The following is a 57671-nucleotide window of genomic DNA, read 5'->3' as shown; positions in this document are numbered from 1 at the left end:
TCCGCATTGATGCCTTCGATGAGCACCTTTTCCGGACGGAAGGAGAGGCTGGTGCGGCTGCCGACGCCCTTGATGTTAATGGCGCGGGCCGTCACTTCAGTGCCGCCGTTCAGGCGGACCTTGCAGAACGCGCCGTCAACGGCGGTGACTTCGCCATTGAGGATGTTGTTCTCGCCGATGAAATGGGCGACGAAGCTGTTCTGCGGGGTTTCGTACAGGCCGGTCGGGCTGTCCAGCTGCTGGATGATGCCGTCGTTGAACACCGCAATGCGGTCAGACATCGTCAGCGCTTCGGACTGATCGTGGGTCACGTAGACAATGGTGACACCAAGACGTTCGTGGATATGCTTGATTTCGATCTGCATATGCTCGCGCAGCTGTTTGTCCAGCGCGCCGAGCGGTTCGTCCATCAGCACCAGCTTCGGCTGGAACACCAGAGCACGGGCAAGGGCCACGCGCTGCTGCTGACCGCCGGAGAGCTGACCGGGATGCCGGTTTTCCTTGCCTTCCAGCTTGACCATCGCCAGCGCCTTGCGGGCAAGGTCTTTCTGTTCGTGCTTCGGTACCCGGCGGACGGACAGCGGGAAGGCGACGTTCTCTTCCACGGTCATGTGCGGGAACAGGGCGTAGTTCTGGAACACCATGCCGATATTGCGCTTATGCGGCGGGGTGTTGCGCAGGGACTGACCGTCGAACATGATTTCGCCGTGGGTCGGCACCTCGAACCCGGCGAGCATCATCAGCGATGTGGTCTTGCCGGATCCCGACGGCCCGAGCATCGTCAGGAATTCGCCGCGACGGATATCAAGATTAAGGTTTTTCACCACCAGCGATTCGCCGTCGTAGGTCTTCTGGACCCCGCGGAACGAAACAATCGTATCCGAAGCCGCGGACGCGGTCGGTTGCTGGGCTCCAGAGGTGGCAATTGCGGACATCCGGTCGGCCTTTCCCATCGAAATAAGCTATCCCTGTTGACACAGCTTTATCGGGGGCGCCCAAGGCGGCGGGGTATTGGGGCGTCTGAGCCTTTTTTGTCCCATCCGGACCGTATGGTCCTGCCTTCCCGTGTGTGTCACTGTTCTTGCACACAGAATGGCACGTTTAAAAAAATAGACAATCTTTTTTTGGGGCGTTTGAAAAATCACGATGGCGTGGAAACCGAAGCTCTATGCGGTTTTCTGCGGGAAACCACCCTATCGGGTGGCCGGGGGGAACGCAAGGGTGCCCCGGGGGGAGGAGTTTAATATTTCCTGTCACCATTTGGTGGAAGAGGGGGCATGGTCCGCCCCTGAAAAGAAGGCGCCGGTCCGTGCGGACCGACGCCCTGAGTGTGACTTGGGAACAAACGGGCAGAGGTCTGCCCGGCATCGCCGGCGGATGCGGCGGAGGTCCGGCCCGGAGAGGAAATTCCGGCCCGGGAACCGTCAGGCTGCCAGAATGGCGGCCGGAGCGGTGTAGGGGCCGCCGAGGGCATCGGCAACAGCGGCGTAGGTGATTTTTCCGGCGTGGATGTTCAGGCCGTTCAGCAGGTGCCGGTCATCGGCAAGGGCCTGCCGCCATCCTTTGTCGGCCAGCGCCAGCGTGAAGGGCAGGGTGGCATTGCCGAGGGCCAGCGTGGAGGTGCGGGACACCGCGCCCGGCATGTTGGCGACACAGTAATGCACCACATCATCGACGATGTAGGTCGGGTCGGCATGGGTGGTGGCATGCGACGTTTCGAAGCACCCGCCCTGATCAATGGCGACGTCGACGATGACGGAGCCCGGCTTCATCTGCTTCAGCTGGTCTTTCCGGATCAGCTTGGGGGCGGCGGCCCCGGGGATCAGAACCGCTCCGATCACCAGATCCGCTCCGAACACCAGATCTTCCGTGGCATCGAGGGTGGCGTAGCGGGTTTTCAGGGCCGGGCCGAAGGCATCGTCCAGAAAACGGAGGCGGTCGAGAGAGCGGTCGAGGACAGTGACGTCGGCACCAAGTCCGATGGCCATACGGGCGGCATGGGTGCCGACCACGCCGCCGCCGATGACGGTGACACGGGCAGGTGCAACCCCGGGAACGCCGCCGAGCAGCATGCCCAGCCCGCCGTTGGCTTTCTGGAGGGAGACAGCACCGACCTGAATGGCCATCCGCCCGGCAACCTCGGACATCGGGGCCAGCAGTGGCAGGCCGCCCCGGGCATCGGTGACGGTTTCATAGGCGATGGCGGTACAGCCGCTGTCCTGCAAGAGCCGGGCCTGATCCGGATCCGGGGCCAGATGCAGATAGGTGAACAGCACCTGACCTTCCCGCAACATCTTGCATTCAACCGGCTGCGGTTCCTTCACCTTCACGATCATGTCGGCGGTGGCGAAGATCTCGGCGGCGGTGTCTGCGACTGCGGCTCCGGCAGCGGTATAGGCCCCGTCTGAAAATCCGGCCCCGGCTCCGGCCCCTTTCTGGACCGTCACCCGGTGCCCGTGGGCAACCGCCTCGCGGACGGCGGCGGGGGTCATTCCGACCCTGTACTCATGGTTTTTGATTTCTTTGGGAACACCAATCAGCATGGAAACCTCCCTTTGAAATTATGGGGTGCGGGTCGGCCCGGCCTGTTTTCCGGTCTGAGCGGTCTGCGGGCTTTATGCCCGGTCAGGCAGGGTCTGCGCCCCTTTTATCAATGTTAAGGATACAACGGCATTTCCCGGCCTGTCCTTGCGAAGACTTGTGTGCAGACGCGTAAATATGGAATTATCTGCGCACTGGGAGACAAAACATCGGAGAAATCTCCATGAACCTTGATGCCATGGACCGCCGCATTCTGGCGGTCCTCCAGACGGACGGCCGCATCACCAATCAGGAACTGTCGGAGCGGGTCGGGCTGTCGCCGTCAGCCTGTCTGCGGCGGGTGCAGATTCTGGAGCGGGAAGGGGTGATTGTCGGCTATGCCGCCCGCGTCAGCTCCGTCGCGCTGGGGTACGGCACCACCGTGGTGGTCCAGATCACGCTGGAGCGGCAGACGGAAGACTATCTGGAGCAGTTTGAGGCGGCGATCCGCGAAAATCCGCAGGTGATGGAAGCCTATCTGATGTCCGGATCGGCGGATTATCTGCTGCGTCTGCTGGTGAAGGACGCGGCGGATTATGAGCGTATGCACAAGGAAGTGCTGTCCAAGCTGCCCGGTGTGTCGCGAATCCAGTCCAATTTCGCCTTGCGGACCATCGTTCGCAGGCCATCGATGCCGGTGGCCACGGCGACCGGGGGCTGAGGTGGTCCGGGAAGGCAGGGAAATGCGCCTGAAAGGATAGGCGGTCCCTGCCTTTTCTAATCTTTCGGTCAGTGTTCCTTATACGGATGAAATGCCACCGGGCAGATTTGATGCGGTATCATCGAGGCTGAGGATGGATGGGAACGTCCATAGCATTTAGCAATCACGATGTGCGTCAAACCTATGGGCTATGAATAAAAACAATGAGATAGCCTGAATTGCCGGTTGTTCCGGCGGGCGTGCGCGTGTAGAGGTCAAAAGGTATCCAAAAACGGATACGGGTAACTTTACAGGCGATCTAACAGGGAGCGCATGATGCGTAAGGTACTTCTTTCTGTTACCTCCGTGCTGGCAATGGCGATTGCCGGTGCCGGTGTTGCCAACGCCAAGACCATTGTTTACTGCTCGGAAGGCAGCCCGGAAGGGTTCAACCCGCAGCACTACACCGCTGGCACCACCTTCGACGCGACCTCGCGCGCGGTGTTTGACCGCCTTGCCATGTTCAAGATCGGGACCACTCAGGTGGAGCCGGGTCTGGCCGAGAAGTGGGAGATTTCGGCTGACGGCAAGACCTATACCTTCCATCTGCGGAAGGGCGTGAAGTGGCACACCACCAAGACCTTCAAGCCGACCCGCGACTTCAATGCCGACGACGTGCTGTTCACCTTCAACCGTCAGTGGAAGAAGGATCATCCGTACCACGGCATCGGCGGGTCCTACGAATACTTCGAGTCCATGTCCTTCCCGGACCTGCTGGAAGCGATCGAAAAGGTTGACGACTACACCGTGGTCTTCAAGCTGAAGCGTCCGGAAGCCCCGATGATCGCCAACCTGGCGATGGACTTTGCCTCCATCCTGTCGGCGGAATACGCTGACCAGATGTCGAAGGCCGGGACCCCGGAAAAGGTCGATCAGGAGCCGGTCGGCACCGGTCCGTGGCAGTTCGTGGGCTACCAGAAGGACGCCCAGATCCGCTACGAAAAGAACAAGGCCTACTGGAAGGCCGGTCTGCCGAAGGAAGACAAGCTGGTCTTCCAGATCACCCCGGATGCCAGCGTCCGTTATGCCAAGCTGAAGGCCGGTGAGTGCCATGTGATGGCCTTCCCGAACCCGGCCGATCTGGCGGCGATGAAGACCGACGCCAACATCACCCTGATGAACCAGCCGGGCCTGAACATCGGCTACCTCGGTTTCAACACCGAAAAGAAGCCGTTTGACGACAAGAAGGTCCGTCAGGCCCTGAACATGGCGACCAACAAGGACGCCATCATCGAGGCGGTCTATCAGGGTGCCGGTGTGAAGGCGAAGAACCCGATTCCGCCGACCATCTGGTCTTACAACAACGACACCAAGGATTATCCGTACGATCCGGAAGCGGCGAAGAAGCTGCTGGCGGAAGCCGGTGTCACCAACCTGAAGACCGACATCTGGGCGATGCCGGTGCAGCGCCCGTACAACCCGAATGCCCGCCGTATGGCGGAAATGATTCAGGCGGACTGGAAGAAGGTTGGTGTTGAAGCGGAAATCGTCTCCTTCGAGTGGGGCGAATACCTGAAGCGCACCAAGGCCGGCGAACAGTCCACCTTCATGCTGGGCTGGACCGGTGACAATGGCGATCCGGATAACTTCCTGGCCGTGCTGCTGGGCTGCGATGCCGTCGGCTCCGCCAACCGGTCCCGTTGGTGCAACAAGGACTTCGAAGCTCTGATCCAGCAGGCGAAGGTCGAATCTGACGTTGCCAAGCGTACTGCCCTGTACGAACAGGCCCAGAAGATCTTCAAGGAAGAAGCGCCGTGGATCACCGTTGCGCATTCCGTCGTGTACCAGCCGGTGCGCAAGGAAGTGCAGGACTGGAAGATTGACCCGCTGGGCGGCCAGTACTTCCAGGAAATGAGCCTCTCCAAGTAAGTTTGTGACCCGACACCCCCGCAGCCTTGCTGCGCTGCGGGGGTGTTTTTTATTTCCGGCCGGACAGTTCAAAAGATTGCGCCTTTTGTGACGGACCGGGTCTTGTTTACATTGATTACCGACTTGGTTGCTGCAAACACTCCTGATCAGGAAGCGCGGGCGGCAAGGGTCGGTATTTGTCCAGGCGAAGACGATGATCGGTTTTATTCTTCGGAAGATCGGTTTGGTCATTCCGGCGTTCATCGGTGTCACCCTGCTGACGTTTGCCCTGATCCACATGATCCCCGGTGACCCGGTGGAGCTGCTGGCAGGGGAACGTGGCATTGACCCGACCCGGCATGCTGAACTCAAAGCCCTGCTCGGGCTCGACAAGCCCCTGTGGGAACAGTACGCCCTGTATCTCTATCATGCCATTCAGGGTGATCTCGGCCTGTCCATCGTGACGAAGAAGCCGGTGATTGAAGAGTTTCTCACCCTGTTCCCGGCGACGATCGAGCTGGCGCTGTGCGCCATGTCGTTCGCGGTGATCATCGGCCTTCCCGCCGGGATCTGGGCTGCGGTCAAGCGCGGCACCGCCGTTGACCATTCGGTGATGGCGGTCAGCCTGACCGGCTATTCCATGCCGATTTTCTGGTGGGGCCTGCTGCTGATCATTCTCTGCTCGGTGACGCTGGGCATCACACCGGTGTCCGGGCGTCTGTCAGCGGAATACTGGATCGAGCCGACCACCGGATTCATGCTGATTGATTCCCTGCTGAGCGATGAACAGGGCGCTTTTGCCGATGCGCTGCACCATCTGGTGCTGCCGTCCGTCGTGCTGGGCACCATTCCGCTGGCGGTGATCGCCCGCATGACCCGCTCCTCGATGCTGGAAGTCCTGCGCGAAGATTATGTCCGCACCGCCCGGGCCAAGGGCCTGTCGCCGCTGCGGGTGATCGGGGTTCATGCCCTGCGCAATGCGCTGATTCCGGTGATCACCGTGATCGGTCTCCAGCTGGGGACGATGCTGGCCGGGGCGATCCTGACCGAAACCATCTTTTCCTGGCCGGGAATTGGCCGCTGGCTGATCCAGAGCATCGGGCGCCGCGACTATCCGTCGGTGCAGGGCGGCATCCTGCTGGTGGCAACGGTGATCATCACCGTCAACCTGCTCGTCGATGTGCTGTACGGCATCATCAATCCGCGCATCCGGCATACCCGCTAAATCTGGCCAGAGGGTGAGAGAGAATCCTGATGACCAATAATAACGATAACTCCGTGTCGCCGCAGGCGGCTGCCGGTCCGGCCGCACAGGCCGCCGCCAGCCACGCTGCCGAGGTGGCCGAAGCGCGTAGACCTCTGGCGCGCCGCCGCATCCGCTGGTCGACTTCTGGCACTATTTCAGTGAAAACAAGGGCGCGGTGGCGGGCCTGCTTGCCATCATCGTCATCGTTCTGGCGGCGGTTCTGGCCGATGTTGTGGCCCCCTATGCCCCGGATGAGCAGATCCGGACCGCGCTGCTGGTGCCGCCGTTCTGGGCTGGCGGGACCGGCTCCTACATTTTCGGCACCGATGATATCGGCCGCGACATCTTTTCCCGTATTGTGCACGGGGCCCGGCTGTCGCTGTTCGTCGGCCTGCTGGTGGTGACCATTTCTCTGGCCGCCGGGATTTTTCTGGGCCTGCTGGCCGGGTTCTTCCGCGGTTGGGTCGATGTCGCGATCATGCGCGCCATGGATATCATGCTGGCAATTCCCAGCCTGCTGCTGGCGATTGCGATTGTGGCGATCCTCGGCCCCAGCCTGACCAACGCCATTCTGGCGATTGCCATCGTCATTCTGCCCCATTACGTCCGCCTGACCCGTGCGGCGGTGATCACCGAAGCCGGGAAGGATTATGTGATGGCCTCCCGCGTTGCCGGGGCCTCGAAGATGCGCCTGATGTTCGACACCATTCTGCCGAACTGCTGGGCACCGCTGATCGTGCAGGCAACGCTGGGCTTCTCGACCGCGATTCTCGACGCGGCGGCCCTCGGTTTTCTGGGTCTTGGTGCCCAGCCGCCGACCCCGGAATGGGGCTCGATGCTGGCGGATGCCCTGCAATTCGTGCAGCGCGCGTGGTGGGTGGTGACCTTCCCGGGTCTGGCCATTCTTGTCACCGTGCTGGCCTTCAACCTGATGGGCGACGGGCTACGTGATGCCCTTGACCCGAAGATGAAGCGATAAGCCCATGGCCTTGCTTGAAATGGAAAACCTGACCGTCGAGTTCGGGTCTGAAAAGAACCCGTTCCGTGCGGTTGATCAGGTGTCGCTGACTATCGACAAGGGTGAGGTGGTCGGCATCGTCGGGGAATCCGGCTCCGGGAAATCGGTGTCGTCTCTGGCGCTGATGGGGCTGGTGTCCTACCCCGGGCGGGTCAATGCCTCGCGCCTGAATTTTGACGGCAACGATCTGCTGGCGATGCCGCAGAGCCAGCGCCGGAAGATCACCGGCTCCGACATTGCCATGATCTTTCAGGAGCCGATGACCAGCCTGAACCCGTGCTTTACGGTGGGGTATCAGATTGCCGAGGCCCTGAAGGTCCATGTCGGCGGCAACCGGCAGGAACGGCGGGACCGGGCGGCGGATCTGCTCCAGCAGGTGGGCATCCCTGACCCGCTGAAGCGGTTGTCGGCCTTCCCGCACCAGCTGTCCGGCGGGATGAGCCAGCGCGTGATGATCGCGATGGCAATTGCCTGTAATCCCAAGCTGCTGATCGCCGACGAGCCGACCACGGCGTTGGACGTGACGATTCAGGCCCAGATTATGGATGTTCTGCTGCGTCTTCAGCAGGACCGTGGCATGGCCCTGATCCTGATCACCCATGATCTGGCGGTGGTGTCGGAAGCGGCACACCGGGTGCAGGTGATGTACGCCGGGCAGGTGGTGGAAACCGGAAAAGTTCCGGATATTTTCAACACACCGCGTCATCCCTATACGCAGGCCCTGCTGGAAGCCTTGCCGGAACGGTCCCGTGGCAAGCGCCGCCTGACCACCATCCCCGGCGTGGTGCCCGGTGTTTATGACCGCCCGAAGGGCTGTCTGCTGGCACCGCGCTGCCGCTACGCCGATGCCACCTGTCGGACCGTGCGTCCGCAGGTCACCGATGTGGCCGGGGCGAGGATCCGTTGCTTCCATCCGCTTGACGAGGCCGGGAGGCCGACGCCATGACCACCCAGATTTCGCAGGCATTAATGGAAGCCCGCAGCCTGACCAAGACATATGAGGTCAGCAAGGGACTGTTTCAGGGCAAGGGCTATGTGCAGGCCCTGCGTGATGTGTCGTTCTCGCTGTTTTCGGGTCAGACGCTGGCTGTGGTCGGGGAATCCGGCTGCGGCAAGTCAACGCTGGCCCGTCAGGTGACGATGATTGAAACCCCCTCCTCGGGCTCGCTGATCCTTGATGGCAAGGATGTGGCCGGGGCCGATGAGGAAACCCTGAAGATCGCCCGCCGCCGGGTGCAGATCGTGTTCCAGAACCCGTATGGGTCGCTGAATCCGCGCAAGCGGGTGCTGGATATTCTGGCCGAGCCGCTGGTGATCAACACTGACCTGTCTAAGACCGACCGCACCGATAAGGTGCGGGAGATGATGGCCAAGGTCGGCCTGCGTCCGGAATTCGCTGAACGTTACCCGCATATGTTCTCCGGCGGACAGCGGCAGCGGATTGCCATTGCCCGCGCCCTGATGCTGGAACCGACGGTGATTGTCGCCGACGAACCGGTGTCGGCGCTGGACGTGTCGGTTCAGGCGCAGGTGCTGAACCTGATGATGGACCTTCAGGAAGAGACCGGTGTCGCCTTCCTGTTTATTTCCCATGACCTGTCTGTGGTCGAGCACATCTCCAACGACGTGATGGTGATGTATCTGGGCCGGGTGGTGGAGCAGGGGCCGAAGGAAAAGATCTTCGCCGCCCCGCGTCATCCCTATACCCGTGCCCTGCTGTCGGCCACGCCCCGCCTGTCGGAAACCGAACGCAAGACCAAGGTTGTGTTGCAGGGTGAACTGCCCAGCCCGCTCAACCCGCCGTCGGGCTGTTCGTTCCACACCCGCTGTCCGTTTGCGACAGCGGCCTGTAAGTCGGAAGTTCCGTCCCTGCGTGACTTTGACGGCCGGAAGGTCGCCTGCGTCCGTCTGGAAGAAATCTCCGACTGATTGTTAAGCGTTTCGGCGCTCTGAGAAAACTTAAGCCCGGTGGACTTTCCACCGGGTTTTTTTTGATCTGGAGCCGTTGGGCCGCCGTAAACAGAAAATCCAACCGTGTGGAATGACCGATGAAGAAGTCCGATCTTCCGAGCAAACTCTGTCCGGTCTGCCAGCGTCCGTTTTCTTGGCGGAAAAAATGGGAAAAGGCCTGGGATGAGGTCCGCTATTGTTCAGAGCGGTGCCGTCGGAACAAGAAAGATCCCGTGGTGCGAAAGGCTGGATCATCCTGACCGGCTGTGGTTCCCTGTGATGGCCCCGGTGAGGGGCGATTCCGTCAGAAGGGCGAACCAGATCATGTCGGCTGCTTTGGTCATTATTGACGTTCAGAAGGCAATCCTTTCCGGAAAAGGCTCTGCGTCGCGTCAACGGACACTGGATGCCGCGTTGGATGCCGTGGTGGGGCGGTTGCAGAGTCTTCAGCGGCGGGCCCGGGCTGCCGGAGTGCCGGTGGTGCTGGTCCAGCATGATGGCGATCCGGGGCACAGGCTGGAAACCGGAACCTCAGGGTGGGAGATCCGGCCCGAGCTGGTGCCGCAGCCGGGCGAGGCTGTTGTCCATAAACGCGCGGCTGATTCGTTTTTTGAGACTGACCTGTCAGACGTGCTGGCCCGCAGCGGCGCAACCCATCTGATTATCGGCGGCTGTATGACCCAGTTCTGTGTCGATACCACTGTGCGGCGTGCCGTTTCCCTTGGGTATGACGTGACGCTGATCGCCGACGGGCATACCACCGCTGATTCCGGGGGGCTCCCGTTCAGTGACATCATCCCCCATCACAATGCGACCCTGAACGGCTTTAATGCCGGTCCGGCGGTGGTCACGGTGACAGAGGCGGAAAAGATCGTTTTCTGATCCCGGGTCTTGTGGATCCGGCCAAAAAAGAGGCCGGTCCATAAAGGACCGGCCCAGTAAGGTCGTACAGAACACATTGGGATCCGCGAATGTCAGGAAACCGGTCATCCCCTGGCCGCGCGGTCAGGGGGAACCGCTCTCGCAAAGTCGTGTGGCACAGGCCACAGTCCTTGAAATGGTATGGCAGAGGCCATACCGGTCAGCGTGATGACACTCAGATCACGCCGGCCTCGCGCAGGGCGTCCATCCGGCCTGTTTCCAGTCCGAGAAGGGTGCCCAGCACCTCGGTGGTATGCTGCCCGAGAGACGGCGGCGGGGTGGTGGCCCCGGCCGGAGTCCCGGAAAACTTGATCGGGCAGGCTACCAGATCGACCGACCCGGCTACCGGATGCGGCAGGGTCTGTTTCAGGCCGCGATGAATCACCTGCGGGTCGGCAAACACCTGATCAAGGGTGTTGATCGGGCCGCAGGGCACGGCTTCATTCTCAAGGGCGGCGATCCACTCCGCCGTGGTTTTCCGCGCCACCATGCCAGCCACTTCCGGCACCAGATCGGCGCGGTTCTGCACCCGGGCCCGGTTGGTACGGAAGCGGTCGTCTTCCGCCAGCTCCGGCCGCCCGGCGACGGCGCAGAACCGGGCGAACTGCCCATCATTGCCGACCGCCAGAATGATATGGCCATCCTGCGTGGCAAAAGCCTGATAGGGCACAATGTTGGGGTGGGCATTGCCAAGGCGGCCCGGGGCCTTGCCGGAGGCAAGATAGTTCATCGCCTGATTGGCGAGCACCGCCACCTGCACATCCAGCAGCGCCATGTCGATGTACTGGCCTTCGCCGGTGCGGTCACGGTGGGCGAGGGCAGCCAGAACGGCGACGGTGGAGTACATGCCGGTAAAGATATCGGCAAAGGCGACGCCGACCTTCATCGGCATGCCTTCAGGTTCACCGGTCAGGCTCATCAGCCCGCCCAGCCCCTGAATCATAAAATCGTATCCGGCGCGGTGGGCATAAGGCCCATCCTGCCCGAAGCCGGTGACCGAGCAGTAAATCAGGTTCGGCTTGATGGCTTTCAGGCTGTCATAGTCCAGCCCGTACTTCTTCAGTCCACCGACCTTGAAGTTCTCCAGCACCACATCGCAGCGGGCGGCAAGGTCACGGATCAGGGCTTGCCCGTCCGGGCTGCCCATATCAATGGTCACCGACTTCTTGCCACGGTTGGCCGACAGGTAATAGGCCGCCTCGCTGGTCGGATTGCCGGCTTCGTCCTTCAGGAACGGGGGGCCCCAGCCACGGGTATCGTCACCGGCACCCGGACGTTCGACCTTGATCACCTCGGCGCCGAGATCAGCAAGGAGCTGCCCCGCCCACGGACCCGCCAGCACACGCGACAGATCAAGCACGCGAAGATGGGACAGCGGACCGGATTTGGCTGCGCCGGACATGGGCACTTCCTTATGCAGGCGGGAAATTGGGGGATAGGGTCTCCCCCGCCGGTGGAGCAACACCACCGGCGGAAGAGGGGAACCGATCAGACGACCTTATTTGTCCGAGCGGATCAGGAGAAGGCCTGGATCCCGGTCTGGGCGCGGCCGAGGATCAGCGCGTGCACATCGTGGGTGCCTTCGTAGGTGTTCACGGTTTCGAGGTTGACCATGTGACGGATCACGTGGAACTCGTCGGAGATGCCGTTGCCGCCGTGCATGTCACGGGCCATCCGGGCGATATCCAGCGACTTGCCGACGTTGTTGCGCTTGATCATCGAAACCGCTTCGGGCGCCCAGGTGCCTTCGTCCATCATCCGGCCGACGCGGATGCAGGCCTGAAGGGCCAGGGTAATTTCAGTCTGCATGTCGGCCAGCTTCTTCTGGATCAGCTGGTTGGCAGCCAGCGGGCGCCCGAACTGCTTGCGGTCAAGGGTATACTGGCGGGCGGCGTGCCAGCAGTACTCGGCGGCGCCGAGGGCACCCCAGGCAATGCCGTAACGGGCCTTGTTCAGGCAGCCGAACGGACCGGACAGACCGGAGGCGTTGGGCATCAGGTTTTCGTCGGGCACAAAGGCGCCGTCGAGGACGATTTCACCGGTGATGGAAGCGCGCAGCGACAGCTTGCCTTCGATCTTCGGGGTGGTGAAGGCGCCCGGGGTTTCCTTGTCGGCGATCGCGCGGTCGACAATGAAGCCCTTGATCTTGTTGTCGTGGGCGTCAGACTTGGCCCAGACAATGGCGATGTCGGAGATCGGGCTGTTGGTGATCCACATCTTCTGGCCGGTCAGCAGGTAGCCGCCGTCGACCTTCTTGGCGCGGGTGATCATGCTGCCCGGATCGGAGCCGTGGTTCGGTTCGGTCAGGCCGAAGCAGCCGACCCACTCGCCGGAGGCCAGCTTCGGCAGATACTTCATCTTCTGCTCTTCCGAGCCGTAAGCGAAGATCGGGTGCATCACCAGCGAGGACTGCACCGACATGGCAGAGCGGTAGCCGGAGTCAACACGTTCCACTTCGCGGCCGATCAGGCCATAAGCGACATGGTTGACGCCCGGGCCGCCGTACTGTTCCGGCACGGTCGGGCCGAGCAGGCCAAGTTCGCCCATCTCGTTCATGATTTCACGGTCGAAACGCTCTTCGCGGAACGCCATCAGAACGCGGGTCTGCAGCTTTTCCTGACAGTAGGCGTGAGCCGCGTCACGGATCAGACGCTCTTCCTCGGTCAGCTGGTCTTCGATCAGAAACGGGTCTTCCCACTTGAAAGCCTGCACAGTGTCTCTCCCTGGCTTTGGACGCTGAGTTGGTATCTGCAATGACCATAGCCGGGACAGCGGCATAAGGGAAAAACAGTTTCGATCTCTACTGTATTATTTTTCGTTATATCAGTGGATCTGCCGCCTCTCAGGCATGGGCGGCGGTGGGCTCGCTGAAGACCGCCTTCAGGCTCTGTTCCAGCGGAAACTGGGTGCGGGCCGCCAGAAGGGCGCGGGCGACCACGCTGTTGCGGGCCTCGGCCGGGGCCGAGGGAGAGGTGGCGGCGACGGCCCACACCACATCATCATTAAAGCCCCAGGTGCCCAGCAGGTAGGCCCCGAGGTCACCATGGGTGACCTGCAACAGCCGCTGTTCGGTCTCGGCCACGGTCTGGCCGCTGGCCACCGCCTTGGACAGGGCGACGGTGTAGTGCTCGGGATCCCGGTCGAGCAGGATCAGCATGCCGATTTCCGACAGCATCCCGGCAATCCGGGCAAACTGGATGTCCCGCTGGGTCCCGCCGGTGACGCTGGCACGCTCGGCGGCGGCGGCGGCCAGCTGGAGGCCCCGGGCTTCGACCATGTTCATGACGCGGGTGGCCGCGCCGCCAGCCTTGAACATCGAGAAGATGCCGACATTCAGCACCAGCAGACGCAGGATTTCCACCCCCAGAATCCGCACCGCCTGATCGACGTTGGTGACTCTGGTGGCGAGGGAGAAGTACTGGCTGTTGGTCAGCTTCAGGATTTCCGCCACCATCGCCACGTCCCCGGCCATGGCATGGGCGATGTCGGTGGCGTTGGATACCGGAGAGTCGAGCAGGCCAAGCAGGGTGGCATACTGCCCGGATGGCGACGGCAGGGTATTGAGTGATCCGGCGATCCGCCGCAGGACCGGACTGTTGAAATATTCCCGCAGCATCAGGGAGCGGTGGATCACCTCGAACAGGGTGTCCGACGGGCAGGGTTTGGCCAGATACTGGTGCGCCGGCCCTGCCACCCGGGCGATGGTCTCGGTGCGCGAATAGCCCGACAGCACGATCCGGATCGAGTCCGGGCTGATGATGCGGACTTCTTTCAGCAGGGCGGCACCGTCCATGCCCGGCATCTGCATGTCACTGACCACCACATCAAAATGCTGGGTGGTGACCAGTGCCAGAGCTTCTTCCGGGGAGGAGGAGAACTGGCAGGTCCAGTCCATCGCCTTGGTCATCATCAGGCGCCGCAGAGCGGACAGCAGGCGGGTGTCGTCGTCGACGAACAGGATGGAATATTTGCTCATGATGACACCTGTACCACAGAGCCGATTCCTTTTTCGGCCACAGGGCCGGGGGCGGTGTCGTTCTGTGCCTGATACTGGGGCAGGGTGCTGCAGTCCAGCGGGATGGTGATGGTGAATGTGGTGCCTTCACCGGGGATGCTGTCGACGGCGATCCGTCCGCCATGCTTGCGGGTGACGATGTCGTGGGCGATGGCCAGCCCCTGACCGGATCCCCGGCCGACATCCTTGGTGGTGAAGAACGGCTCGAAGATCTTCGACAGGTTCTCTTCCGGGATCCCGCAGCCGGTGTCTGCAATCGATACTGTGACCAGATCATCGGTCCGGCGGGTGCGGATGCGGATGACGCCGATATCCGGCTTGTGGGCGTCCTCAATCGCATGGGCGGCATTGACCACCATGTTGAGGAACACCTGATTGAGGTCGCCGGGCAGCCCGGTCACCGGCGGCATTGCCGGGTCGAGGTCAAGGTCAACGGTAGCGACGATCTTCCATTCATTGCGGGAGATGGTGACGGTGTTCTCGATGTTCCGGTTCAGGTCGAACGGCACCGGGTCCTTCAGGGACGGGTGGGAGAATTCCTTCATCGCCAGAACGATCCGGCTGACGGAGGAAATGCCCTCCAGCGTCTGTTCCAGTGCCAGCGGGGCTTCCTCGCGGACAAAGTCCAGATCCATGCCGTTAACGATGCCGGAGATGGTACCCCAGGCGCTTTCCGGAGACGGACTGTCCTGCGCCGCCCGGATCTCCTCCGCCAGCCGGAGCAGATCCGGCAGCAGGGAAGCAACAAAGCGGACATTGTCGCCGATGTACTGGATCGGTGTATTGATTTCGTGGGCAATGCCACCGGCCAGAGTGCCGATGGCCTCCAGCTTCTGCGCCTGCCGCCGTTCTTCTTCCAGCCGTTTTTCCGCGTCCTGCGCCCGCCGCTGTTCGCTGACATCCCCAAGGGTCAGCAGGATGCTGTTGTCCGGGGAAATCTGGGTGCGGGCGACGTAAATCAGGCCGGTCCGGCAGCGGAACTCCATCGGCTTGGCAACACGGGTATACCAGGCATCCAGATAGTCATGGATCGCCTGCGGATCTTCGGCGCAGCTGGTCAGGATGCTGCGCAGGGTCGGTTCACTGTCGATATGCCCGCCCGCCCGCTCGACCATCTTGCCGAGACGGCGGTTGCGCATGGTGACAATCCCGGCGATGGAACACAGGGCAAAGCCTTCCGGGATACCTTCAATGGCGATCCGCAGGCGCACTTCCGCTGACTGGGCGGCCTCACGTTCATTCACCTGCTGGGTGACGTCGGATCCGATGCCGCGGTAGCCGATGAACTGGCCGTGCTGATAGATCGGTTTGCCGCTGATCCGCATATGGCGCAGGGTGCCGTCCGGTAGCAGGGCGGAATAGGTGATATCGGAGAACGCCGCCCGTGCTTTCATCGCCGCATCAACCTTTTCCACAGTGGCCATGCTCGACGGGGTTCCGGCGATTTCCCGCCGGGTCTTGCCAATCAGGCTGTTGGCAGGCAGCCCCATGATGGTTTCAATCTGCTGGGAGAAGTAGGTGAACCGCCCTTCGGTATCGCATTCCCACACCCAGTCGGTAGCCAGCGTCAGGCAGTCTTCCAGGCGGTCGATAAGCCGGTCCTGCTGCTGCTTCTGACGGGTGGCCCGCAGAGCGATCCGCCCCAGAACCGCTGCGACGGCACTGACACCCACGATGAAGATGAGGATGGCGGCTGCTTCCATAATGGGGCCTCCCGACAGCAGGATAAGGACCGCTTCAGCTGAACCGGCGGACCGGAACCCGGGTGATCAGGCGTCCGGCTTCTTCCAGACGCCGCAGGGCGTCAATGGTGGCGGCGTCGGCGATACTGCCGCGCCGGACCAGAACGTTGCCCTGGGTGCTGACCACATCGGCGGTGATCTCGTCACCCGGCATAAGGTCGCGGACGGAGCTGAGGATGATCCCCGGATTGATGCCGCCCAGTTCCTCGACCTTGGCGATGTGCCACTGGATGCCTTCCTGAATCGCCTCCCGCAGTTTCTCCGGAGAACTCGGCTTCAGCAGGTAGCGGTAGATCTCGTCATTGGCGAGCATCTCGGTGGCGGTGTCGATGCTGGGCTTGCCGGTCAGGATGATCCGGGCCGTCCACGGGGCAATCCGGCGGATCTGCTGCACCAGCTGGCGGCCGGTGACGCCGGGCATGTCCATGTCGGTGATGGTGACGGCGAAGACTTCCCCCGCCATGAATTTCTTCAGGGCTTCCGGGGCATTTCCGGCGGTTTCAACCAGAAAGTCGGAGTGGAATGTCCGGCGCAGGGCTGAGAGGACATTCTTTTCGTCATCGACGAACAGCACTCTGTGGGTCATGGCGTCTGCTCCCTCACACAACCCCGGGCGGGGGTGATGCTGCGGGCAGCTTTACTCCGTCCGGGTTTCAACGACAGGTTGGGTCAACCTGTTCTCCACCCTGTATTCAAGAGTACCCTGCGGGGGTGAAAAATCTATGGGCCGGAGAGACTATGCCGGGCCTTTCAAAAGGATATCCCCGCGCATGGCGGGGATATCCTTTGGTTGGTCTTATGATAAAGGGAGGGTGCTCACTTCTTCTGGATCGGCACCCATTCCGGCTCGGATTTGGCTTTGTTCAGCCGTTCTTTCTGCATCAGCACCAGTTCCAGTGACATTTCCTGCGGCTTGCGGGCCCGCTGGATTTTTTCCCACTCCGGCATATCCTCGGCCTTGCCGGTTGCGGGAGAGGATCCGTCGGCTTTGGTCTGTCCGGCCTTCATCCGTTCCCAGCGCAGACGCTCCCATTCCGGCATCTCTTCCGGCTTTCTGGCCGGGTCTGTGTTCTCCGGGGTGTCGTCGCCTCCGGCGGCCTGACGCTGTCGCTGGATTTTCTCCCACTCCGGCCCGGTCTCTTCCTGCCCGTGCAGGCGGACGGCATCAGTCAGGCCGGATCCGGCCGAGACGGTGCCGCCGGTTTCACCGGACTGCGGAATCGGATCTCCCACCGGGCGCGACAGGGCGGCGGCGGCTTCGACCAGATCAAAGTTCAGGCGGCCATCGGCCCCGGCCAGATCCCCGGCGCGGACGGAGGCCATGCAGATCGCCGGATCCGTGTCATCGGTGCCGGTGATCTTGAATTTGGCCCCGACCAGCTTCTGTCCGAGGGCGATGGCGGCAGCGGTGGCCCGGCGGCGGCCTTCAACCGGTTGCAGTTTGGGGAAGGACAGCAGGAAGTTCTCTTCCTGCGACTGCTTCATGATACAGCCGGATCCCGCCACCTGCCGCAAAGTGGCATCGGCCAGCAGAATGGCCTTGTTGGAGATGCGCGGCCACATGTCACCGACCGCGACACGGAATTGCCGCAGGGTGATCAGGTGGATTTCGGCATCGGGTTTCCGTTCCAGAACTTCGTCGAGGGACAGCGGGACCCAATGCTCTTCTTCACCGTCGGCCTTGTGGATGCGCACAACGGGTTTCGGGGGTTGCGGGGGCGGCGGGCTGTCCAGACCGAACATGCTCTTCAGAGAGGTGAAAAGCCCTTTTGGCTGACTGCCGGCCTTCTGCCGGGGAGGGGTTGCCATGGTTTCCGTAATGCTCCGGGTGGGGGGATGCCGGGACGATGGACAAACCGGAACGGACAGGCCTCAACCGTCAGTGGGGGCAGGGTGTGGGGTGCCGCGACGGAAAGGGCCGGTGTTCCGGGTTTACTCCAGCCGATTATGATAATTCATGCCCGCCGGAGCGCAAAGGGCTTTGCCAGCGCTTGCGCCGGGGTTTAGGGTGAAAGGATAACCGGCTTAAAATCCACGCCAAAAGAGAGGCCCGTCCGGTGGGAGGGGATCTATGGCGAAGGGGCGGCCAAGAATGCTCACGGGTGGACAATAAAATGGACTTGCGGCAGTTGCGGTACTTTGTCGGTATCGCGGACCATGGGTCGCTGACACGGGCCGCCGAGGCACTGCGGGTTGCTCAGCCCGCACTCAGCCAGCATCTGCGTAAACTGGAAGAAGAGCTGGGCAGCGAACTGGTGCTGCGCACGCCGCGCGGCGTTGTGCCGACCGAAACCGGGGAACGGCTGCTGGAGCGGGCACGCCTGCTGCTGCGTCAGGTCGATGCGCTGCGGGAAGAGATCCGGGGTGTGGAAACCATGCCGTCCGGCCCGGTGACCATCGGCATCCCGACCTCCCTTGGTCCGGTGCTGTCAGTGCCGCTGGCGCTGGCGGTGCGGCAGGAATATCCGGATATCCGCCTGCGGGTGATTGAAGGGCTGTCCGGCCATACGCTGGAATGGCTGCGGGCCGGGCAGGTGGATCTGGCGCTGGTGTTCGGGGCCGAGGATATTCCCGGCCTGACCGTGCAGGTGGTGGCGACGGAAGACCTGCATCTGGTCGCCCCGCAGTATGACCGTCAGCTGGCCCGCCTGCGGGAACAGACCGGCGGGGACCATGTGCGGTTTTCCGGATTGCAGGGTCTGCCGCTGATCCTGCCGGGCCGCCCGCATGGGGTGCGCGAGGAAGTTGAAGCGACAGCCCGCAGCATGGGGGTGCCGCTGGATGTGGTGATCGAGATGGATGCGCTGGATCACATCAAGGCGCTGGTCTCTGCCGGAGCCGGATACACCGTGCTGTCGGAACGCATTGCCCGCAGCGGCATGCACGGGGCCCGGCTGGAAACCGCGCCGATCCGCTATCCGTCGATCACCCGCACCATTCACCTTGCCCATTCGGCGGAACGGCCGCTGACGATTGCCGCCCGCACGGTGCGCGATATGACCTTGCGCAAGCTGGAAACGGTGACGGTCAATGGCCGCTGGCGGGATACGGCGCTGCCGAATTCGGTGTTGACGGAGTAAGGCCGCCGCCGTTGACCGGCCTGACCTGCCCATCGTGGATTTCCCACGCCGCATCGTTCAGGGGCAGAATGTCGGGGCGGTGGGTGATCAGCAGACAGGCGCAGCCGGACTGACGGATCATGGCCAGCAGGCCCGGCAGGCGGCCGGTTTCCAGCCCGCTGAGGGCCTCGTCGAGAATCAGCACCGCCGGACGGGTCAGCATCACCCGGGCCAGATGCAGCAGACGGACCTGTCCGGCGGGCAGGGTCTGGCTGCTGATGACCGCCTGCAATCCCATCGGCAGGGCCGCCACGGCCTCCGCCATGCCGACCGCCTCCAAAGCCTGCCAGCATTCCGCCTCTGTGGCGGCTCTGTTGCCGGAGACATGGGCGCGCACGGTGCCGACCGGCAGGCTGTCATCCTGTTCCAGCCAGCCGATCCGGGCCTGTAGGGCGGCCCGTGACGCTTCTGTCACCGGGATCCCGTTCAGGCGGATGGATCCCGACTCCGGGGTGAGAATTCCGGTCAGAAGCCGGGTCAGGGTGGTTTTTCCGCAACCGGAGGGACCGCACAGGGCTGTTACCGTGCCGGGGCGCAGAGTCAGCGTAAAGGCGGACGGCCCGATCAGGGGGGATGACGCGCCGGGCAGGGTATAGACCACACTGTCGGCGGTCAGGGTGACCGGGCTGTCGCTGAAAGGCGGCGGCGGCAGCGCCGTCGGAGGAGCCCCGTCTGTTCCCGGAAACAGGGGGGCCGGTCGGTGCAGGGCGGCCCCCAGTCCGCCCCCGTGAACGGACAGGGCAGACAGCAGTAGAAACACCGGCAGCAGGGCGGTTGCGGGCAGGTCCGGGGGAAGCCACAGGCCACAGGCCACAGCCAAACCGACCCCGACCGGACTTAGATCCATCAGGGACACCAGCAGGTCCGGCAGATGTCTGGCCCGGTCCAGCCGCTGTTGCTGCTGATGCCAGTGGTTCAGGGCCGCCCGGTCCACGCCCAGCAGGCGCAGGCCGGTCAGGGTCCGCACGGTGGCGGCCAGACTCCGCCGGATGCGGGTCCTTTGTTCAGACCGGATCAGAGTATGCCGCCATGCCCATAGCGCAGCCCCCAGCGTCAGGCCAGCCAAAGCGGCGAGACCCGGCGCAGCCGGAGTGCCATACACGCCAGTGAGTGCAAGCACCAGCAGCGGCGGAAGCGTCAGGATCGCCGGGACGCCGATGCGGGTATGGTCGTGGTAGTGCGGCAGGACTTCATCAAGGCGGTCGGCCTGCCCGCGTCGCAGGACGGTCAGGGGCAGAAACAGCAGCCAGCTCCACAGGGTGGCATGGGTGCGGATCTGGCTGCGGGCGGCCACACCGCGCAGCCAGACCGCCAGAGGAACCATCGCGGCGGCAGCGGCGGACAGCAGCAGAAGCGGCCCGGCTCCGGCGTCTGCTCCGGTCTGGATCAACAGGCCTGCCAGCAGGGCAGGCAGGCACAGCAGCAGCCCCCGCACCCCTGCCGACCGGAGCGGGGCGGTTGTTGACGGCGCTGTGTGATGCAGGCGGCAGACGCTCAGGGCTTCCGGGGCAGGCGGCGGGGAAACCCGTTCCGGGGCTGACAGAAAACGCCAGCGTCCCCCGCACTGAATCAGCAGGGGTTCTGCGGCATGGTCCAGACGGTCCTGCGGGCGCAGGCGGACCCGACGGGTAAGGACACTATTCTGGTGCAGGGTGGCCCGCAGCGGATCGCCGCTGACCGGCCCCGGATCCCCTTCCGGATCCCCCCCCGAATCACTGGCTGGGAGGGTGCCGCCAAGGGCCTGAACGGTCTGCCGGACCACCGTCAGGTCTTCTGCGGGCAGGGGGCGGTGTTCCGGTCGGGGGAAAACTGGGGGAGCATCCGGATCCGGGGGCGCTACAGTGGCCAGAGTGTCCTGCCCTGCTGTGTCAGACCATTCCGTAAGGCCGTCTGCGGTCAGAACCACAGCCCGGTCGCCCAACCGGAGGGAGGCGGGGCGCTGGGTCACGGTCAGCAGGGTGATGCCGTCCTGCCGTAAGGTGTGGCGGATCCGGGCTTCGAGATCCGGATCCAGACTGTCGAAGGCCTCATCAATCAGCAGCAGGGTGGGGGCGGTCAGCAGGGCGCGGGCCAGTGTCAGCCGCCGCCGCTGGCCACCGCTGAAGCAGGTGGCTCCGTCCGGGACCGGCATCGACAGGCCGCCACGCGGTAACACAAAATCCCACGCCTCCGCCCGGCGCAGCACCTGTCTCAGGGCTTCATCATCGCCGGGGATTGCACCGGACAGGGTCAGGCAGTCGCGCAGGGATCCGGCAGGAAAGGTTTCCTCCTCCGACAGCAGGGCCAGCCGGTCCGGTGCAATCCGGCTGCCGGACCATGGCTGGTCCAGACCGGCGATCAGGCGGAGCAGTGTGCTTTTTCCGGCACCGGAGGGGCCGGTCAGACTGACCTGTTCCCCGGCGGTCAGGGTCAGGGACAGACCGGCCAGAAGCGGCGGGTGCTGGGGGCGATAACCGAAGGACAGGTCATCGATGGCAAGGGGCGGGGCCTCTGTCCCCGGGACAGAGCGGAGCGGGCTGGAGAGGGCGGCTGGCGGCGGTCCGGTCAGCAGGTCGACCAGTGTCGAGGCGGTCCGCTGCAAGGCCACCAGATCGGGCAGGACCTCCGCCAGACGCCACAGAAGGGTCTGGGTCAGCAGGATCAGTCCGGTCTCGACGGGGGACAGCAGGCTGGAAACCCCAAGAACAGCGGTCAGCGCCATTGCCAGCAGGCACCCGGCGGTGATCCGGAGCAGAGACAGACCGGCCCGGTGGCTGTCGGTCAGGCTTTGGGCGGCAGATCCGGTCAGGGAGGCCCACAGAGCGGCTCTTTGCCCGGAAAAAGCCCAGCCGGTATCCCGGGTCAGGGCCAGACCGTCGAGCCCCGACAGGCGGGGCGGCTGGGGGTCGGTCTTCCGCCACCGGGCGGTGCGGTGCTGGCTGGCCACCACAACCGGGGCGGCAGCCAGCAGAATCAGGGCGGTGGCCAGACCGGCTGTGGTCAGGGAACCACCCCGGCAGACAGCGGACAGACAGGCGGGAATCAGGAGCAGGTCAAGCCCGCGCCCCCCGGTTCTCCCGCCCAGACACTCCGCTGGAAAGATCAGGGCATTCATCTGCGCGAACAGCCGGTCCGGCCCGCGCATGCTGAAATACCGGCCCGGCTGCCGACACAGCGTGGCGATGGCGGCGTCCCGCAGGGCGGCGGTGGTTGCCGGGGCGGCCCGGGCCAGCAGCAGGGTCCGGGCGCACAGGCAGACCAGACACAGGCCAAGGACCCAGAAAGTGGGGACGGCAGCGGTTCCGGCTGTCGCGATCAGCCCGGCCGGCAGCAGGGTCAGCAGAACCGCTGCGCCGATGGCAGCGGTCAGGCGATGCCGGACCGTCGGGGGCAGGGCCTGCCACAGCGGTCCCCAGTTCCGCCGGATCCGTTGCCCGGCCCGGCGGAGGATGCCGGAATGGGGGATGCTCCGGCGGCGCGGCGGGGCGGCCCCTGCCGCCGGGCGCAGGACGATAACAATGCCGGTGAAGCGCTCGGAGAACTCCGACAGGGGCAGCACCGCCGGTCCGCTGGCCGGATCGTTGACCCGGATCCCGGCCGGACTGACCGTCTCAACCACCACCATGTGGTTGAAGTCGGTCTGGACGATCAGGGGAAATCCCAGCGCCGCCAGTCCGTCAATATCCCGGCTGTAGGCCTTGGCCTCCAGCCCGTGCTGACGGGCCAGCCGCAGCAGGTCCACCGCCGTGGTGCCGTCCTGACACAGTCCGCTCTGGTGCCGCAGGGTTTCCAGCGGCACCGGGGTGCCGTAGTGGTCGAGCAGGATCGCCAGCGCCGTCAGGGCGCATTCGGTCAGTTCATTCTGGAGGTGGACCGGGGTACGGATCAGGAGCCGACCCCCAGCATTTTCAGCATCCGGTTGAAGCGGTCCCCGGCGAGGGAAACGGTATCGAGAACCGACTCATCCAGTTCATCGGCGGCAAGGCCCTGATCGGCATCATCATCCTGCGCCGTGCCGTAGCCAAGGCGGGTGACGGTGGCGCGCAGGCGGTCGGACAGAAAGCAGGCAATGGCGCGGTAGAAGCGCATGCCGAATCCCATATCCTCGGCAATCCGCCGTTCAATCGCCGCCTTGTCCAGTTCCAGCACCACGCAGTGTTCCAGCGACAGCACCGAGGCGGCAGGCGGGGCCTTGTCGACAAACGACATTTCACCGACGATTTCACCGCTGCCGAGACGGGCCACCCGGCCGATGCCGTTGACCTGCACCTCCATATGGCCGTCCAGCAGGATGAACATGGCCGAGACCGGCTGACCCTGCCGGATCAGGGTTTCCCCGGCCGGAACTTCCCGCCGCCGCCCGTTGCGGGCCAGCCATTCGGCGTCCTGATCGGTCAGCTGGCCGAGAATATAAAGAACCTTGCGCATGGGTGATCCTGTCGGCTGAGAGAGGCGTTACAGAAGCTGGCGGCGGGCCAGGGCGGCAAAAGCCCCGTCTTTGGCCATCAGGGTGTCATAGGGGCCGTCTTCCACCAGCCGTCCGCCGTCCAGCACCAGAATGCGGTCAGCGTGGCGGATCGTGCTGAGGCGGTGGGCCACCACAATCCGGGTGGCGGTCAGGCGGGACAGGGTCTCGGAGACGATTGCCTGTGTCAGGTTGTCCAGCGCGCTGGTGGCTTCGTCCAGCAGCAGCAGGGCCGGGCGCCGCACCAGCGCCCGGGCGATCAGCAGGCGCTGGCGCTGGCCGCCGGACAGGCTGGCCCCGCCATCGGGCAGAACGGTGTGCATCCCCATCGGCATGGCGGTGATGTCGGCATCCAGACCGGCCATCCGCGCGGCATCCCAGGCTTCATCCTGCCCGAGGCCGGAGGTGCCGACGATGTTGTCCATCACGCTGCCGCTCATCACCCGGCCATGTTGCAGCACCACGCCCATCTGGCGGCGCAGGATATCGACATCCAGCGTCTCCAGCGGCTGGCCGTCAAAGCGCAGGTCCCCTTCTGACGGTGTTTCAAAGCCGGTCAGCAGGCGCAGCAGGGTGGATTTTCCGCTGCCGGAGGTGCCGACAATCGCCACGAACTGCCCGGCCTCGATCCGGAAGGACAGGCGGTCCAGCACCAGCGGGTCTCCGGGGCCGTAGCGGAAGGACAGCCCGGAGGCCTCAATCGCACCCTTCAGCGTGCCGGGGTCGCGGCGCTGGCCGGTGGATTCCGGCACCGCGTCAATGATCGGCCGGGCGCGCTGAAGATAGGGGATCGCCCCCAAGGCTCCGGTGATCGCCAGCACCCCGGAGGTCATCGCCCCGATGAACTGCCCAAAGGCGGTGTTGAAGGCGATGAAATCGGCGGTGGTCATCACCGGGGCGGTCTTGGCTGGGTCGGTGGCGGCGGCCGTGGCCTGCGCCGTCAGGGCATCCTTCAGGAACCACGCGGCGCAGGCAAAGATCACCAGCGAACACAGCAGCGGGAAGGCCGACAGGAAGATCTCGGTGACATTGGCCCAGCGTTGCGAGGCCACCAGATGCTGCTGCTGGCGGGCGTAGGCGCTGGCCCATGCCCCCAGTCCCCGCCGTTCGGCGGCAGAAACCCGCAGCTTGGCGATTCCGTTGAGCAGCTGGAGCACCAGCCCCTGCACCCGCCCGGCCTGTGTCAGTTTCAACGCCTCATGCCGCACCTGCCGCGAGGAGGTGAAGGCCGTCAGCAGGGATCCGGTCAGCACCAGCGCCAGAGCCACCAAAGCCAGTTTGACGTTATAGAAAAACAGCAGCCCCAGACTGGGCAACGCCACCAGCATGCCGACCATGCCGCCGAGAACGGCGGAGGACAGCAGCGACCGGGCATGATGAACGCTGAGGGCGCGGTCAGTAAGGTCGCCGATGGTATAGGCCTTGAAAAAGCCCACCGGCAGGCGCAGCAGCCGGTCAAACAGCGCGGACTGGGTGCGCCAGTCGGCCCGGCCTTCCATCCGTACCAGCAGCAGGGCGCGGGCGGCCTCGAAGGCTCCGGCCCCCAGTGCCATCAGGATCAGGGCCAGCGCGATCTGCCACAGGTCATTCAGGGCGGCGGCGGGGATGATGTGTTCAAACAGCCAGCCGGAGGCCACCGGCACCGTTGACGACAGCAGGGCCCCGGCGGCGGCGATCAGGATCATGGTGCGGCGGTCGGGGCCGCCGTCGGCAAAGGCAAAGCGGACCACTTCCGCCCAGGAGGCCAGCCGCATCGGCAGGCGCGGATAGACCAGCGCCGCCTCCGCCGACAGGGTTTCCGCGATGTCGGCCGTCACCGGCTGCGGGGCCACAGCCGCCGGATCATGCAGCAGGTAGCGTCCGGCCCCGTCGGGGATCAGGGCAATGGTCCGGTCCTCGCAGCGGCCCAGCATCGGGCCATAGGCCGTCCGCCACCACTCCCCGCGCAGCTGTACCGGCCGCAGGCGCAGCCCGGCCTGTTTCAGGCGGTCGGGTGCGGGCAGGCCGCGCTGTCCCGGGCGGGGCGGCGGCACCGGAACCTGCAAGGCATGCAGGACAAGGGCATAGAGGGTGCCGTCGGGGTCGGCCCCGGCTTCGCTGAGGGATGGCGGCGGGGCCGGGCGGGCGGCGATGGCGGCGGCAATGGCCCGGAAGCCATCGGCCATTCCGCTGTCGGCGGCGCTGCGGCGGCCTTCTTCGCGTTCGGTGGCGCGGCTGTCGCGGCGGTCCAGCCGATCCTGAAGCGTTGCCGCCAGCACCGCGGGGAAGGCCGGATCCTGTGGTGCCGTGCCGGGCGTCAGGGCCGCCAGATGGTCCAGCCAGTCGTTCAGCGTGTCTGCCGGCGGGAGGGTGTCCAGCGGATGCAGCACGGTTTCAAGGGCCGGAACCGCGATCACCGCCGGACCGCTGTCGGGGAACGGCAGCAGGCAGTCTCCGGCCCCGACCGAAAACAGGTGCAGGCGCCGTCCGCTGGCGGAGACCGCGAACAGATCAACGCGTCCGTGCGCCACCTGCCAGCCGGATGCAGTGGCTCCGGTCAGGATAAAATCGCGGGGAAGGGACTCGGGTGTCATCACATTGTCCCCACCAGCCGGGCGTAATCACCGTTGCGGGCCATCAGCTCCTCGTGGCGGCCCCGCTCCATAATCTCTCCGTGTTGCAGCACAATGATCTCGTCGCAGTCGCGGATGGTGCTGAGGCGGTGGGCGACGATCAGGCAGGTGCAGCCCCGCCGCCGCAGATTATCATCGACCGCCTTCTCGGTGGCCGGATCAAGGGCGGAGGTCGCTTCGTCCAGCACCAGCAGGGCCGGGTCGGTGGACAGGGCGCGGGCCAGTTCAATCCGCTGCCGCTGCCCGCCGCTGAAGTTGCTGCCGCCTTCGCTGATCCGGCAGTCATCCAGTCCGCCCCGGTCCTGCACTTCGGTCAGGATTTCGGCATCGGCCAGCGCCTGCACCAGATCGGCATCATCAGCGTGGGGATTCCACAGGGTCAGGTTCTCCCGCACGCTGCCTTCAAACAGAAAGATATCCTGATCGACATAACCAAGGGTGGCGGCGGTGCGGTCCGGGGGCAGAGTGGTCAGGGGGTGCCCGTCCAGCAGGATTTCACCACTCCACGGCTGCAACAGGCCCCCGGCGAGGCGGCCAAGAGTGCTTTTGCCGCTGCCCGAGCCGCCGACCAGCGCCACCCGCTGACCGGGCCGCACGGTCAGGCTGATCCCCTCCAGCAACGGCGGATCGAGCGGGCTGTAACCGAAGGTGACAGAGCGGAATTCAAGGCTGCCCACCGGCGGCGGTGTCTGCGGATCCATGGCGGGAAGCGGCGGTGGCAGCGGATAGCGGAAGGCATCCTGAAGGCGGTTGAGGTCGGCCCGCGCCGCCTGAAGGTTGCCGCCAAGCTGCATCAGTTTCGCCACCGGGGCGGAAAAGCTCGACATCAGGGTCTGGAAGGCGACCAGTCCGCCGAGGGTCAGGTCGCCGGTCATCACCCGGTATCCGCCGATGCCAAGGATCAGCGCCGTGGTCAGGCCCGACAGCACCGACGGCAGAACCCCCAGCAGGGCCGAGGACAGGCCGAAGGTCTGGGCGGTGGTGAGGGCGTTGGCCTGATAGCCGGACCAGCGGGCGAAGGATTCCTGCTCCAGTCCGTTAACCTTGATCGTCTCGATGGCGCTGAGGGTGCCGACGGTGGCGGCGGCCAGCTTGCCCTGAGCCATCGCCATCGCCCCCGACTGTTCTTCCCGCTTGCGGTTGATCCGCCGCAGGGCCAGCACGTTGACGGAGGCCAGACCGATGCCGATCGCCGCCAGCAGCGGGTCATACAGTGCCATCACCACCGCAAAAAACAGCAGGGAGACGGCGTTGAAGGCATTGGTTGCCAGTTCCCCCGAGACCAGCCGGGCAATATGGTCCCCGGCGGCGACACGCCCGGCCAGATCCCCCGGCTGCCGTTGCAGGAAGAACGCCATCGGCAGGGCCAGCAGGCGGTGCAGGTAGTTGGTGGCAATGCCGGAGGCCAGCCGGGCTTCCAGCTTCAGCAGGGTGGTCTGCTGCACGGTGGTCAGCACCAGCCGCACCAGTGCGGTCAGGGCCATGCCCAGACACAGGGGCCGCAGCCAGTCTTCCATCTGGGCGACCAGCACGCTGTCGATGAAGACCTTGGAGAAGGTCGGCAGCAGGATGCCCGGCACCACCAGCAGCAGGCTGGCGACGACCGCCATCGCCATCGCCGAGCCGGAGCCACGCAGAGTCTGGATCAGCACCGGCAGCAGCGACGGGCGGCTGCCCTTACGGGAAAACTCATCGGTCGGGGAGAAGGTCAGGACCACGCCGGTGAAAGCTTCCTCCACCTCGGCGGTGCTGACGCGGGTCGGCCCCTTGGCCGGGTCATTCAGGTAATGGGTGTTGCCCTTCCGGCCTTCGTAGACCAGAAAGTGATTGAAGTTCCAGTGGATGATTGCCGGAAGCGGCAGCTCGTCAAGCTGGGGGACTTCCTTGCGGAACCCCTTGGCGGCCAGACCATGGCGGCGGGCGGCCTTGAGGACGTTGGACGCCTTGCTGCCATCGCGGGAGACGCCGCATTCCTCGCGCAGCTTTTCCAGCGGCACCCACGCCCCGTAATGGGCCAGCACCATCGCCAGCGAGGCGGCACCGCATTCCACCATCTCCATCTGGAGGATCGACGGAGTCCGGACCCGGCGCGGCCGCGCGGGCCACCGCAGGCGGTCTGTCAGGGCCTTGAGACGGGATGCCAGCCGGGACACCAGACCTGACCGGAAAAGCTGGGCGACGGGCATCACGGCATGGTACCGGTCAGTTTGCGCAGGGCAGGCAGCAGCAGATCAATCGGGCGGCGGCGTTCCACCGTCACATCGGCCTTCACCGTGGTGCCGGAGGTCAGCACCATGTCCGGCCCGCGCCCGGAGGTCCAGCGGTAACCGCTGGGGCTGGCGGTGTCGGCATTCAGATCGACCTCCACCGCGTAGGGAGCGCCTTTTTTCGCCAGCAGCTCCACCAGCCCCGGATTGGGCAGAATGGCGGCCATGCCGGTGGTGGTGACGGGGAATTCCGACACATCGCGCACGCTGGCGGTCAGGCTGCCCCATTCCTCTTTCTTCACGGTGTCAGGGGTAATCCGCACCATCATGCCGGGGTGGATCTTCTTGCCGTCCTCGGTGCCGACGAACACCACGGTTTTCAGGCGGGTGCTGCCGCTTTCGATGGTCAGCACCGGCTCCCCGACGCCGATGATCGTCCCGGTGGAGCGCTTGACCTCGATCACCCGTCCGGTGGCCGGGGCGGTGACGACCGACTGTTCGTCAAGGCGGGCGGTCAGTTCCCGCTTCTGGCGGGCGGCATCGTTGATGCGGGCGTCCAGCTCGGTCAGCTCGCTCTCCTGCCGCAGTTTGGTCTCAAGCGCCTCGGCATCCAGCCGCAGCAGGTCGGAGCGGGCGCTGGCGGCTTCCCGCTGGGCCTTGGACAGTTCTGTCCGGGTTTCCTGCACCCGCTGGCGGGTGGAAATCCCCTGTGCCGCCATCTGCTCCAGCTGGGTCAGCAGCGACTGAAGGTAGCTGGCGTGCTGGTTGGCGGCATCCAGTGTCTGGGTCAGGGCCTGACGGCGTTGGTCAAGGTTACGCTGCTTGATCGCCTGTTCGCGGGCGAAGCCATCCTTCTTGCGGGCCAGTTCGGCCTGACGTTCGGCGATCAGGTCATCCAGATTGCGGATCTGCTGCACAAGGTTGCCCTGACTGATCCGGGCGATCACCTGTCCTTCGGTCACGCTGTCGCCGACGCCGGGCAGGATGGCGGCCAGCGTGCCCCCGGCCGGGGCCATGGCATCACTCAGGCGGCCTTTTTCTGACAGCAGGATCCCCTGTCCCTTCACCGTGGTCGGCAGGGTACCGAGAAAGCCCCACAGGATGGTGGCCGCGGTCAGCACCCCGACCGTGCTCAGGGCAATCCAGCCGCGCGGGTCGGTCAGGGTCACCAGCTTGTCAAGCTGTTCGGGGGAGGCCAGCCGGTCCAGTGCGGCCTGCCGGAAAACCTGACGTGTCATTGTGGCCTCAGGGTAAAGATCAGGGATATCGGGTGGGCAGAAAGCAGGGCAGGAAACCAGAGCGGCAACGCTGCGGGCAAACCGGGGGCGGGTCAAACCGGCGCTGGGTTTTTTCAATCACGGTTGATTGCCCTGACCGGGGAGTCCCCCGCCGGGAGTGCCGGGCGGTGCGCCCGCCTTCCGGTCTGACGGAAAGAGCGTGGATTATCAAGTCTCAATCCTGACAACGCCAACGGCGAACTGGTTTTCAGGCCGGGCTTCTGGTAAGCAACCCTTTGGTGAGTCCGTTCTCCGGCCTGCTTTCCGGGCCGGTTTTCCTGCCCGCTGCCGGTTTTTCTCCGAATTGAAAGAGCGCCATGGCCACCCGTCTGCGTCTTTGCCGTCTGCCAGCCCACCAATATGCCGCCACCGATGCGGCGGGCCAGCCGCTGAGTCTTGGGTATCCGGCGGTGCGCTCCCTGCTGGGGCGGCTGCTGCCTGATGTCACCGTCGCCCTGTTCGCCGAGCCGGTGCCGACGGCAGACGGGCAGTCGGTTGACTGGTGTTCGTCGCTGCCGGGGCAGCCGGTGCTGCTGTCCTCCCTCAGTCCGGCGGAACAGGCCCCGGTGTTGATCCGCCTGCGGGAACGGCTGGAACAGGTGCAGCTGATCGCCACCCGTCTGGGTCAGAGCGGCGACACCGCCAATGCTGACCGGGTGACGCGGATGGCGGTCGAACCGGCGACGGAACAGATTTACGTGCAGAACGGCGAGCCGGTGATCGTCGGCTGGGGCTGTCATGGGGCCCTGCCTGCCGCTGCTGCCGTTCCTGCCGCTGCTGCCGTTCCTGCCGCTGCCCCGGTTGCTGCGGCTGCGGCTGCGGCTCCGGCTGCCGCAGCGGTGGCGGAGACGGCGGCCCGTCGCCCGTGGGGACGCTGGCTGCTGTGGTTGCTGCCATTGCTTCTTCTGCTGGCGGCTCTTCTTTATTTCCTGCGGTCCTGTCAGGAGCAGCCGCCGCTGCCGGAGCCGAAGAAAGACGATCCGCCGAAGCAGGAAGAGCCGAAAAAGCCGGAAGATCTGTCTGACCTGAAGGAAAAGATCCGGAAGGCGGAAGAGGACCTCCAGAAGCGGCTGGATGCCTGTCCGGCCCCCGAGGTGTTGCCGAAAGAGCTGCCGAAGGAACCCGATCCGTTTCCGCCGGTGAAGGAGGAACCGAAGAAACCGGAACCCCCGAAGCCGGAGCCCCCAAAACAGGACCCTCCGAAGCCGGAAAAGAAGCCGGTGCCAACCAAGCCGGAACCGCCGAAGCAGGAGGCTCCCAAGCCGGAACCGGCAAAACAGGATCCTCCGAAGCAGCAGGCGCAGGCCTGCCCGCCGAAGCCGAAGGCGTGGGAAAAGCCGGAAGTGGCGATCCTGCTGGATGCATCTGGCAGCATGGGGCTGCCCGCCACCCTGAGCAATGCCGATGCCCGGGCGCTGGCCAAGCGGGCGGCGATGGGGGATCCGACGGCCCGGGCCCGCCTGACCGGCGGTAAGGGCAGCCGTCTGGAGGTGGCCAAGGACTCGGTCGGGGATCTGACCCGGACCATTCCGCCGGAAGTGGATCTCGGCCTGCTGGTGTTTGGCCGCTGCGAAGGCACTGATAACTACAAGTTCTTCAGCAACGCCGAGCGTCCGCAGATGGTGGCGCAGGTGCAGAAGATCCAGACGCAGGAAGGCACCCCGCTGGCACGCGGTCTGGAACGCGCCGGAAACATGATCGATGGCGTGACGGTGCCGGGAACCATTGTGGTGGTCAGCGATGGCGAAGACAGCTGTGGCGGTGATCCCTGCGCGGTGGCACGGGCCCTGAAGCAGAAGAAGCCGAACCTGAAGATCAACGTGATCTCCGTTGATGGATCAGGGACCGGGAAGTGTATGGCTGAAATCAGCGGTGGACGTGTGCTGATGCCGCGTGAGGGTGAGAACTGGGACGATCTGATGCTGCGGGCCACCGATCAGGCTCCGCGTCCGCCGGGATGCCCGTAAGGCACCGGATGTCCCGGATAATCTGTAATACACTGTGGAAGCAGGGGAGTTGATGCGCATGTCGGGTCGTCCAACTGTTGCCGGACCGCTGCTGCGGACCGGAATGTTGCGGGATTTCAATGCGCTGGGCAGCGTTGGCAGCCCGGTCTTTGCCTCGGCGCCGCAGTTGCGGGCGACGATCCGCCGTCAGTTGGGCGAGGATGTCGCCGCGTTGATGGCGATCCCGCAGATCAATGAGCGCGGCGACACCATCGACTGGTACGCCGAGAAGGGCGCGATGGTGGTGCCATGGTCTTCGGCCTCGTTCGAGGAAAAGCAGGAGGCCCTGCCGCTGTTGCAGGCGGCGCGGGACAAATTGCAGGCACGGGCGGCGCAGCTGGCAGAAAATCTGTCGAAGGTGACGGCCCCGAGCAAGGATCAGGAAGTCTTCATCCGCCTGCTGCCGTTCGGGCTCCAGATTCCCGATGACAGCCATATCTATCTGGTCGATGGCGCGCCGGTGGTGACCTTCTGGGGCTTCACCCATATCAATGCCGCGTCGACGGCGGATACCATCCGGGATCTGGTGCTGACCCGTCCGGTGGCTCCGCCACCCCCGCCGCCGCCCGCTGCCGTGGTTCCGCCGCCGGTGGTGGAGGAACCGCGCCGCCCGTGGTGGCGCTGGCTGCTGTGGCTGCTGCCGCTTCTCCTGCTGTTGCTTCTGCTGCTGTTCCTGCTGCGCGGTTGTGCGACACCGGTGGTGCTGGATCTGCCGGGCATCGGTCCGGTGACCCTCGGGCCGGAGCCGGAGAAAAAGCCGGAGCTGCCGGTGGATCCGAAAAAGGTGGTGCCCGGTATGGTCCTGCCGGGGGCCGTTCCGGGGACCGTGATCCCCGGGGTGGGGGTTGTCGGCCCGGACGGGACGGTGCAGGCTGACCCGAAGGTGACGGCCCCGGAGCTGATGCCGGAGGCCAAAAAGCCGGATGCGGTGCTGCCGCCCGTGAAGCCGGAGCCGAAGCCCGAGGCCAAGCCTGACCCCAAGCCCGAGGTGAAACCGGAGCAGAAACCGGTGGAGCCGAAGAAACCCGAGGTGCCGCCGCAGGCGGAGCAGAAGCCGGTTGACCCCAAAAAACCGGGGCAGGAGCCGCTGAAGCCGCTGGTTTTGCCGCCGGATGCCGGGACCAATGGCAATATGGACTTCCTGAACGGCAAGTGGCGGTCGCGCACCGGGCTGGTCGACAGTGCCACCGGCCTGCCGGTGGAAATGGAATACACCTTTGAAAACGGCAAGGGTACGGCGGCAGTGACCCGCCATGACGGTACGGTCTGCAAGGCTCCGGCGCAGGCGTCGATGCAGGGCAAGCAGATGCAGATCGACCTTCAGGATGCGGTCTGTCCGGATGGCGGCGGCTTTGGCAAGGCCAAGGTCGACTGTGTGCCGGGGGCTGACGGGCGGGCGTCCTGCAAGGGCACCAATGCCGATGGCACCAAGTTTGATGTTGTGATTGGTCAGTGAGGAACCGGGGATGCTGGCAGAAGTAATCCGCTTCGAGGAAGACGCCACCCTGATCATGCGCACCGGGGTCCAGTTCATGGATTTTGGCCTGACGCTTGATCTGAAGAAGGAGGTGCCGGGCCAGTTCGCGCGGATCGAAGGCAGCCCGGCGCTGGTGCGGCTGGAGGATGATCCGGTGCGCGGCGGCACGGTCCATCCGGCGACCCGGGTGCTGACCACCCCGGTGGAAGCCCTGGAAACCGGGGTTGCCGATACCCTGAAGCTGTTGTCGGATGTGTGGCTGCCGGTGCCGTTCCTGCTGCGGCAGGGCGGCAGCTTCGTGCGGGGCCCGGCCAACTGGGCGCGGGCGCGGATTGTGGCCCTGCCGCCGGGCGAGGACCGTGATGGCTACACCCACCGCGTGGTGTTGGCCTTCGACACCACGGTCTATGATACCGAGGTGTCCGGTGCGGCCTATCTGACCCCCAGCCTGAAGGATGTCGAGTCCGGGGCCCGTTTTGAACTGGCGTGGCGGGGGCAGGATGCGGCGTGGTTCTGCGAACAGAAGTGGGTGACCGACTGGCTGCGCCAGCAGGTCAGCGAGGCCGAGACCCGGTCGCGGCTGGATGTGGATGACATTGCCGAGAATGCCCGCCAGCACCGGTATTTTGCCCACTACCTGAATATCCTGTGGCTGCTGGGCGAAAAGGCGGCCCCGCCGCGCATCCGCCTGCTGTCCAACCGCCCGGATGATATTCACCGGCCGATCCCGGTCGATATGGTGCTGGATGTCGGCAACTCGCGCACCTTTGGCATCCTGATCGAGGACCACCCGCAGCAGGGCGACGGCCTGAAAACCCGTTACGAGCTGGAACTGCGCGACCTGACCCGCCCGCACTGCGTGCATAAGGAACCGTTTGAGAGCCGTCTGGAATTCGCTGAGGCCACCTTCGGCAAGGTAGAACAGTCAGTCCAGTCCGGACGGGCCGATGCCTTTGTGTGGCCGACCATTGCCCGTGTCGGCCCGGAAGCGGCCCGGCTGGCAGCCCGCCGCCGGGGAACGGAAGGCTCCACCGGCCTGTCCAGCCCGAAGCGGTACCTGTGGGACGAGGCCCCCTATCAGCCGGGCTGGCGCTTCAACATCGCCTTCAACAAGGCGGAGAGTGAACCGCTGGCCACCGCCACCCCGTTCGGTGACCTGATCAATGATGAGGGCGTGGCCCTGCACACCCTGCCGCCGGAAGAGCAGTTGCAGGTGTTTGTGCCCCATTACAGCCGCAGCTCGCTGATGACCTTCATGCTGGCGGAAGTGTTGGTGCAGGCCCTGTGCCAGATCAACAGCCCCGGCCAGCGTATGAAGATGAGCCATGCCAACCTGCCGCGCCAGCTGCGGACGGTGATCCTGACCGTGCCGCCGTCGATGCCGACCACCGAACGGCAGATTTTCGAGGAACGGCTGCGGCAGGCGGTCGGGCTGGTGTGGAAGGCGCTGGGCTGGCACCCGGATGTCTGCCCGCTGGAAACGCAGGAAGACCGCGACAAGGCATGGCCGCGTCTGCCGGGGGTGCGCATCCAGTGGGATGAGGCGACCTGTGCGCAGGTGGTGTACCTGTATTCCGAATGCGCCAACAATTTCGGCGGCCGTCCGGAAGATTTCTTCAAGGTGCTGCGGCGTCCGCGCGGCGGGGCGACGGCGGATGACCGCCGGGTGCGGGTGGCGTCGATCGACATCGGCGGCGGCACCACCGATCTGGTGATCAACGACTACACGCTGGATAACGGCAGCGGCGGGAACGTCTACATTCTGCCGGAACAGGTGTTCCGCGACGGTTTCAAAGTGGCCGGGGACGATATCGTCCACGATACCATTCAGAAGCTGATCGTCCCGGCGCTGGAACAGGCGCTGACGGCCTTTGGGGTCGCCGATCCGGCGTCGCTGCTGTCGCGCCTGATCGGGGCGGAAGCGGGGATTGTGCAGGATATGGTGCTGCGCCAGCAGCTGGCGTTGCAGGTACTGTATCCCGCCGGTCTGGCCCTGCTGAAGGAATACGAACAGTTCCAGCCGCGTCAGGGGGCGGAGCCGCGCACCGAGACCCTGCGCAGCCTGCTGGCCGGGCGTGATCAGCCATCGCCGGAGGTGCTGGAGTACTTCGCCGCCGGGGTCCGGCGGGTGATCGGCCCGGGGCGGGAACCGTTTGACCTGCTGACCGTGCCGGTCAGTGTCGATATGAACCGCCTGCACCGGCTGTTCATCACCGACCAGATGGAGATCGTGAAGCCGATCAAGGCCCTGTGCGAAATCGCCTATCTGTATGACTGTGACGTGCTGCTGATTTCCGGCCGGCCGTCTCGGCTGCCGGGGGTGGAATCGCTGTTCCGGGGCCTGCTGGCCCTGCCGCCGGAGCGGGTGGTGCCGCTGCACAACTACCGCACCGGGGTGTGGTACCCGTTCCACCACAACGGCCACATCGCCGACCCCAAGACCACGGCGGCGGTCGGGGCGATGCTGTGTGTGCTGGGGCAGGGGCGGATTCCCAATTTCTTCTTCCGCGCCAATACCTTCAAACTCTATTCCACGGTCCGCTATATCGGGCTGATGGACCATGCCCAGACCATTAAGACCGAGGATGTCTATTACGCCGACCTCACTCTGGACAATCCGGACACCCCGTTCCCGGAAGAGACGGTGTTTGAGGTGCGCGGCCGGATGAATCTTGGCTTCCGGCAACTGTCGTCGCCGCGCTGGGGGGCCAGTCCGCTGTATCTGATCGAGTTCAACACCGGCAACCAGAAGGCCCGGGCCACCCTGTACGGCGATAAACCGGCGCAGGAGGAAGATGGCGACGGCCCGATGGTGCTGGAAGTATCCCTGCGGCGGGTGATCAAGAAGGGGATCGACCGCCTTGAAATCAAACAGATCAGCAGCCGGGGCGGGTCCACCATGGCCCGCGATACCCTGACCCTGCGCCTGTGCACGCTGCTGACCCGTGGGGTCGGTGAAACCAGCCACTGGCTGGACAGCGGCACCATTGTGCGTTGACGGGGGGAGGACGAGAGAATGACAGGATCAGTTTCTGCCGATGCGCTGGTGGGCCGCTGTGCCGCCATTGTCGATGGCACCGGGCAGGGTGTGGACTGGGTCAGTGCCACCAAGGCGGACAGCCCGCGTCTGGACCGCGATGCCGCCGGTCTGATTGAACGGCTGCGCCGGGGCAAGGTGCTGGCGCGGCGGTTGCAGGGGGCGGCGGCCCGGCCGATGGCGGTCGGGTTCTTCGGCCTGTCGCAGGCGGGGAAGTCCTACCTGATTTCGGTGCTGGCGCGCTCGGCCAACGGCGCGCTGGAAACGGTGATGGACGGTCACCGCCTCAACTTCATCTCCCACATCAACCCGCCGGGCGGCGGCAAGGAAGCCACCGGCATCGTCACCCGCTTTACCCGCCAGACCCGCAGCAGCGTCAGCGGGTTTCCGGTGCGGCTGGATCTGTTGAGTGAACCGGATCTGCTGAAGATCATCGGCAATTCCTTCTTCATGGATTTCGATCACCAGAAGGCGGCGCTGGCCCCGAAGGCGGACGAAATGCAGGCGGTGCTGGCCGATCTGGCCCGCCGGGTGCTGCCCGCCCCGACCCCGGGGATGGCGCCGGAGGATGTGGTCGATGTGATGGACTACTTCCTGCGGCGGTTCCCGATTCCGATGCAGGCCTATCAGGCGACGTTCTGGCCGAAGGCGATGGATCTGGCCCCGCGCCTGTCCCCGCAGGACCGGGCCACGCTGTTCGGCCTGCTGTGGGGCGGCATCCCGGAACTGACGGCGGCCTATCTGCGTCTGCGCGACGGGTTGCAGCGGGTGGGGCATGCCGCCACCGTTCTGGCGGAGCTGGGGGCGCTGGTGCGCCCGGATGGTGGCGGGCTGTCGCAGGCCGACAGCATCATGAACGTGGATATGCTGTCCCGGCTGGGGCGGGATGATGGTGATCAGGTCTCGCTGGTGCCGCTGACCGGCCCCGATGGTGGAGCGGGGGGGCCGGTGACGCTGGCCCGTTCCCTGCTGGCGGCGCTGTCGCGGGAAATGACCTTTGAGCTGGCGGAGCCGCCGATGGCGCCGATGCTCGATCAGGTCGATCTGCTCGATTTTCCCGGCTACCGGGGCCGCCTGAAGGTGACCAGCCTGCGGGAAGTGGCGGAAAAGCTGGAAGGCCGGGATCCGGTCGCCGAGCTGATCCTGCGCGGCAAGGTGGCCTATCTGTTTGAGCGCTACACCGACGATCAGGAAATGAACGTTCTGGTGATGTGCACCCCCTGCCATAAGCAGTCCGACGTCAACGACCTTGGCCCGGCGCTGGAAAGCTGGATCAACTCCACGCAGGGGGCGACGCCGGAAGAGCGTGCCCGCCGTCTGCCGGGGCTGGTGTGGGCGATCACCATGTTTGACGTCCGTCTGGCCCCGCGCCCGGATGAGACGCTGGACCTGATCCGCTCCGGCTGGCATGGCATGATGCGCCTGACCCTGCGGGAGAAGTTTGAGCAGTTCGACTGGCTGGATAAGTGGGCACCGGGGCAGTCGTTCAACAACCTGTTTCTGGTCCGCAAGCCGGGCATGGCCGCCGGGGTGATCGGCACCGATGCCCATGGCCGGGAAGTGGAGATCGTTGCCAATCAGCAGGCCCGCATGGGGCAGATGCGGGAAACCTTTGTCGGGGATGACAGCGTCAACCGCCATTTCTCCGATGCCGGGGAGGCATGGGACGCGATGATGGCGCTGGACGACGGCGGCATGGGGCGTCTGACCGGTTATCTCCAGCAGGTGGCACGGCGTGAACTGAAGCTGGAGCGGATCAACGAACAGGTCACCCATCTTCAGGCCAGCCTGACCGAATCCGCCCTTGGCAGCTATTACCGGGCCGACGGGGCCGATGCGGTGGCCCAGAAGCAGCAGGTGGCCCAGACGGTGACGGCGGCGCTGGCGGCCCGCGCCGCTCTGTTTGCCGAACTGCTGACGGCCCTGCATCTGCCGTCCCGGACCATCCGCGACCTGTATGGCAAGGCAGAGGCTGACGCGGATGTGCCGCCGCCCCCGGCCTCCGGTAAGGCCGCGGTGGAGGCCCCGGCCCCGTTTGGCGGGGGCAGTTTCCTGTCGCTGGATCTGTCCGGGTTCGGGGCTGAGGCGGTGCTGTCGCCGCCGCCGCAGGAGGTTTCGGCGGCGGGCAACCGGGCGTCGCGGTTCGCGCAGGCGGTGATGTCCGGCTGGCTGCGGCATCTGCGGTCGATGCCGGAAGATCCGGCTCTGCACCGCTTCCTTGGGCTTGATGAGGCAACGCTTCAGGCGGTGACGGATGAACTGGTCACCGGTGCGCTGCGGCTGCGGCTGGAAGAGCGGCTGACCGCCCTGCTGGCCGAGGCCGAGGACCGCGCCGGGGCCACCCGCAGCGATCTGATCGGGCGGCAGGTGGCGGTGGTATCTTCGGTGCTCAACGGCTTCATTGATACGCTGGGGCAGGATGTGCTGCCGCTGGACAAGCGTCCGGCCTCCTCGCGGCTGGCCGGGCGGAAGCTGTTCCAGCCGCCGCCGTCCCTGGGGCAGGCGCTGCCGGTGCTGGGGCCGCAGCCGATGAACTATCCGGCCCTGTATATCCTTGACTGGCTGGATGCCTTCACCAGCCTTGCCATGGGCAATGCCGGGCATGCCGCCGGCAGTGAACTGACCCCGGAACAGAACCAGCGTCTGGGCCAGATCTTGGAGTTGATCCGTCATCATGCCGCTTAAGAGTGAACTGATCGCTGATGTCCGGCGTGGCCCCGGCCACGGTCTGCTGCGGATCTCCGGCCTGACCCCGGATCTGGATCCGCTGGAACCGCTGTCGGTGCGGATCATGCAGAACCAGCAGGGCGGACGCTATCTGACCAGCACCGGGGCGTGGCAGGCAGAAGAGGTGTCGCAGATCCTGCCTGCTCCCGGCTGGGATGGGGCGGTGGCGGTGGTGCCGCTGGGGCCGACCCTGTTCGATCCGCTGGCGCAGTTGCCGAACAATGTGCGCCTGCGGATGTGGGTCACTTATGGGGCGGCCGGGCCGGAGATGTCGTCGCTGTCACTGGTGCAGCCGCTGCCGCCGTCCTTCGCCCGGGGCGAAGCCCCGGAGCCGGTGATGCCCCCCCCGCCTCCGCCCCCGCCGGTGATGGCGGAGGAACTGATCCCCGAGCCGGAGCCGCTGCTGCCCGAGCCGAACCCGCAGAGGATCGAGCCGCCGCTGCGGGAGGAACCGCCGGAGCTGATCGCCCCGGCCCGCGACCCGCTGCCGGAAAAGCCGAAATCCCCGCTGCTGCCGTTGCTGATCGGTCTTCTGGTGTTGCTGATCCTCGGCGGTGGGGCGGCGTGGAAGTTTGGCCTGCTCGACAGTCTGCTGGGAGGGGCGAAACCGGCGGCTACCGATGCGCAGGCCCCGGCATCGGCGATCAACACCCGCGAGGATCTGGCCCGTTATCTGGGCGGCAACCCGGCGGCGGCTGAGATCATCACCACGGCGCAGGACCTGACCACACGCGGCAAGCTGGATCTGGCGATGCTGGCATGGCAGCAGGCCTCGCGGCAGGGCAGCCCGGAGGCCGGTCTGGCGCTGGGCAAGATGTATGATCCGGCAACGTGGAGTGCCGCCACCAGTCCGCTGCCGCAGGCCGATGCCGAAACCGCCGCCTTCTGGTACGAACCGGCGGCGCAGGCGGGCAATGTCGAGGCACAGCGTCGTCTGGGGCTGGTGCTGAAGGCGATGGAACCGGGGGGCAGTGGCCCGCAGACCGACAAGGCGAAGGAGTGGCTGAAAAAAGCCGCCGATGCCGGAGATGCCGAGGCGGCCGCCGCGCTGAAATAACGAGACCGGTCCCGCTCAGGGCCGGAGAATGACAGGAGACGCCGGAATGCGGATGGTTTCGTCGATGGGGAAAGCGTGCCTGATGGCGGCGGTGCTGCTGGCCGGGGCATGGAATATATCGTCGGCGGAAGCGGCGCGGGCGCCGTTGCTGATGGAGGGGAAAAAGACCCTGTATCAGCGGGTGCTGACCCGCCCCGGTGCCCAGTTGGTGAAGGACCCGGCAGGCACCGCCGGAAAGCCGCAACCGGCGCTGACCCGTCTGTACGTCTATGGCCGTGTTCAGAAAAACGGGGCGGACTGGCTGGAGGTCGGCTTGACCGCCAAAGGCCAGACCGATGGCTGGATTGCCGCCGATTATACCCTGCCGTGGAAGCAGCAGATGACGCTGGCCTTCACCAATCCGGCGGGGCGGGACCGTTCCCTGCTGTTTAAGGACCGCGACACACTGGCAACGCTGGTGAACGCCGATAATCCGGCGGCGACACTGGCCCCGCTGCGGAAGACGGTGGCAGCGGGGAAGACCGACCCTGCGGTGGTGTCGATCGAGCCGGAAACCTACGTTGACCTGAACAAGCAGTTCTATCTGCTGCCGATCCTGTCGGCGGAGGAAACCTTTGCTGCCAGCGGCCACCGCATGCGGCTGCTGGAAGTGGCGTCGGTGACCCAGCAGGAGGCCAAGGCCGACAAGGCCGCCGCCCCGAAAGCCAACGGACTGCGGAATTTCTCGGCCTCTGTGGTGTTTGTCATCGATTCCACCATCTCGATGGGGCCGTATATCGACCGCACCCGCGATGCGGTGAAGCGGATCTACGACCGGATCGAAAAGGCCGGTCTGGCTGACAAGGTGCGGTTTGGCATGGTCGCTTTCCGCTCCAACATCGATAAGGCCCCGGCGCTGGAATATGTGTCGCGCCTGTATGCCGATCCCAATCAGGTTAAATCGGGGAAGGAGTTTCTCGACAAGGTTTCCGGCCTGAAGCAGGCGACGGTGTCGTCGGCCCGGTTCTCCGAGGATGCCTATTCCGGGGTGATGACGGCGCTGGATAAGGTCGACTGGGCCAACTTCGGCGGCCGCTACGTGGTGCTGATCACCGATGCCGGGGCACTGCGCGGCAATGACCCGCTGTCGGGCACCAGGCTGGATGCCGAACAGGTGCGGCTGGAAGCCCAGCACCGGGGCGTGGCCCTGTATGCCATGCATCTGCGCACGCCGGAGGGCAAGGCCAACCATGCCGAGGCCGAAGCCCAGTATAAGGCCCTGACCACCCATCCGCTGGTGCCGCATCCGCTGTATTATCCGGTGGAATCCGGGTCGGTTGATGCCTTTGGCAAGATTGTCGACAGTCTCTCTGATGCGATTGTCGATCAGGTCAACGCCAGCGCCCGGGGCGAGGAAGTGGCCGGATCGGCGCTGTCGGCCAGCAAGGAAACCGGCGATCAGGTCAAGGATGATGCGGCCCTGCTGGGCCATGCCATGAAGCTGGCGTGGCTTGGCCGTACCGAAGGCACGCGGGCTCCGCCACTGTTCTCGGCGTGGATCAGCGACCGTGATCTGGTCAAGCCGGACGTTGCCACCACCGAAGTGCGGGTGCTGCTGACCAAAAACCAGCTGTCCGACATGCAGCAGGTGGTGAAGAGCATTCTGGATGCCGGGCAGGCGGCGCAGCTTTCGCCCAAGGATTTCTTCGCCCGGATGCGTTCGGCGGCGGCGACACTGGGGCGGGACCCCAATGCAATCAACGCCCCTAATGCCCAGAAGCTGGCTGATCTGGGCCTGATGGGCGAATACCTCGATGATCTGCCGTACCGCAGCAAGGTGCTGGATCTTGATCAGGAAACCTGGTCGAGCTGGAGCATCTCGCAGCAGCAGGTCTTCCTTGATGAGTTGCAGCGGAAGCTGCGCCTGTACCAGATCTACCACGACGACGTCAGCCGCTGGGTGGCGTTGGATGGCGGGGCTGATCCCGGCGAGGCGGTCTATCCGGTGCCGCTGGATGCAATGCCCTGAGCCCGGCTTTGCTGGCAGGGCTGGGTCCGGAGGGACGGATGGAACCGGCAGACAGGACGATTGTGCTGGAATTGCGGGACCTGCACGGGCAGCGCGGGGATTTCCGGCTGACGGTGCCGGGCCTGCGGCTGCGGGCCGGGCAGGCTCTGGCGGTGACCGGGCCGAGTGGCTGCGGCAAAAGCACGCTGCTGGATCTGCTGGGGCTGGTGCTGCGCCCGGCCGCGGCGGGGGCGTTCCGGGTGATGGGGCAGGATGTGTCGGCCCTGTGGGCTGGCGGGGCCGGGGGGCAGTCTGCCCTTGCGGGGCTGCGGGCCGGGGCGGTTGGCTATATCCTGCAAACCGGCGGGCTGCTGCCTTATCTGTCGGTGGCAGAAAACATCGGTCTGTCACCGCGTCTTCTTGGGCAGACGATGGACCGGGGCTGGTTTGACCATCTAGTGACCCAGCTGGGCTTGCAGGATCATCTGAAAAAAGCACCGCGCCTGCTGTCGATCGGGCAGCGGCAGCGGGTGGCGATGGCGCGGGCGCTGGCCCACCGGCCGCCGCTGGTGCTGGCCGATGAGCCGACGGCGGCGCTGGATCCGGCCACCGCCGACCGGGCGCTGGCCCTGCTGCTGGGGCTGAGTGTTGACAGCGGATCGGCGCTGGTGCTGGTCAGCCATGATCAGGGCCGGATTGCCGGATTGGGGATCCCGGTGTTGTCCGGGGTCATCGGGACCGCCGGGGAACCGGTACGGTTTGGCCCGGAGGCGCAGGCATGACGGCAGGGGGACGGCCCGGTTTTCTACAGGCGGTGCGGCTGGCAGGCCGGGATTTCCGGCATGACTGGAAGGTCTCGCTGTGCCTGTGTGTGGCGCTGGCGGCGGTGATGACCCCGCTGATGGTCCTGTTCGGCCTGAAGTCGGGCATTGTCACCACCCTGCAAACCCGCCTGCTGTCCGATCCCCGCAACCGCGAGGTGGTGGTGGTCGGAAGCTATAGTCTGGATGCGGCATGGTTTGCGGCGCTGACCGCGGATCCCCGCACCGGGTTTGCGGTGCCGCGCACCCGCTCGCTGGCGGCAACGCTGGATGTGCGGGCTCCTTCGGGCAAGGCGGAACCGGGGCTGGAACTGGTGCCGACCGCGCCGGGGGATCCGCTGGTGCCGGAAGGGCTGCGCCGTCAGCCGCTGGCGGAAGGGGCTGTCTATCTCAGCCAGAGTGCGGCGACAACGCTGGGCGTAGTCGCCGGGGATTCCGTGGTCGGGCAGATCAGCCGCACCGTCAGTAACCGGACCGAAGTGCGGCGCTGGCCGCTGACGGTGGCCGGAATTGTGCCGGACAGCCTGTTTTCCCGCCCGGCGGTGTTTGCACCGCTGGCCTTTCTGGTGGCGGCGGAGGACTGGCGCGATGGCCGGGATGCCCCGTCCGCCAACCGGCTGTTTGCCAGTCTGCGCCTGTTCGCGGCGGATCTCGATGCGGTGGCACCGCTGGCGGAAACCCTGCGCCAGAAGGGGCTGGAGGTCCGCACCCGGGCGGCGGAGATTGAGAGTGTGCAGCTTCTGGACCGCAGCCTGACCCGGGTACTGTCGCTGTTGCTGGGGCTGGCGGTGCTGGGCTTCCTGCTGTCGCTGGGGGCCAGCCTGTGGGCGGCGGTGGAACGGAAGCGCCGGGATCTGGCCCTGCTGCGGCTGCTGGGCTTTGACGGGCTGGCGCTGGCACTGGTGCCGGTGACACAGGGGGTGCTGGTGGCGGTGGGGGGTGTGGTTCTGTCGTCGCTGCTGTACTGGCCGTCTGCGGCCTTTTTCAATGCCACTCTGGCCGGAACGCTGGCGCGGGAAGAATTCGTCTGCCGCCTTGATCCGCTGCACTACGGCCTTGGGGTGCTGCTGACCCTGCTGCTGGCGGTGCTGGCTGCCGCCGGAGCCGCCCGGAAAGTGGCCCGGATTGATCCGGCGGAAAGCCTGCGGGAAATCTGAAAGGATCCTTAGGGCCGTGCGGCGGCATTCCGCCACAGATTGACGGCAAAGGCGATGACGCCAAGGCCAAACAGGATTGATCCGATCCCGGCGAGGGGCTCCCCGCTGTCCGCCCGTCCGCTGTGGATGGCGGCGACCCCGGCCAGCATCACCGGCAGGCCGAGGCTGTGCAGCCAGAAGTGGGCCGGGGCGAGAAAGCGGTCATTCATCGCGGGAAAAGCTTTGTAGATCAGCCCCATCACTGCCATCGACAGCCATCCGCCCAGCAAGGCATGGGCATGAACCGGCCGCAGGGAAAACTGTTGGGAGGCGGCCATGTAAATGCCGAGGCCGAGGCCAAGAACGGCGTAAACGGCGGCGCTGCGCAGAAAGCGAATGCTCATGATTGTTCCAGATTGACGTGATGGGGGGAAAGGGGGGGGAAGAAGCAGGCGGTATCCTGATCGCACCGGTGGACGGGCGCCTGCTTAATGTTCCTGCCGGAAACCCTAAAAGAATCCTCAGGGGGGCCGGGGCGGAGGTGTCCGGCGGGACAGCCCCCCGCGTGAAGCGTTTGTTTCCGTGGATGAAACCGGGCATGATGCGGGCACAGAATGGAGCGCGACAGCCGGAGAGAGGACGCAGATATGCAGGCAGGATTGAAAGGTCTGGCATCCGGGCTGGTTGTGCTGGGGGCGACGGTGATCGCCGCCCCGGCCATGGCCGCGGACTGGGATGCCAAAATCAGCAATCCGAAACCGGCCGCCGGTGATGTGACCCTGCCGATGCCCTGCGGCGGGGCCATGGTGTTCCGGACCGTGGCGGTGCCTGCTGATGGTCCTCTGGGCGATACCCGGGTGATGCTGGGCGGCGGGGATCCGGCCCGGGGATCACTCGAAGGGGTTCATCCGGAATATATCGCCGGAAGTTTCAGTGACGGTAAAAGCCAGCGGACCTACCTGATCGGGAAATACGAGGTCACACAGGCCCAGTACGAGGCGGTGATGGCTGACACGCCGGAAGCCTGCCCGAAGGTGGCGATGCCCAAGCGCCTGCCGCAGACGGATATCGGCTGGTTCGATGCAGTCCGGTTTACCGAGCGCTATTCCGTCTGGCTGCGCAAAAACGCCGGGAAGGCCGTGCCGAAGGAAGGGGACGAAACCGCCTATATCCGTCTGCCGACCGAGGCGGAATGGGAATATGCGGCCCGGGGCGGGGCTTCGGTCTCCCCGGCTGATTTTGGGGAACGCATTTTCGCCATGCCCGACGGGATGGCCAAGTATGTCTGGTTTGCCGGAACGCAGTCCGCCAACGGAAAGCCACAATTAACCGGCCTACTGACTCCGGGTCCGCTCGGGATCCATGACATGCTGGGCAATGTTGATGAAATGGTTCTGGAACCGTTCCGTCTGAATAAACTGGGCCGTTCGCACGGGCAGGCCGGGGGCTATGTGGTGCGCGGCGGCAATTATCTGACCGGGGAGCAGGACATCCGCACCGCCCTGCGGCAGGAAGTCCCGTATTTTGATGATGCCGGCGTCCGCAAATCCAAGACCACCGGATTCCGGGTGGTGGCGGCGGTGCCGTCCCTGACCTCGGCCGCGCAGTTGAAGGCGGTGCAGCAGGCGTGGGAGAAACTGGGCGCGACCTCGGCCACCGATGACCGCCCCGGTGTGCAGCTTGGCAAGCAGGCCGAGACCCCGATCGAGGATCTGGCGGTTCTCGCCAAGGCGGCCCCTGATCCGGAAATGAAAAAGCGGCTGGAGCAGGTGCAGGCCTCTCTGCGGGCCGATCTGGCCCTGCGGGACGAGCAGCGGGACCGTGCCGCCCGGACTGCCCTGCGGATGGGGGCTTTTCTGGGGCAGAAGCTGGCTGATGACGGCAAGTGGGTTGACCGTCTGCGGTCCCTGTATGAAAGCCAGAAGGCGGCGGATCCCAACAGTGACCGGACCAAGGACTATCAGGCCAAGGTACAGGAGAACCAGAAGGCGCTGGACGATAACCTGCGGTATTATGCCGATACGGTGATCCGGATCGCCGAAGACTATGGGGATGACACCCTGAAGCGGCAGAAGGAGCTGCTGGCGACGGAGATGAAAAATCTCGGTCTGGCCCATCTGGTACCGTATCTGGACCGCCACACCGGCCATGTCCTCGGGTACCGGGATGACCATAAGGTCAGCCGCCAGAAATGGCTGGATGACTACGTGAAGATGTAACAGTCAGGATCACCGGCCCCAGAAGAAAGGTCGGTTCAGGATGCGGGAGCAGGAGTAAACCATGGTGCGCTTCGGGAAGGGAATTGCGACCGTTGTCGCAGCCTGTGTTTTTCTGGCCGCCTGTGCGACATCCAATGTCGATCAGGCCACGCTGACCCCGGCGGAAAAGCGCCTGCGTCAGCAGGCGGATACCTTCAACCAGACCGTTGTTGAAGGGGCGGTCGCAGGGTGTGCGGTCGGCCTGCTGGTTGGTCTGCTGGCCTCCGGAGGTGGCAAAAAGGGGCAGGGTGCGGCGATCGGCTGCGCCGCCGGGGCGGCCATGGGCGGGGCCACCGGCTACTACGTGGCGGATAAGCAGGAAAAATACGCCAACGAAGAAGCCCGTCTGGACTCGATGACCGATGATGTCCGCAAGGATAATCAGCGTCTGGCCGATATGATCGCCACCAGCCGTCAGGTGATCGCCGAAGACAGCAAGACCCTGGACTCGCTGAACCAGAAGATTGCCTCCGGCCAGATCACCAAGGACAAGGCCCGGCAGGAGCTGGCGCGGATCGACGAAAACACCCAGTACATGCAGAAGACTTTGGCCAAGCTGAAGGAAAAGCATACCGAATACGTGCAGGCCCGGGAGCAGACCAATGGGTCGGCCCAGCGGGAACAGGCCATGGATGGCGAAATCAGCAAGCTGGAAAAACAGATTTCCCAGCTGGAAGGCGACATCAACGGTCTGGTGCAGCGCCGTCAGGTGGCCCGCATCGGATAATCCCGGCTGTGGCCGGTTGACGAGAACAGTCCAGTGCTCTCTGCCGGTGTTCCGCAGAAGCCGATGACAAGGATGATGATGATGAACCGTATCAGCCGCGGCCTTCTTCTGCCCGTGGTCTGCCTTGGCTCCGTGCTGACCCTGTCAGCCTGCCAGACCAATGAGGACCCTGCAAAAGGGGGCTTCTTCTCCGGCCTCAGCAACCTGTCTGACGGGACCTATGATAAGCGGGCCCAGCAGAAGAAGGAGACGCTGGAGAACGAGCAGGACGTCAATACCCAGAAGCAGCGGGAGCTGGAGCGCAGCCAGCAGCAGCAGAGTGCCGTGGCGGCGGAAAAGACCGAAGCCCAGCAGAAAGCGGCGGCCCTTGATAAGGATATCGCGGACCTGAAGAAGAAGGCGGCCAAGGCCAAGGGCAACACGACGGAACTCCAGCGCCAGATTACCCAGCTGGAAGCCCGGATTGCTCAGGTGAAGGCAGATCCTGTCAGCAACGACGCTGAAAAGTCCGCCCGTCTGGATTCCCTGCGGAAGCAGAAGGATGCCCTGAGCAAGGAGCTGGATACCCTGATCGGGCGTTGACCGCGCCTGAGGAATGACCTCTCCCGCAGGGGAGATGGACAGAAAACGCCGTGCCTGAAAGACGCTTCAGGCACGGCGTTCTGCTTTTTGATCTGTCTTACCGCCCCGATGGAACCGGCTTTATTCGCAGGGGCCGCCCTGTACGGCGGGGGAGACGCCGACCTTGTTCAGGAACTTCAGGAGGCCTTCGGTCCCCAGAGCATACCCGGCATTGGTGCCCTGATCGGAAGCAACCCGGATATAGGTATTGATGCCGACCACCCGGCCACAGGCATCAACCAGCGGTCCGCCGCTGTTGCCGCCGGAAATCGGGGCGTTGTGGGCAATGGTCGGCATTCCGGCGCTGCGGTTCTGGATCGCCATCACCGCCCCCTGCGACAGAATAATCTCCGGGGTTGCCGACAGGTCCCCCTGCATCAGGCGGTGGAACTGCACGTCGTTGGTGATCAGAAGACCGGGGAACCCGGCTGCCACAATCGGTTGCAGGTCGGCCACCGTCGGCGTCAGCGCCAGTTTGGTGGTCAGCGGCGGCCCGGAGACCTGAAGAACGGCAAAATCACGTCCGGCCGGGCCTTCTTCCGCCACATGGGCGATGATTTTGGCCTCACGCGGGCTGCCGATCCCGACCCCGGCGACGATCACCGGTTTTCCGTCCGCTTCAGCGATCACATGGTTGTTGGTGACGATGTGATTGCTGTCGACAATGAAGCCGGAGCCGGAATTCTCTCCGGCAACAATCAGCACCACGGCCTGCTTCAGCAGGGAAACCAGAGCCGCTTTTTCCAGTGGCTTGCCCGGAGTGGAATTGGTCTTGATTTCGGTCTGCGACGGACCCGCAGCCTTGTCTGCCTGGGATTTTGCGGCCGGGGCTGCAACGTCCGGCGTTCCTGCCGCCAGCAGGGCGCGGGCGGCATCCGGGGTGGCGCAGACGTCCCCTTTCAGGGCGGTCGTCAGGGCGGACAGGCGGGCTTCCAGTGCCGCCCGCTCTGGTGAAACGGGGGCTGGGGAAACAGGGGCCGGGCCAGTCTGGGCTGTGCTTTGGGCAACGGCTGCGGGGCCCGCTATGAGCAGGCAGGTCAGCGCCAGAAGCCCGGCACAGAGCGGGCGGCGGATCGAACCGGCGGGGCGTGTGGACGCGGCAGAAACAGGATGCATGGCAGAAACAGGATGCATGGAGGTGTCAGTCACGTCAGGTCCAGACAGGGTGCCGCAGCCGCATTCTGCGGGGCAGACCTGCGGATCATACGGGGCCGGGCGAGAAATACCTATGATTTTCTGCCGCTTTGCGACCCGGCACGCGCCGCAGTTTCCGCGCCCGCAGGGGGGCAGGCTGTTCGGTCCGGGCCTCGGTGCTCTGTACGGGGGGAGGATGGGGGCTCATCCAGTCTGGCGGCAGGGTATCGGTCCAGCGGGCGACGATTACCCCCTGATGCACCAGCAGGGCACAGGGCAGGGTTTCGGCAAGGGCCAGCAGGACCGGCTGCGGCAGGGTGGTGTGGGTTTCATCGTCTTGCGCCGGGGTCTCAACATCCGGGCCTGCGTCCGTTGGCACCGGGGTTGTGCCGATCGGGCGGATCACATGCAGGGGGTAGAAGTACCCCATCGCCGCCCGGGCCCGCAGCAGCCGCAACCATGACTGGCAGGGCTGACAGTCCGGGCTCATCAGCAGCACCAGCACCGGCCCCGGGCCGGGCAGGGTTCCGGCGCGGCGGCTTGGCCAGTGGCTTCCGGTTTCCAGAGGGCGCGGGCGGATCAGGGGGCCGGTCAGCAGACTGCGCCGGGCCAGCAGCAGGGCGGCACCGGTCACCAGTGCCGCCCCGGCCAGATCGCTCAGGGCTGGGGCGGACAGTGGCAGAGCGCGGGTCGACAGCAGCGTTCCGGACAGCGACAGCAGCAGCAGCGTATCCAGAAACAGGACCGCAGGGCCGGGCAGATGCCCGGTAATCCCCAGATGCAGGCGCGACAGGCGCGTCGGCTGGTGGATCCGCAGGGCAGACGCCCGGGACAGCACAAACCCGGTCAGGCAGAGGGTGCAGAGCAGCAGGGAAGGGGAGGTCAGCAGCAGGCAGCCGCTCAGGGTCTGGGCGGCAATCACCACTCCGGTCGCTGCCGGTGCCAGAGAAGAGCCGCCCGGCAGCAGGGTCCGGCAGCGGTCCCGCAGGACATGGGTGTCGGCGGCGTTGGCAAAGGCAGCCCCCAGCAGGATGACCGCCGCCGGGATTGCCCCCGGCAGCAGGGATACGGGCAGAAGGGTCGGCAGGGCGGGCTCGGTCATGCTGGGGCTCCGATCTGTCCGGGGGTGTATACCTGTCGGGGCGGGTATACAGTTTCAAGGGGCTTGGGCTAAATTAATACACCTCTAGGTGGTTGCGGGAAGGGGTGAAAAATAGAAAACACGCATGAAGAGGGCGGCTCAGGCTATGGCCGGGGCCGCACTCAGAAATTATTAAGCTTAACCAGTCTGTTAGGAATGGGTCTAAGATATCTCTGTTGTGTCCGGAGGGTCACGATTTCCGGGGGTCTCTGCGCACGTCCAGAGCGGTTTTCCCGGTTTTGGGCGGCGACTCAGCGCAGCTTCAGGCGTTTTTCCTGAAGGGACCGCTTGGCCTGTTCCATCCGGCACACCGCATCCGGCCCCAGCCGCAGGGCGACCCCAACGGTCAGAACGTCAATCACCGCCAGTGTCAGCAGGCGGGACAGCATCGGGCTGAAGCTGGCAGTATCCTCGGGGGTTTCGATGCCGATGCTGACATCGGCCAGCCGGGCCAGCGGCGACCCCGGAGTGGTCAGGGCGATCACCGTTGCCCCGCTGGATCTGGCCACCTCAGCGGCATCCAGCAGTTCCGGCGACCGCCCGGACTGCGACAGCGCCACCACACAATCCCCCGGTTGCAGGATAGCGGCGGCCATCACCTGCGTGTGGCTGTCGGTATAGGCCACCGAGGGGATGCCGAGGCGGAAGAACTTGTGCTGGGCATCGGCGGCGATGATGCCGGAGTTGCCAAGCCCATAGAATTCGATCCTGCGGGCCTCCGTCAGCATGGCAATCGCCGCTTCCATGGCGGGGACCGAGAGAGCGTCGCGGGTGGCGCGCATGGCGGTGGCGGCGCTGTCAAACAGCTTGCACATGATGGTAGCGGTATCATCGCCGGGATCAACCGCGGAATGCACATAAGGCGTGCCCTGTCCGGTCTCACTGGCCAGCGTTCCGGCCAGAGACAGCTTGAAGTCCGGCAGGCCCTGACAGCCCATCCGGCGGCAGAAACGGATCACCGTCGGCTGGCTGACCCCGGCCTGCCGGGCAATGTCGGCGACGGCGGCGCGCATCACCGTCTGCGGGTTGTCCAGCACATAGTCAGCCACCCGTTGTTCAGCCGGGGACAACAGCGGACGTTCCTGTCGAAGGCGGTCAAGCATCCGGCGGCTCAGGTTTGAGGCAGGGCAAGGTGCTGGTCGAGGGCATTGGACGCCCCCAGCAGCGCCGGAGTGGGGCTGTGAATCACATACACCGGAATCGGGGCCAGATAGGCGCTCAGGCGGCCCTGTGCCTCAAACCGCTGCCGGAAGGGAGATGCGGCAAAAAAGGACCCGAAGCGCGGGATGATGCCGCCGCCGATATAGACGCCGCCGACCGCCCCTAGGGTCAGGGCCAGATTGGCGGCGGCAGTGCCGAACATGGTGCAGAACAGGGTCAGGGCGGCGGTGGCGCGCGGACAGGTTCCGGCCAGACCGGCCCGTGAAATCTCCGGGGCTTGGCGGGGGGCGGTGTCCGGCTGCTGTCCAAGGCTGGCAAGAAAACGGTCGATCAGTTCCAGCCCCGATCCGGTGATCAGGCGTTCGGCGGACAGGTGCGACAGTCCCAGATCGCTGCGGGCAAAGCGGGCGAGGGCCTCTTCTTCCTCCGTGCAGGGGGAGAAGACAACATGGCCGCCTTCCCCGGCCAGCGGAATCCAACCGGCGGCGGACGGCAGCAGGCCGGAAACCCCCAGCCCGGTTCCCGGGCCGATCAGGGCTTTGGCCCCGGCCCGTGGGACGGTGCCGCCGATCTGTTCCAGTTCCGCTTCCGGCAGGCGGGGCAGCGACAGGGCAAGCACGGTGAAGTCGTTGAGGACGAGGAAGGTGTCAAGGCCGAACCGGCTGCGGATTTCCGCGATGGAAAACGACCATGGGTGGTTGGTCATGCTGACGTGGTCGCCGGTGACGGCGGTGGCGATGCCGATGGCGGCATGGCGCAGCCCGGTGGTGCCGGTCTCCGTCAGATAGGTGTGCAGGGCCTCGGCGAACCCGGCATGGTCACGGGTGGGCAGAATCCGCAGGGAACCGATGATGCCGGGGGCAGTCTCCAACGCAAAACGGGCATTGGTGCCGCCGATATCGCCCAGAAGGCGCGGGTAAGAGGTGGCGTCCATCGGTTTCCAGTCCCTCAGGCTGTTCTGATTTTTATCGTTTTCTTTGTTGTCGCCTTCAGGCCGGAAGGTCAAGCGGAACCGGTATGGCCGTCACGTCAGGCTGCTGAAGATTTCCGCCGCCGGGCAGCCGGCCAGCACCGCCCCGACCGGCCAGTGCGGGGAGGGGGAGGCCAGGGCCTGTTCCAGAACGGCCTGTTTGGCGGCCCCGGCGATGGACAGAAAAACCTGCCCGCTGCGGGCGATTTCGGCGGCGGTCATGCTGATCCGGCGATGGGGGGCGGCGGGCGGATCGACCAGCAGCAGCGGCGCGGCAGTGTCTGCGTCCAGCCCGGCGGGCAGGGTGGCGGCGCCGGGGAACAGGGATGCGGTATGGCCGTCTTCCCCCATGCCGAGCAGGGTCAGGTCCGGGGTCTGCCACTGCCCGATGGCGGAGGCAATCAGGGCCTCCGCCGTTGCGGCCTGAAGCCACAGGGGCCGGAAGGCGGCAGAGGTGGCGTAGCCGGTCAGCAGATGGGTCCGCACCAGCCGGGCATTGCTGTCCCGATGGTCCGATGGCACACAGCGCTCATCGACCAGCGTGACCGTGATCCGATGCCATGGCAGATCCTGCTGCGCCAGAGCCCGGAACAGGGGAATCGGGGACCGTCCGCCGGAAACGGCCAGCACCGCCCGGTCCTGACCGGCCAGAATGGCGGTCAGAGTCGCGCTGACCCGCTCGCACAGGGCAAGGGTTGTGGCATCGGCGGAGGGAAAGCGATGGGTCTGGGGCATCGGGGAGTCCGGGCTGCTATGTAGTATTGTTACATCCTGCGCCGGGCGGATCCGGCCTTTCAACCGGAATCTTGATGACGATTTTGCGATGCGGTGCAAAAAATGTTGCCAAATCCGTGTAGCAAAACTACAGTCCCGCTGCCTTTCGTGGCCGACCGGAGCCTGCGATGTCCCTTCACCCTGTTCTTGCGTCCGTGACGGACCGCCTGATTGCCCGCAGCGGGAGCACCCGCCGCCGGTATCTGGACGGTGTGCGGGCGGCTGAAGACGCGCGGGCGGACCGGGCACAGCGCGGCAGCCTGTCCTGCACCAATCTGGCCCATGCCTGTGCCGCCATGACCGATACGGTCAAGGGGCGGCTGACCGGCCCGACCGGCCCCAATCTGGGGATCGTCACCGCCTATAACGACATGCTGTCGGCGCATCAGCCGCTGGAGACCTATCCGGCCCTGCTGAAGGCGGCGGCGGAACGGCTGGGGGCAACCGCACAGGTGGCGGGCGGGGTTCCGGCCATGTGCGACGGCGTGACGCAGGGGTACGAGGGGATGGAACTGTCCCTGTTCTCCCGCGATGTGATCGCCATGGGCACCGCCATTGCCCTGTCGCACCAGATGTTTGACGCTGCCCTCTATCTGGGGGTCTGTGACAAGATTGTCCCCGGCCTGCTGATCGGGGCGCTGAGCTTCGGGCACCTTCCGGCGGTGTTTGTTCCGGCCGGTCCGATGACCAGCGGCATCGCCAATGACGAAAAGGCCAAGGTCCGCCAGCTTTACGCTGAAGGCAAGGTCGGGCGGGATGCCCTGCTGGCCTCGGAAATGGCCTCCTATCATGGCCCGGGCACCTGCACCTTTTATGGCACCGCCAATTCCAACCAGATGTTGATGGAACTGCTGGGCCTGCACCTGCCCGGCTCGGCTTTTGTCAATCCCGGTACGCCGCTGCGGCAGGCCCTGACCGAGCATGCCGCCGCCGTGGCGGTGGAGATTGCCGCCGGAGCCCCGCGCTACACCCCGATTGCCCGGGTGATTGACGAACGGGCGATTGTCAACGCGGTGGTTGGCCTGATGGCCACCGGCGGATCAACCAACCACACCCTGCACCTTGTCGCCATTGCCCGTGCCGCCGGGATCGCCCTGACGTGGGATGATTTCCACGATCTGTCGGCGGTGGTGCCGCTGCTGATGCGGGCCTATCCCAATGGCAAGGCTGACGTGAACCACGTACAGGCCGCAGGCGGTATCGGCTTCGTGATGCGGGAGCTGATTGACGGTGGCCTGCTGCACGAGGATGTGAACACCATTCTCGGCACCGGCCTGCGCGCCCATGCGAAGGAAGCCTGTCTGAGCAACAGTGGCGTGGACTGGCGGGAGTCTCCGGCGGTCAGCGGTGACGCCTCGGTCCTGCGTCCGCTGTCGGAGCCGTTTTCCGCGGATGGCGGGCTGCGCCTGCTGACCGGTCCGCTTGGCCGGGCCGTCATCAAGGTGTCGGCGGTGAAGCCGGAACACCGGACCGTTGAGGCTCCGGCGATTGTTTTTGATGACCAGAACGACCTGCTGGCCGCTTTCAAGCGCGGCGAGCTGGAACAGGACTTCATCGCCGTCATCCGGTTTCAGGGGCCGCGCATCAACGGCATGCCGGAGCTGCACAAGCTGACGCCGCCACTGGCGGTGTTGCAGGACCGGGGCTTCCGGGTGGCGCTGGTGACGGACGGGCGGATGTCCGGGGCCTCCGGCAAGGTGCCTGCGGCGATTCATCTGTCGCCGGAAGCGTCGGTCGGCGGCCCGCTGGCCAAGGTCCGCACCGGCGATCTGCTGCGGCTGGATGCCGAGGCGGGAACGCTGGAGATCCTGATCCCGGCAGACGAATGGCAGGCTCGGTCTGCGGCTGTGCCGGATCTGCAACGCTCTGCCTTCGGTGTCGGGCGGGAACTGTTTGGCGGCATGCGCCAGTTGGCAACCAGCGCGGAGACCGGGGCGATGACCTTCGCCCATCCGCTGTGGGCCGATGCGGATGCGGCGGCCGGATAAGGAGAAAATGGTGATGACCCTGAACGCCCTGTCTGTGCTGCGTCTGTCGCCGGTGATGCCGGTGATCGTGATCCGTGATGCCGCGCGCGCCGTTGATCTGGCCCATGCGCTGGTCGCGGGCGGAATCCGGGCGCTGGAAGTGACCCTGCGGACGGCGGCGGCGCTGGAGGCGATCCGGGCGATCCGCGATGCGGTGCCGCAGGCGGTGGTCGGGGCCGGAACGGTCTGCACCCCGGACCAGCTGAAACAGGCGATTGATGCCGGTGCGGCTTTCGCCATCAGCCCGGGGTTGCCGTCGCGTCTGGCCGTGGCAGGCCGGGACTGTGGCATTCCGCTGATCCCCGGCATCGCCACCCCGACCGAGGCGATGGAAGCGCAGGATCAGGGCTATGACGTGCTGAAGCTGTTTCCGGCGGAAGCGGTTGGCGGCAAAGCCCTGCTGAAGGCGATTGGCGGCCCGCTGCCGCACCTGACCTTCTGCCCGACCGGAGGCATTGATGTGACGTCTGCCCCCGGCTATCTGGCCCTGCCCAATGTGGCGGCGGTCGGGGGAAGCTGGCTGACCCCGGATGCGGCGGTTGCCGCCGGGGATTGGGAGAAGATTATCGCGCTGGCGACGGAAGCCAGTGCCCTTGGCGGCTGAGCCCGCCGAAACGGAATAGAGTTGCAGGTCTGACGGAGTGATCGCGCAGCGGTGCGCAGAGCGGACAAACTCCAGTGTCACTGTCGTCATGACCCCAAGCGTGTCGGGTTCCGTCCCGGCACGCTTTTCTTTTGTGGCCGGGTTTCTTTTGTGGCCAGGTTTCTTTTGTGGGGAGAGTCAGGGCTGCCGCAGCAGGGGATCCAGCACCGCCCAGGCGGCGGCCTGTACCTCGTCCCGCTCCATCAGCGGCTCATGCAGGGCACCGGGCAGCAGGGTCAGGGTGCTGTTGGGTACCCGCCGCTGAAACCGCCGGAGGATGGACAAGGGCACATAGGGATCCAGATCCCCCTGAAGAAGATGCAGGGGCACCGGTGACGCAAACCCCCGCATCAGTCGGGCGGACAGGCGCAGAGCGGCGCGGACCCAGCCCCAGCTTGGCCCGCCGACCTGAAGCTCCGGATGATCGGTCAACAGGATGACTTCGCGGGCGAAGCGGGCAGGGTCGGAGGTGCGGCCATTGTCGGGAAAATCCCGGTCTTTTGCTCCCCAGTCCCCTTGCCCGAGGGCGTAGTGCCCAGACCGGCCCAGCAGGCAGGTAACCTCTGCCGCCAGCCGGACCAATGGGCGGGGGACCCCCTGATCCGGCAGGGTGATCATCGCGCCGAGGGTAATCACCTTCTTCAGGGCAGCCGGAGGGGTCGGTGTGGTCTGAAGATACCGCAGGGTGATGCCGCCGCCCATGCTGTGGGCAAGAAGGGTGATGGGGCTGAGCGGATTGCTGGCCTGCACCGCCCGTAAATAAAGGGCAAGATCGGCGGCGTGGATATCAAAATCCCCGGCATGCCCGATCCGGGGATTGTGGGCCGGACGCCCGCCGGACCGGCCCTGTCCGCGCCAGTCTGCCACGAACACCACCCAGCCATGGCGGGTCAGGCGCTCCACCACCTCAGCATATTTTTCAGCCGGTTCGGTCCGCCCCGGCAGCAGCAGCAACGAGCGGTCGCCCTCCCCGTATTCACACAGGCGCAGGCGGATCCCGTCGGCGGCAGTCAGCCAGTGGTCAGTAACGGTGTCAGCAGGCATAGGCAAAATCTGACCCTGTGGCGGTTGGTCGATGGTGTAAAAATACCAACACTTTCAGGTGCTGCCAACGGTGCGGACAGGCTGCTGCTGGAACGGCTGCGCACCGGCAACACGGTGCAGGCGGCCCGCACCCCGGTGCTGGAGATCCTGCGCGGGCAGGGCGGCGTGGCCCCCGGCTCCCCGCTGGCGGCGGAACTGGAGGCGCGGGGGATCACCCGGCAGTCATCGCCCGGGCTGTTCCGCAACGGCGGGCTGACCGACGCCGACACGCTGGTGATTTCCGAACATGATGTGCTGCGCGATAACGGCTTCCCTGATGCCGGGAACGGCTATGCCGACCCGCAGGAGTTGCTGGAGGCCATTGGCCGCGAGTGGGCCGGATCGCCGCTGACCACGGCGGAAGACGCCGCCCGGTCAGACCGCCTTGATGCCCCGGTGCAGGAACTGGCGCAGATGCTGGACCGCGCCGGGCTGGACCCCAAAACCGTCACCAAGGCGGAGGTGGAAACCCTGCTGGGGCAGATGCAACAGGCGGGGGATGGGGCGACCGTGCTGGCACAGGCGATGAATGCCGGGGTTGATCCCGACCGCCGGGTGACGGTGGTGGATATTACCGGGATGTTTGATGCAGCAGGTGACAAAAAATCACTGAAGCTGATGCTGCGACCGCTGATCGGGGAACGGCTTGATACCGCCGATCAGGGCCGGATTGCCCGGATTTTACCCAAGAAAGTGGATCACATTGCCTTTTCGGTTATGCGGACGGACGAAAGGCGGCCCCGCAGGAACGTCGGAGCGACGATCAACAGCATTGTTGATGTCCTGGAACACGCCGTTCTGGTCGAGAGTGCGCCGAACCGCAAAACTGCAAAAAAGTCTGATATCGACAAATACCACCGCTTTTATGTGCCAGTGTGGGACGGAAGAGCGGTGCGGACCATCCGTATCGTGGCGGAGCAGTCCAAAGACGGCATCCGGATTGATCCCGGTGCTTTCGATATTTACGAATTTGCGCAGGAAGATGTGGGGGGAGCCGCCCACTCGCACAAAACGTCCAAAGGACAATCTGGCCAGCTCTTCGCTAGTTCCCCCCACAGCGTTACTATCCGCCAGATGCTGACCGGCGTCAAGGGAATGGACGGGCGGGTGCACGGTCATCGCATTTGGCCGAGTATTGATCTGGCGAATTCGTTGGACCATCCAGATCGTTTGCGCTTGCGTCGCACCGAGATGTCTGGGCGGGC

41 protein-coding genes and 2 pseudogenes (1 of these 43 running past the window's edge) are annotated in these 57671 nt (G+C 65.1%); 23 read left to right on the top strand and 20 right to left on the bottom strand.

What is annotated here, in order from left to right:
- Nucleotides 1-935: the 5' portion of an ABC transporter ATP-binding protein gene (locus FHS48_RS18465; protein WP_184265926.1), read on the bottom strand. 199 nt of this gene lie to the left of the window's left edge; 935 of the gene's 1134 nt are visible here — the first part of the coding sequence; its start codon is at nucleotides 933-935; its stop codon lies off the left edge, out of view.
- Between the two features lie 489 nt (nucleotides 936-1424).
- Entirely contained in the window at nucleotides 1425-2543 is a 1119-nt protein-coding gene (gene ald / locus FHS48_RS18460) for an alanine dehydrogenase (RefSeq protein ID WP_184265923.1), read from the bottom strand.
- A 221-nt stretch (nucleotides 2544-2764) separates the two neighbouring features.
- Here ald and FHS48_RS18455 point away from each other — a divergent pair, with 221 nt between their 5' ends.
- The 8 genes and pseudogenes from FHS48_RS18455 (at nucleotide 2765) to FHS48_RS18420 (ending at nucleotide 10224) form a co-directional block, all read left to right on the top strand.
- Nucleotides 2765-3241 carry an Lrp/AsnC family transcriptional regulator gene (locus tag FHS48_RS18455; RefSeq protein ID WP_184265920.1) on the top strand — a complete coding sequence of 159 codons (477 nt, stop codon included), beginning with the start codon at nucleotides 2765-2767 and terminating at the stop codon, nucleotides 3239-3241.
- A gap of 315 nt (nucleotides 3242-3556) precedes the next feature.
- Nucleotides 3557-5149, top strand: coding sequence for an ABC transporter substrate-binding protein (locus FHS48_RS18450; RefSeq protein WP_184265917.1), 1593 nt, complete (start codon nucleotides 3557-3559; stop codon nucleotides 5147-5149).
- A 193-nt stretch (nucleotides 5150-5342) separates the two neighbouring features.
- Nucleotides 5343-6353, top strand: coding sequence for an ABC transporter permease subunit (locus FHS48_RS18445; protein ID WP_184265914.1), 1011 nt, complete (start codon nucleotides 5343-5345; stop codon nucleotides 6351-6353).
- Nucleotides 6354-6382: 29 nt separating this feature from the next.
- Nucleotides 6383-7353: pseudogene (locus FHS48_RS18440) on the top strand (ABC transporter permease subunit).
- A gap of 4 nt (nucleotides 7354-7357) precedes the next feature.
- Nucleotides 7358-8338, top strand: coding sequence for a dipeptide ABC transporter ATP-binding protein (dppD, locus tag FHS48_RS18435; RefSeq protein WP_184265910.1), 981 nt, complete (start codon nucleotides 7358-7360; stop codon nucleotides 8336-8338).
- The gene (locus FHS48_RS18430) at nucleotides 8335-9321 is read left to right on the top strand and encodes a peptide ABC transporter ATP-binding protein (protein ID WP_184265907.1); all 987 of its coding nucleotides are present in this window, start codon (nucleotides 8335-8337) and stop codon (nucleotides 9319-9321) included. Before dppD ends, FHS48_RS18430 begins: the two co-directional genes overlap by 4 nt.
- A gap of 119 nt (nucleotides 9322-9440) precedes the next feature.
- Nucleotides 9441-9602 (top strand): DUF2256 domain-containing protein, encoded by a 162-nt coding sequence (locus tag FHS48_RS18425; protein ID WP_184265904.1) that lies wholly within the window; start codon nucleotides 9441-9443, stop codon nucleotides 9600-9602.
- A 64-nt stretch (nucleotides 9603-9666) separates the two neighbouring features.
- Nucleotides 9667-10224, top strand: a complete 558-nt coding sequence (locus FHS48_RS18420; RefSeq protein ID WP_184265902.1) for a cysteine hydrolase family protein — start codon at nucleotides 9667-9669, stop codon at nucleotides 10222-10224.
- Between the two features lie 214 nt (nucleotides 10225-10438).
- Here FHS48_RS18420 and FHS48_RS18415 read toward each other — a convergent pair whose 3' ends face one another.
- The 6 genes from FHS48_RS18415 to FHS48_RS18390 all read right to left on the bottom strand — a co-directional run bounded on the left by FHS48_RS18415 (nucleotide 10439) and on the right by FHS48_RS18390 (nucleotide 17715).
- Entirely contained in the window at nucleotides 10439-11665 is a 1227-nt protein-coding gene (locus FHS48_RS18415; protein ID WP_184265899.1) for a CaiB/BaiF CoA transferase family protein, read from the bottom strand.
- Between the two features lie 113 nt (nucleotides 11666-11778).
- Entirely contained in the window at nucleotides 11779-12975 is a 1197-nt protein-coding gene (locus FHS48_RS18410) for an acyl-CoA dehydrogenase (RefSeq protein ID WP_184265897.1), read from the bottom strand.
- 130 nt (nucleotides 12976-13105) lie between these two features.
- Nucleotides 13106-14239, bottom strand: a complete 1134-nt coding sequence (locus tag FHS48_RS18405; protein WP_184265893.1) for an HDOD domain-containing protein — start codon at nucleotides 14237-14239, stop codon at nucleotides 13106-13108.
- Nucleotides 14236-15981 carry a PAS domain-containing sensor histidine kinase gene (locus FHS48_RS18400; protein WP_184265890.1) on the bottom strand — a complete coding sequence of 582 codons (1746 nt, stop codon included), beginning with the start codon at nucleotides 15979-15981 and terminating at the stop codon, nucleotides 14236-14238. Before FHS48_RS18400 ends, FHS48_RS18405 begins: the two co-directional genes overlap by 4 nt.
- Before the next feature lie 34 nt (nucleotides 15982-16015).
- On the bottom strand, nucleotides 16016-16606 hold the full coding sequence (locus tag FHS48_RS18395) for a response regulator (RefSeq protein WP_184265887.1): 591 nt from the start codon (nucleotides 16604-16606) through the stop codon (nucleotides 16016-16018).
- Between the two features lie 230 nt (nucleotides 16607-16836).
- Entirely contained in the window at nucleotides 16837-17715 is an 879-nt protein-coding gene (locus tag FHS48_RS18390; protein WP_184265885.1) for a hypothetical protein, read from the bottom strand.
- A gap of 419 nt (nucleotides 17716-18134) precedes the next feature.
- Here FHS48_RS18390 and FHS48_RS18385 point away from each other — a divergent pair, with 419 nt between their 5' ends.
- The gene (locus FHS48_RS18385) at nucleotides 18135-19100 is read left to right on the top strand and encodes a LysR family transcriptional regulator (protein ID WP_184265882.1); all 966 of its coding nucleotides are present in this window, start codon (nucleotides 18135-18137) and stop codon (nucleotides 19098-19100) included.
- On the opposite strand, the gene FHS48_RS18380 is transcribed toward FHS48_RS18385, so the two are convergent.
- The 5 genes from FHS48_RS18380 to FHS48_RS18360 are packed head-to-tail and all read right to left on the bottom strand — an operon-like array spanning nucleotide 19048 to nucleotide 29640.
- Complete coding sequence (locus FHS48_RS18380) at nucleotides 19048-23004, bottom strand: ATP-binding cassette domain-containing protein (protein ID WP_311769163.1); 3957 nt, start codon at nucleotides 23002-23004, stop codon at nucleotides 19048-19050. The genes FHS48_RS18385 and FHS48_RS18380 overlap by 53 nt on opposite strands.
- A complete protein-coding gene (locus FHS48_RS18375) occupies nucleotides 23004-23546 on the bottom strand; it encodes a cyclic nucleotide-binding domain-containing protein (RefSeq protein WP_184265876.1) in 543 nt (180 codons plus the stop codon). Before FHS48_RS18375 ends, FHS48_RS18380 begins: the two co-directional genes overlap by 1 nt.
- 27 nt (nucleotides 23547-23573) lie before the next feature.
- Nucleotides 23574-26156 carry an NHLP bacteriocin export ABC transporter permease/ATPase subunit gene (locus FHS48_RS18370; protein ID WP_184265873.1) on the bottom strand — a complete coding sequence of 861 codons (2583 nt, stop codon included), beginning with the start codon at nucleotides 26154-26156 and terminating at the stop codon, nucleotides 23574-23576.
- Complete coding sequence (locus tag FHS48_RS18365; RefSeq protein ID WP_260402575.1) at nucleotides 26156-28381, bottom strand: NHLP family bacteriocin export ABC transporter peptidase/permease/ATPase subunit; 2226 nt, start codon at nucleotides 28379-28381, stop codon at nucleotides 26156-26158. The genes FHS48_RS18370 and FHS48_RS18365 overlap by 1 nt, the downstream gene beginning before the upstream one ends.
- Nucleotides 28381-29640, bottom strand: coding sequence for an NHLP bacteriocin system secretion protein (locus tag FHS48_RS18360; RefSeq protein ID WP_184265871.1), 1260 nt, complete (start codon nucleotides 29638-29640; stop codon nucleotides 28381-28383). The genes FHS48_RS18365 and FHS48_RS18360 overlap by 1 nt, the downstream gene beginning before the upstream one ends.
- Before the next feature lie 356 nt (nucleotides 29641-29996).
- Between FHS48_RS18360 and FHS48_RS18355 the strand changes: the two genes are divergently transcribed.
- From FHS48_RS18355 to FHS48_RS18320, 8 genes are read left to right on the top strand one after another with little or no spacing between them, the layout of a single operon-like run.
- Complete coding sequence (locus FHS48_RS18355) at nucleotides 29997-31646, top strand: VWA domain-containing protein (protein ID WP_184265868.1); 1650 nt, start codon at nucleotides 29997-29999, stop codon at nucleotides 31644-31646.
- Between the two features lie 58 nt (nucleotides 31647-31704).
- Entirely contained in the window at nucleotides 31705-33141 is a 1437-nt protein-coding gene (locus tag FHS48_RS18350; protein ID WP_184265865.1) for an SrfA family protein, read from the top strand.
- Between the two features lie 10 nt (nucleotides 33142-33151).
- Nucleotides 33152-36160: a virulence factor SrfB gene (locus FHS48_RS18345; RefSeq protein ID WP_184265862.1), complete on the top strand. Its 3009-nt coding sequence runs from the start codon at nucleotides 33152-33154 to the stop codon at nucleotides 36158-36160.
- Nucleotides 36161-36178: 18 nt separating this feature from the next.
- Nucleotides 36179-38884 carry a putative virulence factor gene (locus tag FHS48_RS18340; RefSeq protein WP_184265859.1) on the top strand — a complete coding sequence of 902 codons (2706 nt, stop codon included), beginning with the start codon at nucleotides 36179-36181 and terminating at the stop codon, nucleotides 38882-38884.
- Nucleotides 38874-39983: a sel1 repeat family protein gene (locus FHS48_RS18335; protein ID WP_184265856.1), complete on the top strand. Its 1110-nt coding sequence runs from the start codon at nucleotides 38874-38876 to the stop codon at nucleotides 39981-39983. The genes FHS48_RS18340 and FHS48_RS18335 overlap by 11 nt, the downstream gene beginning before the upstream one ends.
- A 46-nt stretch (nucleotides 39984-40029) precedes the next feature.
- Nucleotides 40030-41991 (top strand): vWA domain-containing protein, encoded by a 1962-nt coding sequence (locus FHS48_RS18330; RefSeq protein WP_221443589.1) that lies wholly within the window; start codon nucleotides 40030-40032, stop codon nucleotides 41989-41991.
- Nucleotides 41992-42029: 38 nt separating this feature from the next.
- The gene (locus FHS48_RS18325) at nucleotides 42030-42752 is read left to right on the top strand and encodes an ABC transporter ATP-binding protein (RefSeq protein WP_184265853.1); all 723 of its coding nucleotides are present in this window, start codon (nucleotides 42030-42032) and stop codon (nucleotides 42750-42752) included.
- Nucleotides 42749-43948, top strand: a complete 1200-nt coding sequence (locus FHS48_RS18320) for an FtsX-like permease family protein (RefSeq protein WP_184265850.1) — start codon at nucleotides 42749-42751, stop codon at nucleotides 43946-43948. The genes FHS48_RS18325 and FHS48_RS18320 overlap by 4 nt, the downstream gene beginning before the upstream one ends.
- Nucleotides 43949-43956: 8 nt before the next feature.
- Here the strand turns inward: FHS48_RS18320 and FHS48_RS18315 are convergent, their stop codons facing one another.
- Nucleotides 43957-44331, bottom strand: a complete 375-nt coding sequence (locus tag FHS48_RS18315; protein WP_184265848.1) for a heme-copper oxidase family protein — start codon at nucleotides 44329-44331, stop codon at nucleotides 43957-43959.
- Nucleotides 44332-44574: 243 nt separating this feature from the next.
- On the opposite strand from FHS48_RS18315, the gene FHS48_RS18310 reads away from it, so the two are divergent.
- The 3 genes from FHS48_RS18310 (at nucleotide 44575) to FHS48_RS18300 (ending at nucleotide 47494) form a co-directional block, all read left to right on the top strand.
- The gene (locus tag FHS48_RS18310; RefSeq protein ID WP_184265845.1) at nucleotides 44575-46146 is read left to right on the top strand and encodes a formylglycine-generating enzyme family protein; all 1572 of its coding nucleotides are present in this window, start codon (nucleotides 44575-44577) and stop codon (nucleotides 46144-46146) included.
- A 61-nt stretch (nucleotides 46147-46207) separates the two neighbouring features.
- Nucleotides 46208-46912, top strand: a complete 705-nt coding sequence (locus tag FHS48_RS18305; protein ID WP_184265842.1) for a hypothetical protein — start codon at nucleotides 46208-46210, stop codon at nucleotides 46910-46912.
- Nucleotides 46913-46993: 81 nt separating this feature from the next.
- The gene (locus FHS48_RS18300; protein WP_184265839.1) at nucleotides 46994-47494 is read left to right on the top strand and encodes a hypothetical protein; all 501 of its coding nucleotides are present in this window, start codon (nucleotides 46994-46996) and stop codon (nucleotides 47492-47494) included.
- Between the two features lie 120 nt (nucleotides 47495-47614).
- Here the strand turns inward: FHS48_RS18300 and FHS48_RS18295 are convergent, their stop codons facing one another.
- The 5 genes from FHS48_RS18295 to pgl all read right to left on the bottom strand — a co-directional run bounded on the left by FHS48_RS18295 (nucleotide 47615) and on the right by pgl (nucleotide 52674).
- On the bottom strand, nucleotides 47615-48667 hold the full coding sequence (locus FHS48_RS18295) for a S1C family serine protease (protein ID WP_184265836.1): 1053 nt from the start codon (nucleotides 48665-48667) through the stop codon (nucleotides 47615-47617).
- A 67-nt stretch (nucleotides 48668-48734) separates the two neighbouring features.
- Nucleotides 48735-49769, bottom strand: coding sequence for a hypothetical protein (locus FHS48_RS18290; RefSeq protein WP_184265833.1), 1035 nt, complete (start codon nucleotides 49767-49769; stop codon nucleotides 48735-48737).
- A 290-nt stretch (nucleotides 49770-50059) separates the two neighbouring features.
- A complete protein-coding gene (locus FHS48_RS18285) occupies nucleotides 50060-50911 on the bottom strand; it encodes a MurR/RpiR family transcriptional regulator (protein WP_184265829.1) in 852 nt (283 codons plus the stop codon).
- Between the two features lie 8 nt (nucleotides 50912-50919).
- Nucleotides 50920-51903, bottom strand: coding sequence for a glucokinase (locus FHS48_RS18280; RefSeq protein ID WP_184265826.1), 984 nt, complete (start codon nucleotides 51901-51903; stop codon nucleotides 50920-50922).
- Nucleotides 51904-51993: 90 nt separating this feature from the next.
- Nucleotides 51994-52674, bottom strand: coding sequence for a 6-phosphogluconolactonase (gene pgl, locus FHS48_RS18275; protein WP_184265823.1), 681 nt, complete (start codon nucleotides 52672-52674; stop codon nucleotides 51994-51996).
- Nucleotides 52675-52841: 167 nt separating this feature from the next.
- Between pgl and edd the strand changes: the two genes are divergently transcribed.
- On the top strand, nucleotides 52842-54701 hold the full coding sequence (gene edd, locus FHS48_RS18270; RefSeq protein WP_184265820.1) for a phosphogluconate dehydratase: 1860 nt from the start codon (nucleotides 52842-52844) through the stop codon (nucleotides 54699-54701).
- Nucleotides 54702-54714: 13 nt separating this feature from the next.
- Nucleotides 54715-55344 (top strand): bifunctional 4-hydroxy-2-oxoglutarate aldolase/2-dehydro-3-deoxy-phosphogluconate aldolase, encoded by a 630-nt coding sequence (eda, locus tag FHS48_RS18265; protein WP_184265817.1) that lies wholly within the window; start codon nucleotides 54715-54717, stop codon nucleotides 55342-55344.
- 177 nt (nucleotides 55345-55521) lie between these two features.
- On the opposite strand, the gene FHS48_RS18260 is transcribed toward eda, so the two are convergent.
- Nucleotides 55522-56427: an alpha/beta fold hydrolase gene (locus tag FHS48_RS18260; protein ID WP_184265813.1), complete on the bottom strand. Its 906-nt coding sequence runs from the start codon at nucleotides 56425-56427 to the stop codon at nucleotides 55522-55524.
- Nucleotides 56428-56880: 453 nt separating this feature from the next.
- Here FHS48_RS18260 and FHS48_RS20545 point away from each other — a divergent pair.
- A pseudogene (locus FHS48_RS20545) lies at nucleotides 56881-57339 on the top strand (hypothetical protein); the annotation flags it as partial.
- Between the last annotated feature and the right edge of the window lie 332 nt (nucleotides 57340-57671).

Source organism: Novispirillum itersonii, assembly GCF_014205675.1.
GTDB lineage: Bacteria > Pseudomonadota > Alphaproteobacteria > Rhodospirillales > Rhodospirillaceae > Novispirillum > Novispirillum itersonii_A.
This window is presented reverse-complemented; position numbering and strand designations above follow the sequence as displayed.

Bases quoted from the DNA above. Each gene is read 5' to 3' on its own strand.
- ald (WP_184265923.1), bottom strand. From the start codon at position 2,543: ATGCTGATTGGTGTTCCCAAAGAAATCAAAAACCATGAGTACAGGGTC.
- FHS48_RS18455 (WP_184265920.1), top strand. From the start codon at position 2,765: ATGAACCTTGATGCCATGGACCGCCGCATTCTGGCGGTCCTCCAGACG.
- FHS48_RS18450 (WP_184265917.1), top strand. From the start codon at position 3,557: ATGCGTAAGGTACTTCTTTCTGTTACCTCCGTGCTGGCAATGGCGATT.
- FHS48_RS18445 (WP_184265914.1), top strand. From the start codon at position 5,343: ATGATCGGTTTTATTCTTCGGAAGATCGGTTTGGTCATTCCGGCGTTC.
- dppD (WP_184265910.1), top strand. From the start codon at position 7,358: ATGGCCTTGCTTGAAATGGAAAACCTGACCGTCGAGTTCGGGTCTGAA.
- FHS48_RS18430 (WP_184265907.1), top strand. From the start codon at position 8,335: ATGACCACCCAGATTTCGCAGGCATTAATGGAAGCCCGCAGCCTGACC.
- FHS48_RS18425 (WP_184265904.1), top strand. From the start codon at position 9,441: ATGAAGAAGTCCGATCTTCCGAGCAAACTCTGTCCGGTCTGCCAGCGT.
- FHS48_RS18420 (WP_184265902.1), top strand. From the start codon at position 9,667: ATGTCGGCTGCTTTGGTCATTATTGACGTTCAGAAGGCAATCCTTTCC.
- FHS48_RS18415 (WP_184265899.1), bottom strand. From the start codon at position 11,665: ATGTCCGGCGCAGCCAAATCCGGTCCGCTGTCCCATCTTCGCGTGCTT.
- FHS48_RS18405 (WP_184265893.1), bottom strand. From the start codon at position 14,239: ATGAGCAAATATTCCATCCTGTTCGTCGACGACGACACCCGCCTGCTG.
- FHS48_RS18400 (WP_184265890.1), bottom strand. From the start codon at position 15,981: ATGGAAGCAGCCGCCATCCTCATCTTCATCGTGGGTGTCAGTGCCGTC.
- FHS48_RS18395 (WP_184265887.1), bottom strand. From the start codon at position 16,606: ATGACCCACAGAGTGCTGTTCGTCGATGACGAAAAGAATGTCCTCTCA.
- FHS48_RS18385 (WP_184265882.1), top strand. From the start codon at position 18,135: ATGGACTTGCGGCAGTTGCGGTACTTTGTCGGTATCGCGGACCATGGG.
- FHS48_RS18375 (WP_184265876.1), bottom strand. From the start codon at position 23,546: ATGCGCAAGGTTCTTTATATTCTCGGCCAGCTGACCGATCAGGACGCC.
- FHS48_RS18370 (WP_184265873.1), bottom strand. From the start codon at position 26,156: ATGACACCCGAGTCCCTTCCCCGCGATTTTATCCTGACCGGAGCCACT.
- FHS48_RS18365 (WP_260402575.1), bottom strand. From the start codon at position 28,381: ATGCCCGTCGCCCAGCTTTTCCGGTCAGGTCTGGTGTCCCGGCTGGCA.
- FHS48_RS18360 (WP_184265871.1), bottom strand. From the start codon at position 29,640: ATGACACGTCAGGTTTTCCGGCAGGCCGCACTGGACCGGCTGGCCTCC.
- FHS48_RS18355 (WP_184265868.1), top strand. From the start codon at position 29,997: ATGGCCACCCGTCTGCGTCTTTGCCGTCTGCCAGCCCACCAATATGCC.
- FHS48_RS18350 (WP_184265865.1), top strand. From the start codon at position 31,705: ATGTCGGGTCGTCCAACTGTTGCCGGACCGCTGCTGCGGACCGGAATG.
- FHS48_RS18345 (WP_184265862.1), top strand. From the start codon at position 33,152: ATGCTGGCAGAAGTAATCCGCTTCGAGGAAGACGCCACCCTGATCATG.
- FHS48_RS18340 (WP_184265859.1), top strand. From the start codon at position 36,179: ATGACAGGATCAGTTTCTGCCGATGCGCTGGTGGGCCGCTGTGCCGCC.
- FHS48_RS18335 (WP_184265856.1), top strand. From the start codon at position 38,874: ATGCCGCTTAAGAGTGAACTGATCGCTGATGTCCGGCGTGGCCCCGGC.
- FHS48_RS18330 (WP_221443589.1), top strand. From the start codon at position 40,030: ATGCGGATGGTTTCGTCGATGGGGAAAGCGTGCCTGATGGCGGCGGTG.
- FHS48_RS18325 (WP_184265853.1), top strand. From the start codon at position 42,030: ATGGAACCGGCAGACAGGACGATTGTGCTGGAATTGCGGGACCTGCAC.
- FHS48_RS18320 (WP_184265850.1), top strand. From the start codon at position 42,749: ATGACGGCAGGGGGACGGCCCGGTTTTCTACAGGCGGTGCGGCTGGCA.
- FHS48_RS18315 (WP_184265848.1), bottom strand. From the start codon at position 44,331: ATGAGCATTCGCTTTCTGCGCAGCGCCGCCGTTTACGCCGTTCTTGGC.
- FHS48_RS18310 (WP_184265845.1), top strand. From the start codon at position 44,575: ATGCAGGCAGGATTGAAAGGTCTGGCATCCGGGCTGGTTGTGCTGGGG.
- FHS48_RS18305 (WP_184265842.1), top strand. From the start codon at position 46,208: ATGGTGCGCTTCGGGAAGGGAATTGCGACCGTTGTCGCAGCCTGTGTT.
- FHS48_RS18300 (WP_184265839.1), top strand. From the start codon at position 46,994: ATGAACCGTATCAGCCGCGGCCTTCTTCTGCCCGTGGTCTGCCTTGGC.
- FHS48_RS18295 (WP_184265836.1), bottom strand. From the start codon at position 48,667: ATGCATCCTGTTTCTGCCATGCATCCTGTTTCTGCCGCGTCCACACGC.
- FHS48_RS18290 (WP_184265833.1), bottom strand. From the start codon at position 49,769: ATGACCGAGCCCGCCCTGCCGACCCTTCTGCCCGTATCCCTGCTGCCG.
- FHS48_RS18285 (WP_184265829.1), bottom strand. From the start codon at position 50,911: ATGCTTGACCGCCTTCGACAGGAACGTCCGCTGTTGTCCCCGGCTGAA.
- FHS48_RS18280 (WP_184265826.1), bottom strand. From the start codon at position 51,903: ATGGACGCCACCTCTTACCCGCGCCTTCTGGGCGATATCGGCGGCACC.
- pgl (WP_184265823.1), bottom strand. From the start codon at position 52,674: ATGCCCCAGACCCATCGCTTTCCCTCCGCCGATGCCACAACCCTTGCC.
- edd (WP_184265820.1), top strand. From the start codon at position 52,842: ATGTCCCTTCACCCTGTTCTTGCGTCCGTGACGGACCGCCTGATTGCC.
- eda (WP_184265817.1), top strand. From the start codon at position 54,715: ATGACCCTGAACGCCCTGTCTGTGCTGCGTCTGTCGCCGGTGATGCCG.
- FHS48_RS18260 (WP_184265813.1), bottom strand. From the start codon at position 56,427: ATGCCTGCTGACACCGTTACTGACCACTGGCTGACTGCCGCCGACGGG.